Annotated in this window: 49 protein-coding genes; 32 read left to right on the plus strand and 17 right to left on the minus strand. The window is 44.8% G+C overall.

Annotated features, from left to right (window positions below; genetic code table 11):
• Nucleotides 1–111 precede the first annotated feature (111 nt).
• From ACM6JA_RS11870 to ACM6JA_RS11890, 5 genes are all read left to right on the plus strand, one after another.
• Complete coding sequence (locus ACM6JA_RS11870; RefSeq protein WP_414852449.1) at nucleotides 112–765, plus strand: lysozyme inhibitor LprI family protein; 654 nt, start codon at nucleotides 112–114, stop codon at nucleotides 763–765.
• 215 nt (nucleotides 766–980) lie between these two features.
• Nucleotides 981–1247: a hypothetical protein gene (locus ACM6JA_RS11875; RefSeq protein WP_414852450.1), complete on the plus strand. Its 267-nt coding sequence runs from the start codon at nucleotides 981–983 to the stop codon at nucleotides 1245–1247.
• A gap of 317 nt (nucleotides 1248–1564) precedes the next feature.
• Nucleotides 1565–2617, plus strand: coding sequence for a hypothetical protein (locus tag ACM6JA_RS11880; RefSeq protein ID WP_414852451.1), 1053 nt, complete (start codon nucleotides 1565–1567; stop codon nucleotides 2615–2617).
• Between the two features lie 6 nt (nucleotides 2618–2623).
• Entirely contained in the window at nucleotides 2624–4819 is a 2196-nt protein-coding gene (locus tag ACM6JA_RS11885) for a tetratricopeptide repeat protein (protein ID WP_414852452.1), read from the plus strand.
• Nucleotides 4820–5323: 504 nt separating this feature from the next.
• Nucleotides 5324–5890, plus strand: a complete 567-nt coding sequence (locus ACM6JA_RS11890) for a hypothetical protein (RefSeq protein ID WP_414852453.1) — start codon at nucleotides 5324–5326, stop codon at nucleotides 5888–5890.
• Between the two features lie 159 nt (nucleotides 5891–6049).
• Here ACM6JA_RS11890 and ACM6JA_RS11895 read toward each other — a convergent pair whose 3' ends face one another.
• The 5 genes from ACM6JA_RS11895 to ACM6JA_RS11915 form a co-directional block, all read right to left on the minus strand.
• Nucleotides 6050–7585 carry a thiol-activated cytolysin family protein gene (locus ACM6JA_RS11895; protein ID WP_414852454.1) on the minus strand — a complete coding sequence of 512 codons (1536 nt, stop codon included), beginning with the start codon at nucleotides 7583–7585 and terminating at the stop codon, nucleotides 6050–6052.
• A 601-nt stretch (nucleotides 7586–8186) separates the two neighbouring features.
• On the minus strand, nucleotides 8187–8645 hold the full coding sequence (locus ACM6JA_RS11900; RefSeq protein ID WP_414852455.1) for a hypothetical protein: 459 nt from the start codon (nucleotides 8643–8645) through the stop codon (nucleotides 8187–8189).
• A gap of 340 nt (nucleotides 8646–8985) precedes the next feature.
• Complete coding sequence (locus ACM6JA_RS11905; RefSeq protein WP_007718606.1) at nucleotides 8986–9429, minus strand: cell wall hydrolase; 444 nt, start codon at nucleotides 9427–9429, stop codon at nucleotides 8986–8988.
• Between the two features lie 151 nt (nucleotides 9430–9580).
• The gene (locus ACM6JA_RS11910; RefSeq protein ID WP_414852456.1) at nucleotides 9581–10015 is read right to left on the minus strand and encodes an acetate uptake transporter; all 435 of its coding nucleotides are present in this window, start codon (nucleotides 10013–10015) and stop codon (nucleotides 9581–9583) included.
• A gap of 202 nt (nucleotides 10016–10217) precedes the next feature.
• The gene (locus tag ACM6JA_RS11915; RefSeq protein WP_414852457.1) at nucleotides 10218–11300 is read right to left on the minus strand and encodes a hypothetical protein; all 1083 of its coding nucleotides are present in this window, start codon (nucleotides 11298–11300) and stop codon (nucleotides 10218–10220) included.
• Nucleotides 11301–11625: 325 nt separating this feature from the next.
• On the opposite strand from ACM6JA_RS11915, the gene ACM6JA_RS11920 reads away from it, so the two are divergent.
• Together ACM6JA_RS11920 and ACM6JA_RS11925 are read left to right on the plus strand one after the other, a co-directional pair.
• On the plus strand, nucleotides 11626–12420 hold the full coding sequence (locus ACM6JA_RS11920; RefSeq protein ID WP_414852458.1) for a glycosyltransferase family 8 protein: 795 nt from the start codon (nucleotides 11626–11628) through the stop codon (nucleotides 12418–12420).
• A 254-nt stretch (nucleotides 12421–12674) separates the two neighbouring features.
• Nucleotides 12675–13916: a macrolide family glycosyltransferase gene (locus tag ACM6JA_RS11925; protein ID WP_414852459.1), complete on the plus strand. Its 1242-nt coding sequence runs from the start codon at nucleotides 12675–12677 to the stop codon at nucleotides 13914–13916.
• 74 nt (nucleotides 13917–13990) lie between these two features.
• On the opposite strand, the gene ACM6JA_RS11930 is transcribed toward ACM6JA_RS11925, so the two are convergent.
• Nucleotides 13991–15235, minus strand: a complete 1245-nt coding sequence (locus ACM6JA_RS11930; RefSeq protein ID WP_414852460.1) for a hypothetical protein — start codon at nucleotides 15233–15235, stop codon at nucleotides 13991–13993.
• Between the two features lie 222 nt (nucleotides 15236–15457).
• Here ACM6JA_RS11930 and ACM6JA_RS11935 point away from each other — a divergent pair, with 222 nt between their 5' ends.
• The gene (locus ACM6JA_RS11935) at nucleotides 15458–15892 is read left to right on the plus strand and encodes a HEAT repeat domain-containing protein (RefSeq protein WP_414852461.1); all 435 of its coding nucleotides are present in this window, start codon (nucleotides 15458–15460) and stop codon (nucleotides 15890–15892) included.
• A gap of 115 nt (nucleotides 15893–16007) precedes the next feature.
• Here ACM6JA_RS11935 and ACM6JA_RS11940 read toward each other — a convergent pair whose 3' ends face one another.
• Nucleotides 16008–17330 carry an esterase-like activity of phytase family protein gene (locus tag ACM6JA_RS11940; RefSeq protein WP_414852462.1) on the minus strand — a complete coding sequence of 441 codons (1323 nt, stop codon included), beginning with the start codon at nucleotides 17328–17330 and terminating at the stop codon, nucleotides 16008–16010.
• 217 nt (nucleotides 17331–17547) lie between these two features.
• Here ACM6JA_RS11940 and trpB point away from each other — a divergent pair, with 217 nt between their 5' ends.
• The 7 genes from trpB (at nucleotide 17548) to ACM6JA_RS11975 (ending at nucleotide 23717) form a co-directional block, all read left to right on the plus strand.
• The gene (gene trpB / locus ACM6JA_RS11945; protein ID WP_414852463.1) at nucleotides 17548–18714 is read left to right on the plus strand and encodes a tryptophan synthase subunit beta; all 1167 of its coding nucleotides are present in this window, start codon (nucleotides 17548–17550) and stop codon (nucleotides 18712–18714) included.
• A gap of 194 nt (nucleotides 18715–18908) precedes the next feature.
• Nucleotides 18909–19847 carry a nucleoside hydrolase gene (locus ACM6JA_RS11950; protein ID WP_414852464.1) on the plus strand — a complete coding sequence of 313 codons (939 nt, stop codon included), beginning with the start codon at nucleotides 18909–18911 and terminating at the stop codon, nucleotides 19845–19847.
• Between the two features lie 57 nt (nucleotides 19848–19904).
• The gene (locus ACM6JA_RS11955; RefSeq protein ID WP_414852465.1) at nucleotides 19905–21119 is read left to right on the plus strand and encodes a NupC/NupG family nucleoside CNT transporter; all 1215 of its coding nucleotides are present in this window, start codon (nucleotides 19905–19907) and stop codon (nucleotides 21117–21119) included.
• A gap of 137 nt (nucleotides 21120–21256) precedes the next feature.
• Nucleotides 21257–21652, plus strand: coding sequence for a hypothetical protein (locus ACM6JA_RS11960; protein ID WP_414852466.1), 396 nt, complete (start codon nucleotides 21257–21259; stop codon nucleotides 21650–21652).
• Nucleotides 21653–21773: 121 nt separating this feature from the next.
• Nucleotides 21774–22367 (plus strand): GNAT family N-acetyltransferase, encoded by a 594-nt coding sequence (locus ACM6JA_RS11965; RefSeq protein ID WP_414852467.1) that lies wholly within the window; start codon nucleotides 21774–21776, stop codon nucleotides 22365–22367.
• Between the two features lie 120 nt (nucleotides 22368–22487).
• Complete coding sequence (locus ACM6JA_RS11970; RefSeq protein WP_007718639.1) at nucleotides 22488–23363, plus strand: radical SAM/SPASM domain-containing protein; 876 nt, start codon at nucleotides 22488–22490, stop codon at nucleotides 23361–23363.
• A gap of 72 nt (nucleotides 23364–23435) precedes the next feature.
• The gene (locus ACM6JA_RS11975; protein WP_414852468.1) at nucleotides 23436–23717 is read left to right on the plus strand and encodes a hypothetical protein; all 282 of its coding nucleotides are present in this window, start codon (nucleotides 23436–23438) and stop codon (nucleotides 23715–23717) included.
• Nucleotides 23718–23945: 228 nt separating this feature from the next.
• Here ACM6JA_RS11975 and ACM6JA_RS11980 read toward each other — a convergent pair whose 3' ends face one another.
• The 4 genes from ACM6JA_RS11980 to ACM6JA_RS11995 form a co-directional block, all read right to left on the minus strand.
• Nucleotides 23946–24806, minus strand: a complete 861-nt coding sequence (locus ACM6JA_RS11980) for a copper amine oxidase N-terminal domain-containing protein (RefSeq protein WP_414852469.1) — start codon at nucleotides 24804–24806, stop codon at nucleotides 23946–23948.
• 95 nt (nucleotides 24807–24901) lie between these two features.
• On the minus strand, nucleotides 24902–26206 hold the full coding sequence (locus ACM6JA_RS11985; RefSeq protein WP_414852470.1) for an MFS transporter: 1305 nt from the start codon (nucleotides 26204–26206) through the stop codon (nucleotides 24902–24904).
• Nucleotides 26207–26228: 22 nt separating this feature from the next.
• Nucleotides 26229–26840: a TetR/AcrR family transcriptional regulator gene (locus tag ACM6JA_RS11990; protein WP_414852471.1), complete on the minus strand. Its 612-nt coding sequence runs from the start codon at nucleotides 26838–26840 to the stop codon at nucleotides 26229–26231.
• Nucleotides 26841–26986: 146 nt separating this feature from the next.
• Nucleotides 26987–27772 (minus strand): class I SAM-dependent methyltransferase, encoded by a 786-nt coding sequence (locus ACM6JA_RS11995; RefSeq protein ID WP_414852472.1) that lies wholly within the window; start codon nucleotides 27770–27772, stop codon nucleotides 26987–26989.
• A 265-nt stretch (nucleotides 27773–28037) separates the two neighbouring features.
• Between ACM6JA_RS11995 and ACM6JA_RS12000 the strand changes: the two genes are divergently transcribed.
• From ACM6JA_RS12000 to ACM6JA_RS12040, 9 genes are all read left to right on the plus strand, one after another.
• Nucleotides 28038–28739: a response regulator gene (locus ACM6JA_RS12000; RefSeq protein WP_414852473.1), complete on the plus strand. Its 702-nt coding sequence runs from the start codon at nucleotides 28038–28040 to the stop codon at nucleotides 28737–28739.
• Between the two features lie 16 nt (nucleotides 28740–28755).
• Nucleotides 28756–29871, plus strand: a complete 1116-nt coding sequence (locus ACM6JA_RS12005) for a sensor histidine kinase (protein ID WP_414852474.1) — start codon at nucleotides 28756–28758, stop codon at nucleotides 29869–29871.
• 118 nt (nucleotides 29872–29989) lie between these two features.
• On the plus strand, nucleotides 29990–30928 hold the full coding sequence (locus ACM6JA_RS12010; RefSeq protein ID WP_414852475.1) for an ABC transporter ATP-binding protein: 939 nt from the start codon (nucleotides 29990–29992) through the stop codon (nucleotides 30926–30928).
• 15 nt (nucleotides 30929–30943) lie between these two features.
• Entirely contained in the window at nucleotides 30944–32074 is a 1131-nt protein-coding gene (locus ACM6JA_RS12015) for an ABC transporter permease (protein ID WP_414852476.1), read from the plus strand.
• Nucleotides 32071–33219: an ABC transporter permease gene (locus ACM6JA_RS12020; RefSeq protein WP_414852477.1), complete on the plus strand. Its 1149-nt coding sequence runs from the start codon at nucleotides 32071–32073 to the stop codon at nucleotides 33217–33219. Before ACM6JA_RS12015 ends, ACM6JA_RS12020 begins: the two co-directional genes overlap by 4 nt.
• 70 nt (nucleotides 33220–33289) lie before the next feature.
• Nucleotides 33290–36442, plus strand: a complete 3153-nt coding sequence (locus ACM6JA_RS12025; protein WP_414852478.1) for an ATP-binding protein — start codon at nucleotides 33290–33292, stop codon at nucleotides 36440–36442.
• 23 nt (nucleotides 36443–36465) lie between these two features.
• Nucleotides 36466–36972, plus strand: coding sequence for a DUF6933 domain-containing protein (locus tag ACM6JA_RS12030; RefSeq protein ID WP_414852493.1), 507 nt, complete (start codon nucleotides 36466–36468; stop codon nucleotides 36970–36972).
• 177 nt (nucleotides 36973–37149) lie between these two features.
• A complete protein-coding gene (locus ACM6JA_RS12035) occupies nucleotides 37150–37767 on the plus strand; it encodes a TetR family transcriptional regulator (protein ID WP_414852494.1) in 618 nt (205 codons plus the stop codon).
• Between the two features lie 12 nt (nucleotides 37768–37779).
• Nucleotides 37780–38313 (plus strand): GNAT family N-acetyltransferase, encoded by a 534-nt coding sequence (locus ACM6JA_RS12040; protein WP_414852479.1) that lies wholly within the window; start codon nucleotides 37780–37782, stop codon nucleotides 38311–38313.
• Nucleotides 38314–38370: 57 nt separating this feature from the next.
• On the opposite strand, the gene ACM6JA_RS12045 is transcribed toward ACM6JA_RS12040, so the two are convergent.
• Nucleotides 38371–40116 (minus strand): DUF4179 domain-containing protein, encoded by a 1746-nt coding sequence (locus tag ACM6JA_RS12045; protein ID WP_414852480.1) that lies wholly within the window; start codon nucleotides 40114–40116, stop codon nucleotides 38371–38373.
• The gene (locus ACM6JA_RS12050; RefSeq protein WP_414852481.1) at nucleotides 40113–40670 is read right to left on the minus strand and encodes an RNA polymerase sigma factor; all 558 of its coding nucleotides are present in this window, start codon (nucleotides 40668–40670) and stop codon (nucleotides 40113–40115) included. The genes ACM6JA_RS12045 and ACM6JA_RS12050 overlap by 4 nt, the downstream gene beginning before the upstream one ends.
• Nucleotides 40671–41009: 339 nt before the next feature.
• On the opposite strand from ACM6JA_RS12050, the gene ACM6JA_RS12055 reads away from it, so the two are divergent.
• On the plus strand, nucleotides 41010–41765 hold the full coding sequence (locus ACM6JA_RS12055; protein WP_414852482.1) for a metallophosphoesterase family protein: 756 nt from the start codon (nucleotides 41010–41012) through the stop codon (nucleotides 41763–41765).
• A 119-nt stretch (nucleotides 41766–41884) separates the two neighbouring features.
• On the opposite strand, the gene ACM6JA_RS12060 is transcribed toward ACM6JA_RS12055, so the two are convergent.
• Both ACM6JA_RS12060 and ACM6JA_RS12065 read right to left on the minus strand, forming a co-directional pair.
• Nucleotides 41885–43501: a DHA2 family efflux MFS transporter permease subunit gene (locus ACM6JA_RS12060; RefSeq protein WP_414852483.1), complete on the minus strand. Its 1617-nt coding sequence runs from the start codon at nucleotides 43499–43501 to the stop codon at nucleotides 41885–41887.
• Nucleotides 43489–43938, minus strand: a complete 450-nt coding sequence (locus ACM6JA_RS12065) for a MarR family winged helix-turn-helix transcriptional regulator (RefSeq protein WP_414852484.1) — start codon at nucleotides 43936–43938, stop codon at nucleotides 43489–43491. The genes ACM6JA_RS12060 and ACM6JA_RS12065 overlap by 13 nt, the downstream gene beginning before the upstream one ends.
• A 274-nt stretch (nucleotides 43939–44212) precedes the next feature.
• Between ACM6JA_RS12065 and ACM6JA_RS12070 the strand changes: the two genes are divergently transcribed.
• Together ACM6JA_RS12070 and ACM6JA_RS12075 are read left to right on the plus strand one after the other, a co-directional pair.
• A complete protein-coding gene (locus ACM6JA_RS12070; RefSeq protein ID WP_414852485.1) occupies nucleotides 44213–45934 on the plus strand; it encodes an amidohydrolase in 1722 nt (573 codons plus the stop codon).
• A 148-nt stretch (nucleotides 45935–46082) separates the two neighbouring features.
• On the plus strand, nucleotides 46083–46541 hold the full coding sequence (locus ACM6JA_RS12075) for a GNAT family N-acetyltransferase (protein WP_414852486.1): 459 nt from the start codon (nucleotides 46083–46085) through the stop codon (nucleotides 46539–46541).
• Nucleotides 46542–46632: 91 nt separating this feature from the next.
• Here ACM6JA_RS12075 and ACM6JA_RS12080 read toward each other — a convergent pair whose 3' ends face one another.
• Both ACM6JA_RS12080 and ACM6JA_RS12085 read right to left on the minus strand, forming a co-directional pair.
• Nucleotides 46633–47346, minus strand: coding sequence for a response regulator (locus tag ACM6JA_RS12080; RefSeq protein WP_414852487.1), 714 nt, complete (start codon nucleotides 47344–47346; stop codon nucleotides 46633–46635).
• Nucleotides 47347–47381: 35 nt separating this feature from the next.
• On the minus strand, nucleotides 47382–48545 hold the full coding sequence (locus ACM6JA_RS12085; RefSeq protein WP_414852488.1) for a sensor histidine kinase: 1164 nt from the start codon (nucleotides 48543–48545) through the stop codon (nucleotides 47382–47384).
• Nucleotides 48546–48773: 228 nt separating this feature from the next.
• Between ACM6JA_RS12085 and ACM6JA_RS12090 the strand changes: the two genes are divergently transcribed.
• The 5 genes from ACM6JA_RS12090 (at nucleotide 48774) to ACM6JA_RS12110 (ending at nucleotide 54227) form a co-directional block, all read left to right on the plus strand.
• A complete protein-coding gene (locus ACM6JA_RS12090) occupies nucleotides 48774–49157 on the plus strand; it encodes a MarR family winged helix-turn-helix transcriptional regulator (RefSeq protein WP_007718736.1) in 384 nt (127 codons plus the stop codon).
• A 38-nt stretch (nucleotides 49158–49195) separates the two neighbouring features.
• Nucleotides 49196–52327, plus strand: coding sequence for an efflux RND transporter permease subunit (locus tag ACM6JA_RS12095; protein ID WP_414852489.1), 3132 nt, complete (start codon nucleotides 49196–49198; stop codon nucleotides 52325–52327).
• Between the two features lie 20 nt (nucleotides 52328–52347).
• The gene (locus ACM6JA_RS12100) at nucleotides 52348–53577 is read left to right on the plus strand and encodes an efflux RND transporter periplasmic adaptor subunit (protein ID WP_414852490.1); all 1230 of its coding nucleotides are present in this window, start codon (nucleotides 52348–52350) and stop codon (nucleotides 53575–53577) included.
• 131 nt (nucleotides 53578–53708) lie between these two features.
• Nucleotides 53709–54053, plus strand: coding sequence for a polysaccharide deacetylase family protein (locus tag ACM6JA_RS12105; protein ID WP_414852491.1), 345 nt, complete (start codon nucleotides 53709–53711; stop codon nucleotides 54051–54053).
• Nucleotides 54054–54083: 30 nt separating this feature from the next.
• Complete coding sequence (locus ACM6JA_RS12110) at nucleotides 54084–54227, plus strand: hypothetical protein (RefSeq protein WP_414852492.1); 144 nt, start codon at nucleotides 54084–54086, stop codon at nucleotides 54225–54227.
• Nucleotides 54228–54358 lie beyond the last annotated feature (131 nt).

The raw sequence follows: 54358 nt of genomic DNA on the forward strand, positions 1-54358 counted from the left end.
TCAAAAGTTTTCGAGAATACCCTACATATGGGATTATTTAGGAAGTTCGTGAATAAGACGTTATGCGCCATTACCGGTAAATAGTAAAGATAATAGTTAAGGAGATAATTTATGAAAGGTAAGATACTCTTATTACTTTTTATTACGATAATGTTTTCATCTTGTCAAAATATTAGTCAATCGACTACTTTGAACAGCGAAACTAAATCAAAAATGAATTCTGAACTGCCTCCTGATGTAGTGAGTACAGGTAATGGAACAGAATCGAAAGAAATAACTGAAGGTCGATCAGATCCTTCTAACAATGAAGTGTTATCCATGAACATTGGGAACTATGATTTGACTGGAAAATTTTATGATGAAATGCTTCGGAATCCTATAGATCATGATTACGAAGTGGAATTTAATGAATTTCAAAATTCCAAAGAGATTATTACAACATTGGGATGGGGGGCTTTGGAAAGCAAATATACAGAGATTTGGGATAAGGAGTTGAATCAAATATATAAAAAGCTTCTTTCTAAGTTGGATAGAGAACCAAGAGAAGCACTAATTGAATCGCAGAAAGAATGGTTACAGTATCACTTAAGGGAAACAAAATTTGTAGAGAAGACATTTATTGATAATCGTTACCTTGGATCACAAGGATCGGTAAGCCTAGGCAGGGCTATACGGGAGAGAATTAGGGAAAGAACAATGCAATTATTTGAATATCGATATTTGCTAGATCGTGAAGTTGAGTTTTTATACCAAAGTAAAAAATAGAGTTGGAATCTTGATCAAAGGTTTTTAGGTGATGCTTCGAAGACAGTAACGGCGCATAACAATGTATTCACGCTGCGAGGCTAGTACCCCTACTGTCTACTCGTCACATGTGGAGTGCTGTACACTGTTAGTACGGAAAAATGAAAGCAAGAATCATTGGTGTCTAGACCCTTCCTAAATGAGGAAGGGTTATTTCGTAATAAATTTGATTCATAATGGAAGCGATAAGACTCTTAAGATATAAAGGGTGGAGTAATGTGGGAGATTGGAAAAGCATTAAAATAAATGGAATCGCAAAAATAGAAAAATTGGTGGCAGATGAAAGCTACCTTCGTTTTCTTGTATTTTTCCTGAAAATATTTTATTTTCAAAAAAGTCAAAAAATTATTGACAGTCAGAAAATAGCAAGCTATCATTACCAGTATATACCATACATTCGCGAATATGGTATAAATAACAATTTATCGGAGGCATTATTATGAAAAAAATTACTGTGCAAAAAACCGAGCCTGTAAAATTGACTTCAGTAGCTAACACAATGTACGACTGCACTTGTGAGCAGGCATAAAGATTTGTCAGTAACATTGAAAAAGTGGGGCATTTGCCCCTCTTTTTCAATTATGAAGATAGCATGACAACATCCGGGAGGAAAGTCATGAACGAAAATCGGATGATCCAATTACACCCGTTAACATTTCTGGAGGATAAGCAAGGAGTCCTGATTGGGCGGTTTGGGACGGATACGTTTGCTGTTTTTCCTGAGGATGGAGCAGCACTTGTACGAAAACTGCAAGAGGGCATGGGGGTTGCCGAAGCGCATTCCTGGTATCAAGATACCTATCACGATGAAGTGGACATGGATGATTTTTTGCAGACATTACGTGACCTGACATTTATTTGTGATGTTGAGGAAAAGGAAACGAAAGCTCAGAAAGTATCGGGGCAATGGTTGGGTAAGTTAGCTTTTTCTCCACTTGGTTGGCTGATTTTTGGTGCCATCATAACCTGTGCCCTGTGGTTGTTATACCAATATCCACAGATTCGTCCGGGTCGACAAAGCATCTTATTTTCCGAATACGCCATGGTGATTTTTCTTGGCATGACGATCGGTCAGATTCCAGGGATCTTGTTTCATGAATGGATGCACATGCTTGCCGGACGAAGACTGGGTATCCCGTCAGAACTAAGTATAGGCAGAAGAATGTACTTTTTGGTCTTCACTTCTTCCATGCCAGGTATTTGGGGATTCCCAAAACGAAAGCGTGTTCTTCCATTTTTAGTTGGAATGTTCGGTGATATTTTGTGGTATTCCTTATTGGTGATCGTTGCTGGTGCAATTTGGATAAATACAGGTGAGAAGACAATCATAGCTGCATATTGTATGGGACTAGCATTTACAACACTGTTGCGTTTCCTCTGGCAATTTTATTTTCATCTTCAAACAGATATCTATTATTTAATGATTACGATGTTGGGGTGTGTAAATCTTCAGGAGGCTACACGTTCCTATTTGAAAAATATATGGTATGGACTAATTGGAAAAAAGAACAAGATGGTCGATATGTCCAAGTATACGGAACGGGATCATCAGGTAGCGAGATGGTACAGCTTTTTTTACGCAACTGGCTGGATGATGATGACAGGAATGATGCTCTATATGATTCCGGTCGCTATTCAACTTTTAACGAATATTTTTCTCTCCATATTTACAGGAGAAGATATGAAATTCTGGGATTCCGTTGTTTTCTTGTCTATAACGGGAGTCCAGTATGGAATTGTATTTTATCTATACCTAAAAGAGCGTAGAAACAAAAGGGAAATTCGGAATTTATCAATGGAACAGAGGGGATGAGTCGAAATGAAACAATCGATTACACACCAATGGCTGATTGGATCTCGACGCAGCGACCGAGAAAAGAAGTACTTCGAAGAGCAATACTCCACATGTTATGTCAGCAATTGTCATTGCAATCTTAGAGGACCCTATACAGGTACTGGTGACCTTCTGCGCCAGATTATTCCAGAGGCTTATTCGAAATGGCCAGACTTGATTTTATCACACTGCATCGAGATCTTATCCATAGCACCAGAACTGAAAGCAGTCATTCCTGTTAGTGTAGAAACACTTACCTCTCTTGCTATTCCGAAAGAGAGAACACGTTATTATTCGAAATTGCGTACACTTCGCATGTCGAATGGTTTGATCGATCTTTTATTGGCATTAGCGAATCGGGAACGAATGGGAAAATTGACCCTGGTTTTTGAAAATGTGCAGGCCTGTGATCAACTTGATGCAGAATTTATAAGTACACTTCTGCGTCGTGCGAAGTCTGACCTGATTCAGGTGATCGTAAGTTCAAGGGAAATAGCGGAAAATGAAGCCCTGAAAAAGGCGTTACAAACGTATACGGAGCCTACTACTATTCTTTCTGACATCGAACAAGATATGGGGATAGTAAATCTATCTGACGAACAGCGACTTGAGCTAACGAAACGATACATATTTTCTGACTGCACATCAGATTGTGAGCAGGAATTGCTCGCCTATGAAGCAACTCCTATTGAAATTCGTCAGAGCCTTCACGAAGAGCGGGCAGAATCTCTTATAAAAGAAGAGCAGTGGTCACTGCACTTAGGCGCCATTCCGTTTCATCTGGAGCGCGGTACTTCTGAGAAATCAGCAAGCGAAGCGTTGTTTAAAGCAGTTAGTTATAGCATTAACATGGGTTTTTACGATGCGACTATCGATATGAGCCTACGTGGCCGGAAACTGACGAATTGGAGCAGCGAATTTGATAATAGCCGGTATTTTACAATGAAAATGGCTACGTCTCTGGCTGCATTGGGTGAAACTGATGATATACCGACGCTTTTAGGAGAAGTGTACGCAAACACTGATGATTTTAGAGTTCATATGCAAATTTCATATGGACTTTCGATGTACTATACGAGGCATCACCGAGAACGAGAACACGAGAAGGCGAAAGAATGGATACAAAAAGCCATTGATTTGGCAGAATTGATTGAAGATGAAAAAGAACGTGCATTTCAACAAGTATTTAACCAAAATGGATTGGCTTTAGTAGAGTTACATATGGATAATCCTGAAGAAGCGCTTCGATTGGTTACGGAAGGATGGCAAAGGTTAAATCAGACTCTTGCTCCTGATGAACATATGTTGCATCGCTCGGTGTTGCTTCATAATAAAGGGCTGATTTACGTAGCTTTAAAAAGGTTTGAAGAAGCAGCTGAAACATTTAGCCAAGTGATACAGATTGATTCCAATTATCCAGAATATTACTTTGATCGTGGAAACCTTTATAGCCGAATGGGGCGACTGGATGAAGCCATTGAAGATTATGACCAAGCGATAAAGCTTAGTCCTCCGTTTCCAGAGGTTTATTTCAATCGAGCTACTGCCTTCAATCGTCTTGGAGATGTGGAGAAAGCAATGGCGGACTATGACTACTTGCTTGATATAGACCCCGATAATCTTGATGGATTACTTAACAGAGCTACATTATTGTATCAAGTGGAGAAATTCGAAATGGCCCGAAAAGATGCTGAATTCGGTTTAGAAATAGAGCCTGATCATGCGCGGCTCCTGTGTACACTAGGTTTAATTGAAATGTCGGATGGCAATAATGATCAAGCACTAAAAACGTTTACAGCTGCCCTAAACAAGGATAGGGAAATGATGGCCGCTTGGACAAATAGGGCTGTCCTGTACTATGAGATGGGGGAGTATGACAGGGCCATAGCTGATCTAACTGAAGCTATTGCACTAGAGAAAAATGCAACTGTCCTTTACAACCGTGCATGGGTCTATGAAGCACAGGAGGAGTGGCAATTATCCATTTCCGATTATACAGAGGCCTTAGCGTTTTCTGATGCAGACGAACAAGATATTTACTATCGGAGAGGTTTGTGTTTTATCAAAATGGGTGATAGGGAACTTGGCACGGAAGATTGGAACAAGCATCTCATGTTTGGAGAATCACCGCATGTGAATGAAATGATGCAACTGTTGCCCTCCCTGTTCGTTTCGAAATAATGAAATATTTTGTGGGCAAGGGACTTCTTTTTAGGAGGAGTAGTGAATTGAGATGATATGTGACTTACTTATAGATTGGGTGGGGAATACATCATATTTATTCTCACTGGATACTCGATACATGTGGTGAGTGTGGCACTGTTAGAGAATAAGAACAAATAGTGGATACGTATTGGCGTAGCAGAGGGACTTCCTCTGCTTTTTTGTCTGTTAAACGTCTCCAACTTACAGAAAAAAGCTGAGAGCTTAGTCCCAGCTTTTTGGGAGTCATGCATTAGTCGTCCGATTCATCCTAAAAACGCACTATAATTAGCGGAAATGCAAAGAGGGGTGGAAAAGCCCTCTTTTTTATCTTAGGCTATATATGAAACCTTGTTGCTTCTAATAGAGGAAGTAATCTTAATGGAAACAAGATGGGGAAACATTTTGGAGTTGGTTTTCCCTTATTTTTCGGCCTAACTGCCGCAAATACTGGTAGTAGGCCTTGAAAACATAGGAGGATACATGTCCTGGAGCAAATTGAAGAAACAACTGGAGAGCTTTCTCTGTCCTGCGTTATATGGAAGGGTCGAATACCGTGCAACCGGTTACCGTTATTTACCTGATAAATCAGGAATTTGTTATATTGCCGTAGATAAAAAGAACGTACTCAATATGAGTGATATAACTAGCTCAATCAAATGGTATCAGACGGAGCAGGAAATTAAGAATGATTCAGATATCCAAATTCCTATCAGCGATGAAGAAATTGAAGCGGTCAGAAAGGATACCAAGGGCATTCCGGAGGATCGTCTAAAAGTAATTGCAAGAAATAGAAAAATATCAGAATATGCAAAGGAGCTTTTGTCAGCACAGGCTTCATTAAGCAAATCAAATTTTATCGTTGTGGCTAATACGTTTTTATCTAGTTCTATAGAGGAAAGCATAGAGAGTAATGATATCTTGTTGAATATTCTAGCTTTGGTGGACAGAAGGGTTGGAAAAAAGCGAATTTTAAACATGGCCGAGAAGATGAAGTTAAAGCATCCAATTGTGCAGTATTTTTATGAATTACGGCTTAGTACATTATAGTGTCTTGACTCTGCTCTAAGTGGATTTCTTGTAATTTGATATCCGTGCCGACGACCTTATTCGATTCAGGTCGTCGGCTATTCATTTGAATAAGGAATAAGAAAAAGAGAAACGGCTGAAGTCCTTGATAAAAAGGGTTTCAGCCGTTTATTTTCACAACTAATTAAATGTAATATCACCTGTTGGGTTTAATGTCGTTCCTCCAATTTCAACTTTAATTTCACTAGATAATGGAACGTTGTACTCATCAATAACGGTTCTCCACCACTCCCAAGCAAGGCCGGTACATTCTTTCGCAAAAATCCTTATATTTTTTGCATTAGGTGGCAGAGGAATGACTGTATTGAAAGGAGCTGTTCTGTCTTGGTTGCTTCCTTCCCACGTTTTATGTGTGAGTATTTCTTCACCATTTTTATCATAGGAAACTTCATCCCAGGATACATCAAATTGAGCGACATACCAGCCGTAATGACCAAGTGATATTTTACCTTTCGAATATTCTGTAGCTGTAGTCTCAATATAATCTGTATTGTTATGAACGGCAGCAATTGCATTATCTTTTAAGAAAACACTTGTATATGAAATCGGATATGCTGGGTTCTTTAGGCTAAATTCCGCATTATCTTTAATGATAGTACGGATTTCACTAAAGTCTTTTGTAACGACCTTGTTATGCTCTTGTGAATCTCCGCCTAATACTACAGCTGTAAAGGAACTGTCTTCAAAAATATCCTTGTACTCGGCATTCGTTTCTACACTGCCTTTATTCTGAAGCAAGGCTTTAAATGCTGCTTTTACGTCTTTGCTCTTAGAGGTTGTTTCTAATTTCACATAAATGGTTCTACCATAAGCTACATTGGATACCATAACAGGTGGGGATTGATCACTTACCCCTTTACGTTTTAAATCTTTAAAAGTAACGCTATCCTCAAAAAGATCGGATGGATCGTTAGGCAGTTCCGCACTTACCGTATAAAAAATTTGTTTATATGCCGCCACCATCACTTTTTTCTCTCCATTAGAAATCGCATTAAAGTCAATTCCTAATGTAGAATCAAGATATTTAGCGTTAACATTCAGAGCACTTCCAATTTGAGATTTGCTATAAACCATTGATTCTGCATACTGCAATCGCGCAGGTAAAGTATGTGTTGCGGAATACTCATCGCTCCATTTAGATACAAGCTCATCTACTGCTCCAGACACATTACCGTATGTTGGATTATCCACAGTAATTGAATTTTCCTTTTTCAAACCTGGTAAATCAATACTAATAGTCAAAGGTTTTCTTGGTACCAGTAATACACTAGGTTTATTTTCTGTAAAAGCTTGATTTGCAAGTTGTAATGCTCCTGGGTAAGTGCGATTAGTCATAGAATCAATAATGGAAATATCGACTGGAGAAGTTGCAAGTGACTTTTTTTTACGTTCGATGACTATAAACTTACCTTTTGGATTGATTCCTTCTTTTGGAACAAAACTATCTATCTCATCACCACTTACTGCTAAAACTTCGTCATTATCATAGTCTAAGTCTGCTATACCGGTATTAATGTCATCTGCGTTGCTTGTTTCACTGACTAAACTAGAATCATCTGTTTCGGCAAAAGAGATAACTGGATAATTTACAGTAGCGAAAATAACAGATAAACTAGCGATTAATTTAAAAATTCTAGTATGATTTCGAATCTTCATAAGGTATCCTCCTTTGAGATGTAAGCATAACTTCAATTAGATATGCTCACAGTAAATATTTTCTGGAATACTAACTATATCGGTAGTTTCGGAAATAATCTTTAGATAACCAGAAAAAGTATATGGTGGGGCATATCTTACAGCTTGTTCATACTGTAAAGATATATTTCAGCCAAAATTCCCATCTACCTACGTCCACATTAGATATACTGAAAAAGGGAAGATATGATTAATCTTTTCTGCCTCTTGTATAACCTCAAAAACTTTTGACTTTGTATCAGATAGAGAACGAAAACGGATTTGTCTTAAAGTGGATTCTTTCGGATGGTTTGAAACCGGACGTTGTGCTTGGGACATGACGGATAGATCCGATTCCGGAGAAAGGCCAGCAAGGCCTGTGGAATTGGGGAGGGGAACGGAATGCAAGCATTACGAGTGAGTGATAAAGTTTCGGATTTAGGATAAGGACCTGAAAAAAAGGTGATTTGCGGAACCACCCATCCGACAGCAGCAGATGAGAATTTTACATGTAGAAAGCAAAAGATTTAGAGAAGCTGCTTGTACCACGTTTCTAAGCAGCTCTCTAAATCTTATAACAAATCTAGTTCCACCAAGGACGCTCACTCAAGGAAATGATATATTTCACATTGGGGTCAACTCTTATTGCATCTTGAGCACCAACTTTTATTCTAAGATCACCGTTAGCAGGCAAATATACAAACCAGGTTTCGCGTCCGGTATCTTTAAATACTTGATAGGCTTGACCGTTATGGTCTATTTCAAAAATCTGATAGTCTAGGCTACGATTTTGATAGGTGTCGAAATTAATGTAAAATGATTTTCCTTGCCCAGTGTTGTTCGTCCATCTAAAGTAGTCTTGATCCATTCCATATTCTTGTTTTGCAATGGTACCCTCAAAACTATCGACGATCCCTTGGAAATAATTTGGTGTGTCCCGACTATCGGGTTCTCTGGCATCGCCCATAGCGAATGCAGAAGACGACATGGAAAGTAGGCAAGCCGTAAGTCCGAGAGCTGACATCAGTTTCTTTAACTTCATCAATTTTCCCTCCTGACAAATGGTAGAAATCATATAAATATTACAATTTATTCCATAAAATGTAAATGCTTTTCCTAGTCACAAACTAGAGAAGAATATGGGAGTGAATAGATGGAGGAAACTTTAATTCTTCAAACCTATAGACTGATTGGTGGACATTGAGGGACACCGATCAGTTTAAGCAGGTTAAAAACTTCGCTCGAAAATGGTGCCTCTGTTGGAATCATATTACACTTAGCGAATACTGCTTTATCACATTACCGCACCAGCTTTTCAAAAAAAAACTGCCCCTTTTTTCGCTTGGGGCAGTGTAATTCCTGTGCTGTTTTCTTCAATAAATTTAAAAAGTATTGTATACATTTTCACATTCTTTCGCGGTCGGCTCATAAAAACAATGAAGCTTGTATCGTCCTACGTGCGGCTGATTATACCAGGTCGGCGGACAAGGCAGGGGATTTTGCGCCGTTCCCGGACGAAAATACCAGAGGGAGAATTTGCCCGGCCAATGCCGCTCCCCATTCACAGCCCGTCGTGCCAGACGGCGTTCTCTATCTCTAGACCTTTGGTAGTACATACCATGTTGCAGAGCTTCAAACGCATGCGGCTGGTTGATCATTTGGGGAATGGTCCGGATTCCTTTAAAATCGGAGCAATTCGCTCTTATTCGGTTAATGCCAACATTTCCAACAAGGAGCATCCCCATTTCGCCTTCACCCACAGCTTCGGCTCGAAGCAACCTTGCCAACATGTCAATATCACTGTTCCTGGCTTTTACGACTGCCATCGGCTCACCCCTTTAGAGTGTTCTAGGCATATCATATTGTAGATGAAGCGGATATGTTACCCTGCCTTGTTGTTGTGACGATCCACGGATGCTTTTCTACGAATAGAAAAAGCCGCCCCCTCGCAGATCAGCGAAAAGAGCGGTTACCAAACTAAGAACGTTCCTTAAAAATCCCAAACGGACGACCGACAGGAAGGAATACTTTGCCAAAGTGATTATTTAGCACTGCTGCCCCTGCACCGTAGAAGGAGAGAAGAGCGATACCCATCTCAGCATAAGCAGCGAGTGTCTCACCGAATACGCCGAGCTTCACAAGCCAGCTACTTGCGGTCGCGAACCAGAAGAACGCATACGCTCCAAAAGCGGTCGTCCCGAATGTGTTGTTATGCTTCGCATCGAGGATAGATGCGTAAAGTTGGGCAAATGCACCGAGGAAAATTGCCCAAGGGATCACGAGTCCAAGACCTTCCGTCAGTCCAAGCTTTTGCGAAGAAGCTACGAACGTAACGATAGCCAGTCCGAACAAACCGATCGCGCTAGGATCGGCTGTGACGATTTTGACGTTGGTATGTTGTTGATTGTTCATGATAGTAGTAAAAGCCTCCAATGAGATCAGGATATACCTGTTAAAGAATTTGACATTCTGCCGATAGTAGAACAGTACTGATGTATTCTAATCGAAAATATACTCGACGCATATAAGGGGGAATGAGCAAAAGTAAGAGGACTGTCTTAAGTAGAAATTGATCTTCTACCTAAGACAGTCCTCCTTGTTTGCTTCAAAGTCATCAGTCCTTATTTCCAAATGAGCTATACGGCGTCAAGCGCAAGAGATCTTCCTGTTTTTTTGGCAATTTCGATAGCGGGATGCGGTATGCCATTTCGATAATTTTACTTGCGACCTCAGCGCCGTTGGTAGGGACGAGACGAAATCTTTTTTGAATGCCCTCTTTATTTGCTAACGCATGCTCGATCTTTGATACAATCTCTTCTGGTTCCTGGATCGATACCGTATCACTGTTAGCTAATTCTCGCAGCATATCTATTTTTTGCTCGCGTTCCGCATCATCCGGCGGAAGGAAAAGCAAGGGGGTTCCTGTAGAGATGCAATCTCCTAAAATGCCCATGCCCGGTTTGCTAATGACCAGACTGGCCGCCTGTACAAGATTTTTGCCATTCGGGATGAGAGGGGCTTTGATGATCCTTTCATCGAATGGGTAATCTTCATCTGCCAATTGCCCAGCTACAACAAATCGATAGCGGCCGGCAAGCGAGTTTATTTGATCATACCACTTCACGATCTGTTCATAACGGTTAGCGAGTCCGCCACCCATGTGAACCAGAATAAACGACTCGTTCTGCTGAAGGCCTAATATGCGTCGCACTTCTTCCGGGGACTGGCTGATTTCCCTGGTGATTAAAGGAATAGGGATATAGATGCAGTTCATTTGCGGATGGGTCTGCTTAGGCGGAATAAGATTCATGTGCAGAAAGATATCGGATTGATTGGCGATTTCTACGATGCGATTTTTATATTCCTGCATCGGAGCTGAATCATTTTTATCGATGATAAAGTCACTGTGATAAAGGGTCACGACCTTTGTGTTGCCACCGACTTTTCCCTCACTACGAAATCGAGGCACATCGGAGCGCCAATCATTTATTAATAGTGTGGTTTGCTTACCATCCTCGAATTTTTTGGATTTAAAGGCTTTCAATTGGACGTCATTGTGCAGGTTTTTCGATAAGTAGTCATGTGTTTCCCGAAAGGCAAACACGTGAATGGGAAGATGGTGTTGCTGCAATTTTTCCGTTATGCTAATGCATCTACCGAGATGGCCCATACCTCTGCCAACCACAAAGGAGATCATATTTCATCACCCTTTTAAATAGGTACTTTCTTGTTCCCTGTCTGGAGCTTGGACAAATTACCCCCATACCGCTACTTATGGGATAAGGTCATTGCCGAATTCGAGTCGTTCTCTCAGCTTATATATTTTATGGGGATGGATGGAACATGCTCTAGTCGTATAACGGTTTTCTGATCGATCACAGAAAAAAGCCGCATCAGCGGAAGTCTGCAGCTGTGAATTGTGCTCCCATCTAGAAATAATTAGGTATTTTCATCACACAAACCAACGCTGTCCATGAATAGTGTGTATATATAGCTCAATAAGGATATGGGGTGGGAGAATAGTGGGCACGATTCATATTGTAACAGCCGTTAATGATGGTTTTGCTATACATCTCGCAGTCATGTTATATTCCCTTTTTGAAAATAAGGTTTCTAAAAACCCAGTCATCGTTCACGTTATTGACAGTCAAGTCTCTAGGGAAAATAAATCCATCTTAACGAAAACTGTGAAACGATTCCATGCTCAAATCAAATATGTAACGATTGATCCGACCCTATACGATGGATTCCTCGTCCGTGATCATCTTACTCAGGAAACTTATCATCGAATTTCTATTCCAGACCTGGTGGACAAAGAAGTTGAAAAAGTGATTTATTTGGACAGTGATATCGTTATTAAAAAGGACATCACTCCATTATGGAACACAAAAGTTGATCAATATTTCCTTGCAGCGGTGATGGATTCTTGGCAAGGGTTAAACAAGTTAAGACATGTCGACCTGGCTATTCCGGATGACTGTGATTACTTTAATGCGGGCGTATTAGTCATGAATTTGAAAAAATGGAGAGAGCATAATATCACAAAAAAGATTATGGATTACATGAAAAAGAACCAAAGTATTATTCGTTATCCCAGTCAAGATCCGATGAATGCGATTCTTCATGATAATTGGCTTCAGCTTGACACAAAGTGGAATTATCAGTCCAAGCATCTTTATAAAAGCAACCTGCGAATAGATCCGGCGATTATTCACTACACAGGGGAAGATAGTAAACCGTGGTTGAGTAAAAAGCACCCGCTTCGAGAGGAATATTTTCAATATCTCAAAAAAGTACAGAAGTTGAACTCCTTGTAGGCATCGGGCCTTCGGGGCTTCCTAATTAAATAAAATGGATGCAAATCCCTTCACATGGAGAAATGATGGCTGGAGGGATTTTTGTGTTTCCGAAATCCTTGGAATACAAGGGTTTACCCGCAATACTAAACATCTTCATATAAAATATTGAACAAATTATGAAATATTTGGATTTTAACTATTTTCACCACACATCTAGCTTATAATGAAATGGAAACATTTTCTAATTGAATATTCTTTTGGAGGTGGAGTGAGTGGCACGCGTATTGTATGTTACGATTCCAGCAGATGGTCACGTGAATCCTACATTGGGATTAGTGAAGCAGCTAGTCGACAACGGAGAAGAAGTCGTCTATATGTGCTCAGAAGAATATCGGGATAGGCTTGCCCAGACTGGGGCGCAATTCCGCGCTTATCAATTGGATGAACAAGTATCTCGTGATTTAGGTTTTAACCCAACAGAATTCAAACACCCTCTTCATTTCACCGATTTTATGCTACGAGGCATTATTGAACCCCACATTCCCGAGATTCTCCGGCAGATAGAAAACGAATCATTTGATTACCTGATTTTTGACTCCTTGTTTGGGTGGGGAGGGGCTATTTTAGGGGAGAAGTTAGGAATCCCGACGATCTGCTCCGTAACCAACCTGGCATTTGCTGAACCGCTCAGCCAGATTGTTGAAGTGTTTGATGCAAGTGATGTAGATGTGGATGTGGATACACTTTATGAACGAGTGACGCAGACTGCACAGAGCATCGCTCGTGTATGCAACGTAGCCGTACCTGCCATTGAAGATATTACCCGCCAGTATGGGCACATGAAGATTGTCTTTACCAGCCGTGAATTCCAACCAGATGCTGACAAGCTGGACGATAGCTACATTTTTACAGGACCCTCGATTACTTCGCGTCCTGATGTTCCTACTTTTCCGTTTGAAATGCTTCGCTCTCCACACGATAAGGTCGTATACATTTCCATGGGCAGTATTTTGACCAAGGATGTGGAATTGTACAAACTGTGCTTTGCAGCCTTTCAAGACATCCCGGCTCAATTTGTACTTTCTTGCGGAAGAGATACGGAGCTGGAGTCGCTGGGTGATAATATTCCGCCCAACTTCATCGTTGAGCCGTACGTTCCGCAACTGGAAGTGCTCCAGCAAGCCGATGCTTTTATTACACATGCTGGCATGAACAGTACGAGTGAGGCTCTCTATTTTCATGTGCCACTCGTCATGATTCCATTAAGCTCCGATCAACCGATTGTGGCGAAGCGGGTGGAGGAGCTAGGAGCGGGTATCATGTTAGACAGAGGGCAGCTTACACCGACAGCTTTGAAGGATGCTTTGTTGCAAGTGTTGAACGAATCCACCTACAAAGAGCGTGCGATACAGGTAGGGGACTCCTTGCGTAACGCTGGCGGATACCAAGAAGCTGCGAGACGTATCATGTCTTTGTATTCGAAAATAGAAAATGCAGGAACACACCAGTCTTAAAGGAGATGTTCGTGCCTAATTAAAAATGAAAAGCTTCTTGCCTCATCATCATGAGCGGCAAGAAGCTTTTTTGACTATAATTTCTTCCAAATATTGAAATTGAGCCATTCCTCTTGCAACACATCTTGGCCTGCCAGGTTGAGCAACGGACCAAACCACAGCTGGAAATCCTTGTTCTTCTCAAAATGCTCCGCTGGAACCAAAATGACCAGCATGCTCTCCACACTTTCACCTGCTTTTAACTCGTCCTTGACTGTGGGGGTCAATCCGTTCGCGGCTTTTACAGTGGCTTTGGACTCGGGTAAATCAAGCGTCGCTTGCAAGCTGCTGACTTTAACCGTTTGCGCCGAGGTATTATCGATTCGGTATTTGGCTGTCAGGGCAACAATTCCTTTATCGCTGAACCCTTGAAAAGACTTAACGTAAGCAGGCTCAATCGTCAGCTTTGCCCATTGATACCCTTGCAGTGTAATTTTGATGTTGTCATACTGATCGCTCTTGTTTGGCTTGAAGGTAAAGAGTACTTGTTTTTTTGCTATTTTTTTGGTGGTGAGAAAATCAGTATAAGGCGGTTCAGGAGGCTGAGGTTTAGCGGCGTTACCATCCGCGAGCAAAAAGTCGCGACCGCCGATACGCAGCATTTTGGGACTTGGCTGTTCAGGTAGGAAAAATAGGAGCTTTTTCGTTTTGCCATCCTTATAGATTAGAGAGAGAGTATAGTTTACGATCTGATAGGTTCCGGATGCTTTAGACTCCGATCCGACGCTAGTAGAAGTACCCGAATTATCTCCTGTACTGGAACCATCTGTGGTGACGCCCACAAAGCTGCTGTCCACAAAGGTACCGTCTTTATTGAATACATAGGCGATCGAGCTTGCATATCCAGTACCAAGAACGTTGGAGGAATAGCTGAAAGACTCGTACTTGCCTTGAAGCTTCAGCCCAGTGGAGGGGGCGTATTTGATGAATTTTCCACCGTTTATCTCCAGTTCGTTTGCTGATTTGACCTTGAACGTATACGATTTTCCGTTACTGAGCGTGAGTTTGTTTCCTTTGATTTGATACGTCAAACATGTATCTTTACTGCAAGTAAGTGCATCTATTCCGCCATCTGGGAAAGTTGTTGCCACCTGCTTATCGTTGATGAAGTAAAAATACTCCCAGCACAACGAGGAGCATCCTCTTGATCCGCCGACATCCATTTCCCATTTTGCATAAAAGCCTTTGGGTGAGATTTTGGCTGCGGCGGTGCCCTGTGCCCCTTCTACGGATGGCACAAAGAGCAACAGTATGGCAGAGAGCATCATTACGATGATCACCCAAAGGGATACTTTCTTCTTCCTGACTGCTAACAATAGGCAACCCTCCATTTCCTCTCGATGTATAGAAGACAGGTGAACTGGCGAAATTCCGTTCATTTTATTCATGGGATGACGGGAACAGACCTAGTCTTTCGAGGAATTTATATGTGAGTAGGTGGTGTTATTTGTGTGATGTAGTGTCATAATAGAAGGATGATAGTCAGAAGGAGATAGATTTAATTGAATAATACTGAAATGAAAAACGAGTTTCCCCTAAACTTTGAGGAATTAAAGAAAGCTGCTAATCGAACATCGAATTGGAGAGAGCGCTTAGAGGCTGTTGAAGAATTAGGACAGTGGAAGCATGAGCAAACGATTCAATTACTGAAGCGTATCGTGGAAAACGATACGGTGTACAAAGTGCAAGAGACTGCTTTTCATAAACTCAAAGCCTTTGGGGAAGGTGTTCGATTACCTTCTCAGAAAAAAGGCGACTTGATCAAAGGAGCAACGAAAGCCTTGGTAAGAGTTAAGAAAAGCTTGCCAAAAGGTCATACGTTCGAGGAATTCAAAGAGAAACTGCAAAAAATGAGAAGCGATATCTATGATACGTACGAGGGAGAAAAAGGTGCTGATTTTGATCAGTGGCTCGAAAACACCTGGGCGTCGTTATAGAAAGAGAAGTAGACATGGAATCAGTGGCAAAGGAAGGGGATCATACCCCTTCTTTTTGTTTGAATCGAAGAAGCCCTGCCACTTTTTAAAAGGGCAGGACTTCTTCTTTTGCTTCTTATTTAAAATCCTTACCCACTTTAATCACATACATCTGCGTCGGATTGCTATTGATTTTAATCTTACCCTTCTCATCATAGCCATCTACGCCGAAATCATTGTCATTCACAACGGCAATCGTGTTTTTATCCACAATCGCTAATCCTTCCAGCTTTTCATGCGGATAATTTAGTTTGGCTACATCAACCAGCAATTCCTTGGAAACAGGCACAATTCCCTTCTCTTTCACTTGGGCAACCGTGAGTTTTTCGAAGTCATTCTCACTTGTTGACGTACCGAGTAAATTGGTTGCTTTCGAAAAATCTGCTTTGTAAATACGCTTAAGCTGTACGTCTGCACCTGCGTTTTTGTCTCGCTCGTCAATCAGTAAAACATCCTGGCTGAGTGCCGCCAAGTCGCTGATAACGACGTCTTTCTGTTTCACTTTCACGAAATCTTTCGCGTTCTCTGCGATGTACATGTACTCGCCTACGACTTTTTTGGTGGCGAGATCCATCTTTAAAATGCGGAGATTACGGGAAGCTTCGCCTGTCTTTTTATCAGGGAGTGCCATCGGGCTTTGAATCGAAGTATACAAGAACTTGCCGTCTGGCGAGATGGTGATACCTTCGAAGCCACGGTTTGCAATGCGTTTGGAATAGACGGCTGGCAGCGTATCAAAAATCTCCATTTTTGCACCTGCGGCAAGCAGGGCTTCTTTAGTGCCCTTTGGTACATAGCGGCCCAGGATTGTGCCGTCACGCTTTACTTGAATGATGGATGGGCGGTATTCGTCGGATAACCAAAAAGTATCGTCGACCGGGTTGTAAGCGATACCTTCCAAATCCAAACCGTCTGGATCGTAACTAATCTTTTTTGTTCCCGTTACATCGTAGGGAACTTCATCAGGGCCAGCGAGATTCGGCAATCCGCTGATATCGTTCGTTTTCGTAAAAGCGTTGATCTTGCCCTGTGGCAAACGCAGCTTGATGGTTTCCAAAACGTGAATGTTTCCATTCTCCACTTTTATTTTGTACAAGCGTGGTGTGTAGTTTTGGTCAGGGAACGTACGCAGCTCGTCCTTGCCGTATTGCCCATTTGGTCCACGGTCAGCCAATGTATAAAAGATAGAAGGAGGATCGTTAGGAAGATGCACCAGACCGGAGAAGCCGCCTTCTTTAATACCTTCTGCGAGCACAGGAGGATTTTTCCACTCATGAATTTCGGCTACAACGGGTGCTCCCGTTACATTTTGAGTTGCACCTGCTCCTTGTGTTCCGATCAAGGATAGAGCCGTGATTGTTGCGATCAGCAAGCTTTTCTTTTGAAAGTGAATCTTCATGATATCCCTCCGAATAAAAAAACGACGTAATGAACCGCTTTTGTTAGACTACCCGATTTATATTGGGAAAATATGAAGCTAAAATGATGGTTTTGTAAAAATTAACAAGAAACTAATGGATTCTGAATAATCATAAAACGAAATTGACACACGCTCTTTTGATCTTATAAAATGCAAGGAAGGATTGAGGACTAGCTATAGCTGAGGAGAGATGAGGATGTCGTTGACAGAACAGACAAAAAAGGGATATTTCGGGGAGTTTGGAGGAAGCTTTGTACCTCCACAATTGCAAGAAGTATTGGACTATTTGGCAGAACAATTTGAAAGGTATAAAGATGACGAGGAATTTATCGAAGAGTACAAGTATTATCTGAAAGAATATATAGGTCGGGAAAATCCGTTGACGTTTGCTCGTCATTTAACTGCAAAACTCGGCGGTGCCAAAATTTATCTAAAGCGAGAAGATTTAAACCATACCGGCGCCCACAAGATCAATAATGTCATCGGCCAAATCCTTCTGGCAAAGCGAATGGGTGCACAGCGTATTATTGCCGAGACGGGTGCAGGACAGCATGGAGTTGCTACTGCGACGGTTTGCGCGATGTTTGACATGGAATGCGTGATCTATATGGGGGCAGAGGATACGAAAAGGCAAGCCTTAAATGTGTTTCGAATGGAGCTTTTAGGAGCAAAAGTGGTAGCGGTGTCCAAAGGGCAAGGAAGATTGAAGGATGCGGTTGATGAAGCGCTGAATGATTTGGTTCAAAACTACCAGAACACGTTCTATCTATTAGGATCTGCGGTTGGTCCGCATCCGTTCCCTACGATGGTTAAGTATTTTCAATCGATTATCAGTGAAGAATCCAAACGACAAATCTTAGAAAAAGAAGGTCGCTTGCCGGATGCGGTTATCGCTGCTGTTGGCGGTGGCAGTAACGCGATTGGTGCTTTTGCCCACTATATAGAGGAGCCATCCGTACGTCTGATTGGTGTTGAGCCTGATCAGGCACCTACCTTGACCAAAGGGGTTCCAGCCGTCATTCATGGTTTTAAATGCCTCGTATTGCTGGACGAAAATGGAGAACCTCAAAAAACGTATTCAATTGCTGCCGGGTTGGACTATCCTGGAATTGGCCCAGAGCATAGCCAGCTAAAAGTCAGTGGACGAGCGGAATATTACACGGTGACGAATGAAGAAGTGTTGGCGGCTTTTCAAGAACTATCGAGAACAGAAGGGATCATTCCCGCCTTGGAAAGTGCACATGCCATTGCGTATGCCTTGCAGTTGGCTCCTACTCTTTCACCGGAGCAAATCCTGATTGTTAACCTTTCAGGACGAGGTGACAAAGACGTAGAGCAAGTTTTCCATCTGTTAAACAAATAAAGTGATAGAGAGGCTATCGCCAAAGTAGATTTTCTACTGGAGGATAGTCTCTCTTTTTTGTCCTTCAGTTGTGTTGTTCATAATGGTTATATATTTTTTAGTGAAACTTTAGTATTATTTTTTGAAGGGTTCCAAATAATAGTGGTTTACTCGTACTTCTTACAAGTTCATGTATGAGATTGGAGATAATAATGATGAAGAAAAACATTTACTTTAACCATGATGGCGGCGTTGATGATTTAATTTCTTTATTCTTGCTGCTCCAAATGGACAATGTGAATCTGACAGGGGTATCTGTCATTCCAGCCGATTGCTACTTGGAACCAGCGATGTTTGCCAGCCGGAAAATCATTGATCGTTTCGGTAACGGCGGTTTGGATGTAGCAGAGTCCAATTCCCGTGGGAAAAACCCTTTTCCAAAGGACTGGCGCATGCATGCCTTTTATGTAGACGCACTGCCCTTGCTCAATGAATCAGGAGAAGTGATTACGCCAGTAGCGGACAAGCCTGCGCATCTTCATATTATTGAAACGCTGCGTGCAACAGAAGGAAAAACGACCTTGCTGTTTACTGGTCCTTTGACTGACCTTGCGCGTGCCTTGGATATCGATCCAACTATCGAAGAAAAAGTAGAGCGCCTGGTGTGGATGGGCGGAACATTCCGTGAAGAAGGAAACGTGCATGAGCCTGAGCACGATGGAACAGCAGAGTGGAACGTATTCTGGGACCCGGAAGCAGCTGCTCGCGTATGGGAAAGCGGAATGGAGATTGATTTGGTCGCACTGGAGAGCACGAACCAAGTCCCACTGACACTGGATGTTCGTGAGCGCTGGGCAAAAGAGCGCAAGCATATCGGTGTAGATTTCTTGGGTCAATGCTATGCAATGGTGCCGCCACTCGTACACTTCTCGACCAACTCGACTTACTACCTGTGGGATGTATTAACCACAGCATTTGTTGGCAATAGTGATCTTGTAAAGGTGCAAACGGTTAACAGCATCGTCATTACAGAAGGGGCAAGCCAAGGCCGAACTGTTGAGACGGCTGACGGACGCCCGGTGCATGTGGTTTATGACGTAGATCGTGATGCACTCTTTGATTACATGACAGACTTAGCGAAAAAAGCGATCTAGAACAAAGCAAGTCATCTGAGATATCGACACAGCTGGCGATACAGAAAGGATACGTTCATGCAATACATTTGGGGAGTTCTCGGCATCCTGGGAATTTTTATAATAGCCATTGCGTTTTCGAAAAATCGCAGAGCGATTAATCCGAGGACGGTCATTGGTGCGTTTGCGATTCAGTTTATTTTTGCTTTGGTCGTACTGAAATGGGATTTTGGGAAAAAGCTTCTGGAGTACTTGGCGTCGATCGTACAAAGCATCATTGATTCGACGAATGCCGGAATTCAGTTCTTGTTTGGCGGGATACTGGGTGCACAGAATGCAGGCTTTACATTTGCCCTGCAAGTATTGCCGATCATTATCTTCTTCTCTTCCTTGATTTCGGTCCTGTATTATCTCGGAATCATGCAGTGGGCTACGAAAATTATTGGTGGGTTTTTGTCTCGGGTACTCAAAACGAGCGAAACCGAATCCATGTCAGCCTCTGCAAATATTTTCTTGGGTCCGATTGAGGCGCCACTTGTCGTAAAGCCTTATATTGAGAAAATGACCAAGTCCGAGCTGTTTGCTATAATGACAGGCGGACTGGCGTGCGTTTCGGGTTCGGTTATCGGTGGGTATGCGATGCTGGGTGTTCCGATTGAATATTTGCTGGCGGCAGCATTCATGGGAGCGCCGGGTGGTTTGTTGCTTGCGAAAATTATAATGCCGGAGACAGAACAGCCACACAGAGTGGAACGTGTGGAAGTCATGAAAGATACAGAGTCCAGAAACGTCATTGACGCGGCTGCTCGCGGAGCTTCGGACGGGCTAAAAGTGGCTGCTGGTGTCGGTGCGCTGTTACTCGCGTTTATCTCGTTGATTTTCTTGCTGAACTCGATTATTGGCTGGCTTGGCGGGTTAGTGGGAATAGAAGCGTTGACGCTTGAGCACATTTTAGGCTACCTGTTCGCGCCGATTGCCTTTATGATCGGAGTTCCTTGGGAAGAAGCGCTAAAAGCCGGTTCTTTCATCGGACAAAAGATTGTCCTCAACGAGTTTGTAGCGTACACGGCTTTTGCACCTGAGATTGTGAATTTGTCGCAAAAAAGCGTTGTGATCATCAGCTTCGCCCTTTGCGGCTTTGCCAATCTGGCTGCGCTGGCTATGGTCATTGGCGGCTTGGGCGGCTTTGCTCCGTCAAGAAGATCAGACCTTGCGGAGATGGGCTTGCGTGCAGTAGTTGCAGCAACCTTGGCGAATCTGTTGAGCGCAGCGATTGCGGGGATGCTCATTTAGATGAATAAGTAGAAATAAGTACGAGGGCTGGAGTGATCCATGCCCTCGTTTTTTTAGGTACTACTCGAAGTTAGTACTTTGTATTCCTCGCTACAATCTTGTTAGTAAAAAACAAGCCATGATTTGGTGGGGATACGATGAAGCAAGTTCTGTTATTTCTAGGGCCAACGATCATGATCTTTTTTGGTTTACAAGTCATGAGTAGCGTGCCAATAACGTTTCTGCTTTTTTACGGGTGGCTATTTGCGGTTCCGTTTGTGGACATGATCGTTTTGAAAAGAAATACATGGCGGGACACATTCAGGCAAATGGGATTGGGAACCAACCGCCACAATATGTATCACGGCATTTTGACTGGACTTCTTTTCTTTCTCACCATTATTCTTGCGGGATATTTCTTTCACAGCCTTTTGTTTGATAAGGATGATCTGCAAAATTTATTGGTACAATGGGATTTCTCAGGTAATCTTGTCGTTTGGCTCATCCTTGCCGATTCAGGGATTATAGCTGTCTACCTACTATTTTTGAAATGAATGATGCAGGTATGGAGGCAAGCTTCCATACCTTTTTTCTATTGGGTGGATAAGAGGAGGAAAAAGAGTCGCGTTGGTAAAATTATGAGGTTAGGTAATTTCAAAAGATGGAGCTGAAATCATGAACGTTGACGTACTTTTTAACCAGTTTCCCATTTTAAAATCAGGTCGTGTCACCTTGAAGAAAATCGAAGAGCAGCATTTGGACGAAGTATTTGAAATCTACAGCAATGACCATGTATTTGCATACTGCGGCATTATCCCCAAGCATAATAAAGCGACAGTGAAAAACATGATCGGGCATTTTGAGAGAGACTATTTGAAAAAATCCAGGATCAAATGGGGGATATTCGTCAATGATAACCCCGATCACTTGCTTGGCATTATCGAAGCTTTCGACTTTCATCCAAAGGTAAACATGGTGACGATTGGCTACTTCTTGTCCGAAGCGCATTGGGGAAAAGGGATTGCGACGGAAGCGGTAAACATATTGCTTCACTTTTTGTTCATGGATGTCAACGTCAACAGAATACAGGCGGAAGTGATGCCTCCAAATGAGACCTCCAAGAAAGTATTGTTGAAGAATGGCTTCATGAAGGAAGGAACACTCAGACAAGCAACGCTATGGTCGGGTAAAGGAATCGTGGATCTAGAGATTTACGGAATGCTGAAAGAGGACTATCAGACCTTGATGTCTATGCAAGGCGTAAGATAAGGATCGAGTAGACGCGAGATTTCGTCCAAACCACCAGAATACACCGTTACCTGTAAAAGCCCTCCTATGTTACTATGATGGGTATGATCAATCATAGGCATCTGGAATGGGGAAAACATCTTGAAAACATTTAAGAAAGTCTATATAGAAATCACCAGCGTTTGCAATCTCGCCTGTACCTTTTGTCCGCCAACGGAGCGCAGTAAAAGTTTTATTAAAGTAGAAGACTTTGCGAAAAGGCTGGATGAGATCAAACCGCACACCGATTACATTTATTTGCACGTCAAAGGGGAACCGCTTCTCCATCCCAAAATTGATGAGCTGCTCGATATCAGTCATGAGAAAGGCTTCAAGGTCAATATCACCACAAATGGTACGCTGATCGCGAAAAATCGGCATAAATTGCTGGGCAAGCCTGCGCTCCGCCAAATGAACTTCTCGCTTCATAGCTTTGACGGACATATCGGCTCAACCAACCGCGAAGGTTATTTGCGGGAGATTCTTTCATTTGTTCGGGAAGCTCAGGAGCATCAAGTGATTTTTTCTTTCCGGCTGTGGAATTTGACACAGGATAACGCCACGAACATTCAAAAGAGTAGAAACCGCCAGACACTCGAAGTGATTGAGAAAGAATTTGGGCTGGACTATCGAATTGAAGAAAAAGTAGTGCCGGGCAGTGGGGTAAAAATCAATGATCGCGTCTATTTGAACCAAGATTACGAATTCCAGTGGCCGAGTCTGACAGCACCTGAGGATGATGGAAAAGGCTTTTGCCATGGCCTGCGCACACAGGCGGCGATTCTCGAAAATGGAACAGTTGTGCCGTGCTGTCTCGACGGGGAAGGGGTTATTAATCTAGGGAATATCAATCAGACCTCTTTCACTGATATTGTGGATGGAGAGCGGGCGAATAACCTGATAGATGGATTTTCTCGCAGAGAAGCTGTCGAGGAATTATGCAGAAGATGCGGGTATCGCCAGAGGTTTGGAGCGTAGCAAAAGCAAAACGTCCGAGTCAAATGATTCGGACGTTTCTTCATTATTAGAAGGACACTACTATCAACGGCGGTGACGTCGACAGCGGAGGAAACAGAAACGACAGCGGCGACGACGGCGACGGAAGAAGGAACAAAAACGGCAGCGACGACGATGGCGGCGGCGACGGCGACAACCACAACGATCATGGTCACTGTCAAAATCTTCGTCCACGTCTCTAGCGAAATCCCTTTCTATGTCTGTGTCACAATCTTTTTCAATCGCGTGTTTTTTTTCTCGATCCTTACAACCACAAGACATACATCCACCTCCTTAGTGTTCATACAATATTTTATGAATGCCACTTGGACATGACTGGACGAACTATAGGGGAAATAAGCTTGTTTTCAGACGCGGAAAAATGGCGAAAGCCGCTATCCTCCCACAAAGTCATGGGCAAAAGTGATGGTAAAAACAAAAAAATAGCGGATCTCATAGCTAAAAGGAGCTAATGAGAACCACTATCTTTTTTTTCTATGCTATATGAGCCAAGGTAGACTGAAGGGAAAAAGCCCTCAGCTATATGAGGGCTTGTAGCCTGTATTACTTTGCAGATGTATCGTCGGAGTCTGTATCTTGGGCGGATTCGTTAGAGGCTTGAATGTCGTCAATGATAACGATTTTGCCTTCTTCTTGCCATTTTACTTCCGCGTTCAGTTGTTCACTGATGAAGCGCAGAGGCAGGAATACACGTCCATTTTTCAGTACAGGCGCAGTGTCCAAAGAAATGGTTTTCCCGTCTACAGTTGCTTCTTTTTTATCGAGGTACAGCGTGATAGATTTTTCGCCACGCGTAATTTCGACGGTACGAGTCTCTGGCTTCCAGTTTACTTCCGCTTTCAATGCGGAGCTGATAGCACGTACAGGCACCAAAGCTCTTCCACCTTGTACAAACGGTGCCACATCCGCTTTTACCTGATTTCCATCTACGAATGCTTTCACTTCTGTAGAGCCAGTATCCTCAAGGAGTTCTCCAAGCTTTTTAAATGGTGTGTAATCTCCTTTTTGGTACGTGCGCTGAAGAAGCTCAAGCTGTACGTCCAAAGCTCCCTGTTTGTCAGTGGTTTTTTCCAGTTCAGCTACCAGTTGCTCGTATTTCGCTTTTTGATCTTCCGTGATTTCAGCCGTATGCTTGAGCTCTTGGCGAAGCTCGATCAGCTGTTTTTTCAATTTTACGTCTTTGATGTTGGTTTCTGTGCTAGCTTCGGTTGAGTCCTCATCGTCACTATCAGTATCGGTATCAGATTCTTTGACAGAAGTTTCTTTCGATTTATCTTTTGCTTCTGCCTTTACTTCGGGCTTGCCGTTCCCATTTCCTTTGCTCTCCTGGTCAGCCGCCAGAGCAGCAGGTACACTTGTTGCGAGTAGAATAGCAACCAACGAAGTAGATATAGCTTTTTTCATTTGAATCTTCCTCCTTCTAGGTGTAAGTCTCATGAACTCGACATTCAAGACGGAGGAAAATATGAATATGTTGCATAGGTTTTGAGAAAATATTTTTATTTGTACGAATGGATATCTTTCACTGTCATTCCTTCCAAATCCCGTATCTTCCTCACACGTCCGATTACGATTCCCAGTAGGGTCACAAGTACGCCAGAGAGAACAAACAGAAAACCAATCCCTCTGCCAGGCCCCGTTCCGATGATCTGCCCGACAGTTTGCCCAAGCAATCGATCTGGATCAAACAGCGGATTGAATACATGATCCGCCAAGAATCCTGCCGATCCAAATGCCAGTACGAACCCGATTTGCGAAATAGCCGTGATCATCGACCATACTCTGCCTTGCCGTTCATTCTCGACGTTCGTTCGAATGAGAACCTCCAGGCTCGTGTTCACAAAGGGAAGCGTGATGAAAAAGAGGAAGCCAAAAACCATAATCAGCCAAACGGAGGTGAACGCGCCCATCAGGGCATAAAATAAGCCAGCAACTACGAGAGAGAAGGACAGCATGAACACCTTGTTCTTTCCTATCCCGAAGAGTCCGATCAAAAGGCTGCTGACGAGCATGCCCGATGCAGATACAGAGAGGGCAATACCGAGCGTCTTGGAATCAGCTAATGTCAGCATCATAGGCCCAAAAAGCGATTGCAGCAGCCCGATGTAAAAGCACACGACAGACATTAACAGAACTAACGAGAAAACCCCTTTCTTTGAAAGGAGATAGCGGAAGGCTTCAGACATTTCGCGAAAAAAGCTTTGTCTTTCATGTTTCTGGGGAGTGGAATCGTGTTTCATAATCATCAGCACGGCGCCGACAGCTAGAAGGAAGGTCATCATATCAATGAGTAAGACGAGCTGGATATCAAAAGCACTGAGAAGAAATCCTGCAACGAGTGGAGAAATAAGATATTGAGCTGAACTTGCCAGTTGGATGAGCCCGCTTGCCTGTGAGTACATCTCTTCCGAAACCAGATCGGAAACGGCTGCTTTAGAGGCTGGGTTTAGAATAGCGGCAGAGATCGAGCTGATGCCGACCCCCAAATAGATGTACCATATTTCTATACGCCCGGACAGCATGACAAGCAAGATGAACAAGATACCAGCTATGGAACCGAGATCGCCAATGATCATCATTTTCTTGCGGTCAAATCTGTCTGCCAGCACCCCGCTAAAGGGAAGTAAAAGGAAGGAGGGGAGAAAAGAAAAGAGAATGATTAACGAATAGCTCATGGTAGATTGGGTCTGTTGAAAAACAAAGACACCCAAGGCAAAAGCGGTAAGTCCACTTCCGATAGCTGAAAACAGCTGTCCTAACCAAATGATCAGGAATCTGCGAAAGGCTTTATCATGAGCGTTCATTGTCTTTCCTCCTTTTCATCCATTAGAGAAACGAGAAGGACCCCGGCGCAGCTCCCAGTGATCTTTCAATAATCACCTGCATGGCTTGTAATCGTTTTGTCTGTTCCTCTTGCTCCCAATGAAAAATGCCTGATTCCAACAAAAATTGCGAGCCAGCGAGGAGAAACTGAACGGTCTCCAAGGCATTCTCAACATGAAAGACAGCTTCTTTATTTCCTTGTTCAATGACTTGCGCAAGGACAGGGGCAATTTTTAAGATAATGGCGATGTTCAGGCGCTCGTGAAGCTCTCTGTTTTCAGGGCGATGCAAGCTTTCCATCCAATCTGCTTGCTTGTCGATGGGGTGGCTTTGGCTGCGCAGCATCTGGCGAACCTTCTCCATGACACTTAAGGTAGCGTCATCTGCGATTTTTTTGTATTCTTCGCAAAGTGTATCGACCATGGACTGGACAAATGCTTCGAGGATTTCTTCCTTCGATTTGAAGTAGTAATAAAAGGTTCCTTTCGCTACGCCCACCTTTTGAATGATCGCATCCACGGTTGTATGGACATAACCCTGATTTCGAAATAGCTCTCCGGCGGCTTCCAATATTTCTGCTCGCCGTGTTGTGGGGTCTTTCACGATTCTTTTCATCGGCGCCTCCTCCGATTGTCAGTATGTGGTTGGATACAGATTACCATATGACTGACCGTCAGTCTATGAATGCGTGAAAGAAAAGAGGAGGGAAAGCCTCCTCTTTTCGGTATTAGGAATTTAGTAAGATGATGGCGAATTGCTCGTTATAATTTCTCGGCGATAATCGTGAAGGTTTTCGGGATTCCTTTATCAAAAACTTCCGATGAGAGATTCGGGAGCTCTTCCAGCATTTTTAGGCACAGCCCTTTGCTTGCAATGGACGTAACAATTTCGCCTAATGTCCAATTGCGTAACAATACTTTTGATTCAGTGTCCTTCATCCCGTTCGAAAGGAACTTGGAGAAAGCAATATCCTTTTCCTCAAGCGAGGTATCGAAGTAATCGCCTGTTACTTTATGTTTGCGGATAGTAGCAGTCGTTCCGCGTGAGGAGATGAGTTTTGTGGATACCGGATGGAAATCTTGGAGGACGAGCACGCCGCCTTTTCGCAGGAGCGAGTTGACCACCTGGAATAACTCGGTTAAGTCCAAAAAGTAATGAAGAATACCGAATTCCATAAAAACGAGATCATACTCACCAGACAATACATCTGGAGGTAGCTGCAATACATCCGATACGATGTAAGTCAGGTCAACAACGGCAGCAGCAGCCAGTTCCTTGGCGTACTGCTCATTCTCATAAGAGAAATCGGCGATGGTCACGTCGGCACCTAGCAAGGCGAGCGCAACGGCTTTGTTTCCATTTGAACCGAGTAAATTGATAATCTTTTTGCCGCGAATATCCCCCATGTGCTCATATACTTTGCCGATTCGCTTTTGGGGGTCTTCTTTAATTTTGACCGCTGCCTCAGCAGGTGTGCCAAAGCGTTTCAGCCATGCTTGGTAAGCCCCGGTGTTCCAAGCCGTTTTATTTAGTTGTGCTGTTTCCACAAATTCCCCTCCATAGAGTATTCCATTCAAAAAATTGGCCCCGATAGGTTGGTAAGAGGGCTTAGGTAATATATCATACTGACACATATGATTGGTGTCTATATATTTTCGGAGTGTTAATTTTTCCATGTGTGAGCGGAAAGTAAGAACCATTGGGGAGAGATTCTACAATTGTGAAGCAAAGCGGGACAGTGGTAATATTGGGAAAAATATATACGTCCGCTCTTTATGCGGTCGAGGGTTTGTTCGACGGGGAGGCAAGCTTTTGAAAATCAAAGTGTTGATCGCAGACGACAATTCGTTTATACGGGAAGGCATGAAAATCATCCTGACGAGCTTTGCGGAGTTTGAAGTAGTCGGGATTGTGGAGGATGGGGTCGAGGCGGTGACGTTTTGTAAACAGAACGAGGTAGACGTCGCGCTTTTGGACGTTCGGATGCCGAACATGAATGGAGTGGAAGCGACTCGTGTGCTGACTACAGAAACTACAGTCAGACCACTCATTTTGACCACGTTCGACGATGACGAATTTGTCCTCGAAGCCATTCAAGCGGGGGCACGCGGCTATTTATTGAAAAATAATGATCCCAACCGCATCCGAGATGCCATCAAGAGTGTCTATAACAACCATCACGTGCTACAGGATGTCGTCCTGGATAAGATCAAAATGAACCTGAATACAGGGAAGAACGCGACGGATACCGTGTCCACTACAGCTCCTCCCAAAGAGACAGCAGCCATCCCTACCGAAAGCAAAATCGACCAAAGCTTATTTACGGAACGGGAGCTCGATGTCATGAAGCAGATCGCTAAAGGGCTATCGAACAAAGAAATCGCCAAGAAGCTGTTTATTTCCGAGGGAACCGTTGCGAATTACATTACTTCCATCTTGAATAAAACAGCGCTTGAACACCGTACGCAGATCGCCATCTATTATTTGACGGGCGAAACGAACATGTCTGATTGAAAGGAGGTCACTACCGATGGAGTTATGGACAATGGCTAATAAGGCAGCGGTGCTTGGGTTTATTATCGTGACTTCTTTTCTGGCTCATCCCACTTCTGAAATTGACCCGTGGCAAATTCTTGTGTACTTGTTGTATTTGGCTAGTAATCTCACTATTCTCATTGTGAAAAAGAGGAATCATAAGCAATTATTTCTGGGGCTATCCATCGTGTTCGTGGTAGCAAGTACACTTGTGTTGGACCCGTTATTTGTGTTGCTCTTGCCCGTCCACATTTTAGAGCTCGTATTCTTGGCCAGTAAGCAGAGGGTCGTCGTATTTGGATGTATGCTGTTGCCTTTGTTCATCGTTTTACCTGAATGGATGCCCATGTATTTACTAACGGCCTTTCTTAGCTTTTTGCTGTATAGGTGTGGCAGCATGCTAACTGACAAGCTTCGCAGATTAGAGGCAGAACGAGAGAAGATGAGAGAGGATTTACAAAGCTTGACTCGCTCCTTGAACGAGAGCAGCGAATACTTTCGCCAGTCGACCTATACGATTCAACTGGAGGAGCGCAATCGCCTCTCCCAACAAATTCACGACGATGTGGGGCATGCGGTTGCAGGTGCGCTGATACAAATGGAAGCGTCGCGACTGCTGATGGCGACTGATCAGGACAAGGCATCCGAGCTGCTCCGTAATGCGATCGCAATATCGAAGGAAGGGCTGGAGCGAATCAGAGTGACACTCAAGGATGTGAAGCCTCGGCCGGAGGAGCTGGGAATCAATCGACTCCGGTTGTTTGTCGATGAGCTGTCTGCGAGAGAGACAGTGATAGCCACGCTTACTTTTGACGGAGACATTGACGTCATCTCACCGATTCAGTGGAAAATCATCCAGCAAAATGCGACGGAAGCGGTCACGAATGCACTCAAATATGCGAAGGCGACAGTGATTTCCCTAGAGGTACGGGTGCTTAATACATTCATAAAAGCAGTGGTCACAGACAATGGGGCCGGCGCAGAAAAGGTTGTAAAAGGGCTTGGCATTCTCGGGATGGAGGAGAGAGCTGCATCTGCTGGTGGAACAGTGATTGTAGACGGTACGCGAGGCTTTAGCGTGACTACACTGCTGCCTTATCGCAACGAATGAAAAAGATCATGAGAAACAACATGAGAATTCTCATGTGCCGAGGGATGAACTTATGCACTGACATAGGGGCATCCTTTTTTATTACAATGCAGACATAACCACGAAGGGAGTGAGTTACGTGAGTCATGTATTGGAGATTCGTCAGTTAACGAAAAAATTCGGTGATTTCGTCGCCGTCGACAATATGTCTCTGAACGTGCGTGAAGGAGAAATCTTTGGTTTCCTGGGGGCCAACGGAGCGGGAAAGAGCACGACCATCAACATGATCGCCTCCCTGTTGCGCGTAACAAAGGGTGAGATTACCCTGCTGGGAAAAAACATTGAGAAGCACAGCAAATTCGCCAAAATGAACATCGGTATCGTACCACAAGATATCGCCATCTACGAGGATATGACTGCCTATGAAAACGTGAGGTTTTTTGCTGGCTTGTACGGACTGCGTGGATCACTGCTTCGCGAACGAACGGAAGAGGCGCTTGAATTCGTAGGTCTCGGCGACAAAGCTAATAGCTTTCCCAAAAACTTCTCTGGCGGGATGAAGCGTCGGTTAAACATCGCTTGCGCCATTGCCCATCGGCCGAAGCTGATCATCATGGACGAACCTACTGTCGGGATTGATCCTCATTCGCGCAATTATATCTTGAATTCGGTACGCAAGCTAAACGACATGGGCTGCACGATCATTTATACGAGCCATTACATGGAGGAAGTCGAAGAAATCTGCACTCGTATTGCTATCGTCGACCATGGAAAAGTCATCGCGGAAGGATCGAAGGAGGAGCTAAAAGCGATTATTACCGACGCGAAGGAAATTTGGATTGGCGTTCGGGCAGATGAACCGTTAAACCTCGAAGGTATTAAGGCGATTCCTGGTGTGAATGCGGTGCTTCAAGAAGAGAATACGATCAAAATCGTATCGAAAACGGAGATCAACAACCTGAACCGGATCATTCAACACTTCATCAAGGATCAGGTAGAAATCCGCTCCGTTGAAGAGCAAGCGCCGAATCTGGAGACTGTGTTCTTGACCTTAACCGGTCGAAACTTGCGAGACTAGAGGAGGGGCTTTGCCATGAATATATGGAGTATCGCTGTAAAAGAAATCAAGTCCAGCCTTCGCGAAAAGAGAACGTTTATGTTTATGCTAGCACTTCCCATCATTCTGATGTTGATATTAGGTTCCGCCCTTTCGAATGCATTCGACGAAACTAGGACCGTAGGAGACATGCGCTTGCTGTATAAAAGCAACGGGACGAATGAGCAAATGTCTACGGCGTGGAACTCGTTTATAAAAGCATTGGGTGATAAAGGAGTGGAGGTCGCTCAAGTAAGTTCAGGCATGGACGGGCAGGAGGAAGTTCGCTCGGATCGCTATACGGGGTACGCAGTCGTCAGTGATGCGGGGATTGAGTTTTATGGAAGCAGCAAGAATGCGATAGGAAGCAATATCCTTGCGGGGATGCTAACCGTTTTTGCAGATCGGTACTCGCTCGCATCCGCAGCTTATCAGATAGATCCCGAATCTGCTTTGGCAATAGTCAAGGGTACCGGACAGCGTGATGATTTTATTCATGAAACGACCTTGAATCCAAATAAAAAACCGGGGGCAATCGACTATTACGCGATTGCGATGACGACCATGATTGCGCTCTACTCGATGTTCTCTGCGAGTTATTTGTTCACCGGGGAGCGAACGAACAAAACGTCCACACGATTAATGGCTGCACCTGTCAGCAAAGGTACCATCTTTACCGGCAAAATTATCGGCAGTACGTTCGTTCATTTGTTTTTCGTACTCGTCGTGTTCGTAGTCAGCAAGTTCGTGTTCCAAGCAGATTGGGGCAACCACTACGGAATGGTTATCCTCGTACTTTTGACAGAGGTGCTGCTTGCGGTCAGCTTGGGTCTGGGAATCAGCTTTCTTTTCAAAGGTGAAGGGGTAAGGGCAATCAACAACATTTTTACACAAGTCGCCTCCTTTGTAGGCGGTGCCTATTTTCCCGTTGATCAATCAGCTGGTTTCTTCAGTCTCTTGGCCAAATTCTCTCCCCTTCACTGGGCGAATACAGGTCTGATGCAAATCATCTACACAGACAATCCGAGAGGCGCATGGTTTGCGATTGCGATGAATGTGAGCATTGCCACGGCGTTCATCATCATTTCTGTTATCACGATGCGCAGACGGGAGGGTGCTTTTGTATGAGTGAAATGCTTTGGCTAATTCGGAAAACGCTGATGGAGACGTTTCGCAGTAAAAAAAGCTGGTTCACTTACTTGGGTTTGCCGATCGCAGGGGTTCTGCTGTCTCTTACCCTCTACAGCAATGCAGGCAGCGGCACGATCTATGTCGGAATCATCAATCAAGATGGGGACCAGATGATCACGCAGGACACGATCCGGTTTATCGAGAGATTGAATCATATTAAGGTCACAGTCATCGACGAACAAACGATGCGTGAACAAATCGTTTCTGGTGAGCTGGATAGCGGAATTGTTTTCGAGTCAGGGTATGCTGCTAGTGTTCGGAAAGGGGCGCCAGCACACTTGAATATTGTATCCGTAAAAGGTGAACAGGTTACTGCCTACGTGAAGGCCATGCTGCACAGTTATATCGGCAATCTTGCCGCGATTGGAAAAGCGGCACAAGCGGATGAGGCTACGTTCACGAAGCTGTATACGGCATACCACGAGCAAAGCTACAAGCTCAATACGGTAACGCTGCAAGACACCTCGAACGTGACGCGTATGACGAATCAATCGATTGGTTTCCTCATTATGTTCATGATGTTTTCAGCGGTGAACATGTCGGAGATCATTTTAAAAGAAAAAGAAAATCGCACCTTTTTGCGACTCCTTTCTTCGCCGATGTCGGCTAGATCCTATGTATTTTCGAATATAATCGTCAGCATGTTTATTTTGCTACTGCAAATCATCGTGACCTTGCTCGTCATGAAAAACGTCTTTGGCATAGATGCAGGCGTCTCGTATGGTCAAATGATTCTGCCGTTGTTCGTGTTCGCGCTGGGGGCAATCGCACTTTCTCTGATGACCGTTGCCTTTGCGAAGAGTAGAGCAGGTGCTGGAGCGATTTCCAACCTGATCATTGTACCGACGTGCCTCCTGGCTGGCTGCTTCTTTCCAATGGAAATCATGCCGGACACCGTGCGCAAAATTTCAACATTCTTGCCCCAGCATTGGTTGCTCGATACGGTGAATAAGCTTCAACAAGGATACAGTCTGGGGAGCTTGTATTTGAACATAGCTATTTTGCTCGCATTCGCTACGGTTTTTGCCTTGATCGCCATCTATCGGTTTGGGCGGAATAACGATAGCAGACAGTTTGTGTGAGAAAAATTGGACGAGGTGAACTGTAATTTGACAAGGGATAATTCGAATCGTGTCGAAAGATGATCTTACTATGATAAAGCAAAGCATCTATAATCGGAGTCATTCAAAAGCACTCATTAGTAAGCATCTTGTGATTCTTCTCTTGTTTTTAGCATTTCTTCTAGGTCTTCGAACGTTCTGGTTTTCGTTTCATGTGTTTCCAGAGCATCCGCCTGTGGTTCAAGGAATTCTTGATATGCGGGGGTGGGACTTTGAAAATTCCCCGTCTATTTCACTGGATGGGGAATGGGAGTTTTCCCCTGATTCTTTCATCACGCATGAAGATTTCAAGCAATCATCGAATGACGAACGACAATACGTTCAAGTACCTGGCAATTGGAGCAGCGCTTTTTCCAGGGACTCTCCGTCATCGTATGGCTATGGAACATACCGTTTACGGATCTTGGTCGATCAACCGCTAAATCAGCCATACACCTTATGGGTTCCGCAAGTGGAGGCATCTTCCACCGTAGAGGTTAACGGAGAGATTTTAGCCAGAGTCGGAGTGCCTGCGGCAACAGTGGAAGAGTACACACCGCGGAAGCAATCCTTCACGGTTACGTACATTGCAGGTGATGCAAAGGTCATTGAAGTGCTTGTCCGAACGGCCAACTTTCATAATCCAATCGAAGGAGGCATCGTCAGATCGATTTACTTCGGGTCGCAGGCCGCTATTGATACCGAACGTTGGTATTCTATCGGCTTCCAGATGACAACCTTCCTCATCTTGTTGCTTCATGGCTTGTATGCCGGCATCCTGTATGTATTGAATGCCCGCCACAAAGAGTTTCTGGTGTTTTTTTTGTTACTTTCCTGCGTAGGGATAAAGACTGTTTCTGATTATGACAACCTGCTGTTACTTTGGCTCCCGATCGATTATACATGGTCGATCAAGGTAGAAGTGCTCGCCTACATATGGCAGCCTCTGTTGATGATATTATTGGTCAGGAGTCTATCTGATCAGGAAGAGAAAGAATACTCCAAGCCGTTTCGGGCATATCTTTCCGTGCTCAGTCTTTATTCGGCAGTCATCGTACTGGGAACGGCACAATGGGTGTATATATTAGCTGGAACGCCATTTTTAGTCATTATTTATTTTGGCCCGTTGTTGCTGTTTATTTTCAAAATCAGCCGCATGCTTATGCATAACAAGAATGACGCTGTGTTTTTGCTCATTGCTGCAACGAGTATTTTTTCCAATGTGATATGGTCCGCCATCATCGAATATAAAATGATCGATATCAAGTACGTGTATTATCCGCTCGACCTGATTGCTGCACTTGTCAGTTTTTCTGCTTACTGGTTCAAGAGATTCTTTCGCAATTCAGAGGAAAAAGCAAAGCTAACGGAGCAATTAAAAGAAGCGGACAAGCTCAAGGACCAGTTTCTCGCCCATACCTCGCACGAACTGAGGACACCGTTGCACGGCATCTTGAATATCGCCCAGACTGTCGTCAACAATGAAAAGCATGTCATGGGTGGTCGCAGCACGCAGGATATGGAGCTCTTAATCACGATCAGCCGCAGAATGTCGCATTTACTGGACGATTTGCTAGATGTCGTACGGTTGCAGGACAAGCATATCGTGTTGCAGAAGAAGCCGTTGCATATTCAATCGGTTGTTTCCGGCATCATCAGCATGCTCTCCTACATGGTAGAAGGCAAGCCTGTCCAACTGAAAATGGACATACCAGAATCCATCCCGCCAATCTTGGCAGATGAGAAGCGGTTAGTCCAGATTCTGTTCAATCTTATTCACAATGCACTGAAATTCACGGAAGAAGGATCTGTCGTCGTTTCTGCTGAGATCGTGGACGGACAGGTGGTGATCTATGTATCCGATACAGGAATTGGGATGGATGAGTATACCAAGGCACGTATATTTTTGCCGTATGAGCAGGGAGCTCAAGCAACGAACGATGGAGGAGGAATCGGCCTCGGTCTTGCTATTTGTACACAGCTGGTCGAGCTGCATGATAGTGAGCTGAGAGTCGACTCTGAACCGGGCAAAGGTTCGGTATTTAGCTTCTGGCTGCTCGCGGTTAGTACAGATGAGATCAAAGCAGCAGAGAGCCAATATGTGGAGCAGATAGATAAGAGCAATCAAGTAACGGCTATTAACCAGATGGGGCATAGTGAAGCTCCAGATATCTTGGTTTTTCAGCAAACGGCTGCGCATGCGTTTGTAGAAAGAAAGGCGAACATATTGGCGATCGATGACGACCCGGTTAACCTCATGGTGCTGGATCGAATGCTCTCATCCTCGCAATACCAAATCACTACTTGCACATCGCCAAGAGACGCGCTCGATCTGCTTTTTACAGAGCAGTGGGACTTGCTTATCATCGATGTCATGATGCCGCATATGTCGGGCTATGAGTTGACGCAAAAGGTCAGGGAGCATTTCTCTGTTTCCGAGCTTCCGATTTTGCTCTTAACGGCGCGCAGCCAGTCTGAGGATGTATACACCGGGTATTTGTCTGGTGCGAATGACTATGTTTGCAAACCAGTCGATGGCATGGAGCTGAAATATCGCGTCTGGTCTTTGACGACGCTCAAGCAAACAGTCGATGAACGATTGCGCATGGAGGCTGCCTACTTGCAGGCGCAGATTCACCCGCACTTCTTGTTCAACACACTTAGCTCGATTATGGCATTGAGTGACATTGATACGGAGAAGATGCGTAAACTCGGGGATGCGTTTACCGCCTTCTTGCATATCAGCTTTGATTTTTTGAATACAGGAAAACAAGTTGCACTCTCCCATGAGTTGGAGCTCGTCCAAGCCTATCTTTACATTGAAAAGGAACGATTTGGCGAGCAGATACAGATCGTGTGGGAGGTTGAGCCTGACATTGATCTTCTCATCCCGCCACTCACCATTCAGCCGTTGGTTGAGAATGCAATCAACCATGGTCTTTTTACCAGAATAGAGGGGGGAACTCTCCATATCCGCATCGTCCGGCAAAAGAACGCCACTCTTTTTGAGGTGAAGGATGACGGTATCGGGATGGAGGAAGCGACTGTGCGGCAAATTCTTGATTTGTCGAAGAAAGAAAGAGGCGGAATCGGAGTGTCCAACACGAATCGGAGACTGACGCAAATGTACGGGAAGGGCCTGCGCATCACGAGTAAGCCGGGTGAAGGAACAACGGTGTCGTTTGTCATACCGGATCGGATGTAAATAAAAGGGGAGGAAACTTCATTATTACGTATCAATGTACTAAAAAGCTCACAGCAGAACTGAAAGTTATTCTATCGGATAAGCAAAAAATCGTTTCGGAACCTATATACAGATGGCACGCTCACATGTTTGTATTCAATCGGCGAAAGTGTGTACTGCTGATGAATAATGTAACCAGATACAATTTCATCATATATGGGTTGAAGAAAGCCGATTTTAACCGCTTTGATCAATTAGTGAAAGAAAAAATCGCAGAAAACCTTATAGCAGAAGGAATCAGTCAAACACTGGTTGAGAAGTATTTACAAAATGTAGGTGAGGCTACTTACACGGAAACGAGCGATAGAAGTATAATTGGTCAAATGAATGAAATGATATGGATTGCCATGGACGTTATGGATCAAAACGTAAGGGAAACCGATGACTTGGGAATTGATGGTGTGAACCGCTTTTTGAATGATTTCATTATGTCGAAATTACCACAACTATTTCCTAGAGTGGCTATGATTGAAGCCTTGGAAAATGTATAGAATCAAAAGCAAAAGCATCCTCGTTCGCGTGAGTGAATCAGGATGCTTTTCTTATATTCACATTTACAAAGGCAATGAATGAAAAGTTGAAAAACGACATCGATGTCGCTTATAATGAATTCACCTACTAAAAACGACATAAATGTATATTTTAGAAAGGAGAGGTTGTTGAATCTTATGGCCCCAAAAGTAAGCAACGAATACAAAACCAAAAAGAAAATCGAACTGCTGCAAGCGGCAAAACGTGTGTTCATCACAAAAGGCTATACACGGGCCACTATGCAAGACGTCATGGACGAGGCTAGTGTATCGCGGGGAGCCTTGTACGCCTACTTTGATAACCTGGAGCACTTATATTTGGAGCTGCTGCAATTCGAGGATCAACAGGATGTACAGTTTTTTACACCAATTGCTGGCGAAACGTCTTGGCAGCAAATCACCAAATGGGTTAACAAACAACAGGGCGAGATCGAGAAAATCGAACAAACACTGTCCAAAGCCAACTCAGAGTTTTTCCTGTCACTGAAGGATCAGCAAAAGCAACAGAGCTATCCATACATCACGACTCGCTATGAAAAAATGGTCGACGTGTTGACAGCTTTCTTTGCGCATGGGACAGCGACAGGTGAGTTCAAGCCACAGCTACCACCTGAGGCGATCGCTCGCTATTTCATCTCGGTTATCGATGGACTGATGCTGGATACCGCGCATTTAGGCGCAGAGAAAACGAAGGTGTCCGAGCAGATGGAAGCACTGTTGTTTTCATTGAGAGCGATGCTGGGACCGGTTCAATAAGGAGGGGGAAGAGTGTTGTTTCAATCAGAGAGAATCTATCTGAGAAAAATGACAGGGGAGGACGTGGACGTCTACCACACGTGGAGAAATGACGTAGAAGTCATGCGGACAACGAGTCCGTCCATGGACGTCTTTACCTGGGACGATACGAACGGGTTTGTGAATCAGGTCATCCTGCATGCAAGCTCCTCGAAGAGCTACATGATCGTAGACAGCCAAACCAATCGACCGATCGGGATTACCTCCCTCATTCAAATCGACCTGAAAAACCGCAATGCTGAGTGCATCATCGATATTGGAGAGAAGGAGTACTGGGGAAAAGGGTATGCACGAGAAGCACTGAAGCTGTTGCTGGATTATGCTTTTTTGGAAATGAATCTGCATCGGGTATCGCTGCGCGTCTTTTCTTTTAACGAAAAAGCCATAAAGCTGTATGATAGGCTCGGATTCAAGCAAGAGGGGATTTCGCGGCAGTTTTTGTTTCGAGAGGGAAAATGGCATGATCTGGTGCACATGGGGATTTTGCAGCAGGAATATATCACTTGAAAAAGAGGCTGGCGGTACGAAGGGTACCACCAGCCTTTTGCGTATGAAGGGTGTCTCTTATTTTCCGGCGTAAATCGGTACTTCCCACTCTACATTTTTGTGTTCAACCATTCGTTTCTCGGAAGTAATGATCAATTGCTTTGGCAGGGCTGTGAGGTTTTCTAAGAAGATTGTACCTCCAAAAATCGCCCGATCATTTTCATACTCAGTCTTATCGATTAAGTAGTCGACGTCTTCATATTTTTTCCCGGTTTCGTCTGTAATGGTCCAGTATTGATAGGGACCCATAGCGGCAGTATCTGGAGAGAGAGTTGCCTCGAATGCCAGATCGTAGCCTTCCAACTTCGTGGTAGTCCCATCGTCGTTTACGTGGTGATGGCCGTCATAGCCTTCAAAATCAACGACTGCGTTTGGATCCTTTTGATATTTTTTGAAAGTAAACTGATCTCCCTGGTCTTCCGCTGTGATGACTTCTTTCTTTTCGAGGCGATTGGTGTCCAACTTGGCGTTAAGCTTAGCGGATTCCTCTGTATAAACAGACCCGAGCTTGAAGGTAAGGCTTTGGCTTTCATCGATTGGATAGAAGTAATGAAAGTCTCTTGCTCCACTTTCGGTGGATTGGGTATGATCCCATTTCACATCACTGATCCCATTGTTTCGTTTGCTGGCTTCACGAATAACCGAAGTCGAATCCCAAGCAGCGACCGCTGTGCCCTTCTCGTCTACCAGCTCATAGCTGTATGCGTTTTTCTCGTTAGCAGCAAGGGCTCGATCAATGACCATCTCCACTCCACTTGGCGCAAATGTAATCTGTTTGACGTTCAGCTTGAGTCCTTGTGGGGTCGTGTAGGCTTTGTTAATTTCATGCGTTTTCATTGCAGCTTTTGCTTTTTTCATATCTACAGGTACGGACAGCTTCCAGTTCCCCTTGATGTCGTCCAGTTGCTTGATGTTAAACTCAACGATCAGCTCGTCAGGCACCTTACTTACATCATCAAAATAGCTTCGCAGCTCGCGATCCAAGGTCATAACACCATGTTCGACATTCATGGAAACATCCCATGGTTTATTGGGGTATTGAGTATTTTTTTCCTTAGAGGGAGCAAGGACGTTTCCTTGTTTGTCTTTAATGGTGATTAGTGGCTCTCTGATAGATCTGCTCACCATTTCCGACATGAAGCTGTCTAATGCCTTGCCGTTCTTGTCTTTTAAAGAAGCTGCTATGCTAATACGCAGCGGGTCAGCTACCACTTCATGCACAGCAAAAGTGAGGCCTTGATCGGTCGCACTTACCTCAACGGACTGCGCGAATCCATTCTTGGCTGCTTGAGCAATTCCTTTGTCCGCTAATTTTTGCAAAAAGCTATTGCTCATAGGCGCTACAGGATCAGATTTGCCAATCGGGCTGTTCGTAAAAGCAGCATTGACATAACTAGCAAAGGTCGGGGAGACGAGCATTCCTCCCGATACGACGACGGTTAATGCAGCGGCGGCAAGCGTCATTCTTTTCATGATCGTTATACTCCTTTGTTTCCACGCAGGTGGTTGGTGTGAAGGGGTAGCAGGATTCAATACTCTCACGGGATGAGGGGAGAGCATCTGAATAATTTTTTGATCCATATTTGCTGAGAGGGAGTCTTCCCACATCGTTTCTTCCGTTTGGTGCAGCGCATCGATCCATTGCTCCAGCTGGTGCTGGCAGTGCGTGCAATGATCGAGATGACTTTCGACATTTCGTTTGGTTACTGGCGATAAACGATCTTCCATGTAGGCGATCAGCTGTCTTTGCGTAAGGCAATTCAAAGCGGGGTACCCCCTTTTTTCTCCGGCTTGCTTAGCTGGTCTCGCAGCTTTTTCCTGGCATAGGAAAGGCGCATTCTCACAGTATCTACGGACAAAGATAGTTTCTTGCCGATCTCCCTGTAGCTTAAATGCTGGAGATAATGCAAATCGAGAATCGTCCTGTGGTTCTTGTCCAGTGTCATCATCTGCTGTCGCAAAGCGTGACGCTGTTCTTTTTCCAGATAATCTTCCTCCGGGATCGGACATTCGTCTCTGACCTCGACATCCATCTCCGTTACGGAAGGCATCCGCTTTCGCTTTCGCAGCTCGTCAATCCCGCGATTGATCGCGATTCGATACAGCCAGGCAGAGAAGGAGTAGTTGGGTTTATAATCTGGCAGACTGTAGTACGCCTTGATAAAAACCTCCTGCACCATGTCTTCGGCATCATGAGAATGGTGGAGCGTGCGCCCAAGAATCGAAGCGATTTTTCCCTTGTATTTATTGACGATCAGAGCATAAGCCTCTTTATTTCCTTGAAGAACCTCCGCAATGACCTCTCGATCGTCCTGCATGTTTGTTACCTCCTTGCAAAAAGGTGCTGCGCAGCTTTCCTTTTTGTGAAAAACGTCTCGACGTTTTTCATGAAATGTAATCTGACCGCTTGCGGTCAAACAAAACGGACTAAACCGTTTCGGTGTTCACTACTATAGACGATGAGGAGAGGGGACCCCTCTCAAACTTTTTTCATGAAATTTGAAAATGGCATAGGAAGAGGATGCCTCTCTTCGTTTGATAGAAGGGCATCCTCTTGATCTGTCACGTATGCCGCCATCACTTAAATGGAGCAGGAAATCTACATAATTTTGCAGTAATCTATAAGCATAGATGCTTCGAATTTCGTAAAGGAGTATATGACCTTGAGCCAAACCAACCATTCCATCGCGGTGATCTCCGACATACACAGCAACGCCTATGCATTGGAAGCTGTGCTGCACGACATTGATTCCCGCGGTATTCAAACCATTGTGAACCTGGGCGATACGTTGTTTGGCCCGCTTGATCCGATCAAAACGGCAGAGCTCTTAATGGAGCGATCTACTATCACCCACATCATGGGTAATTGTGACAGATACTTGCTGGAAGAGCAAATGGAGTCAATCACGTTCGAATTCGTGAAGCCACTACTGACACAAGAAATGCTCAGCTGGATCGGGTCATTCCAAAAGCAGTGGACGTATGGCGATCTCTTGTTTTGCCACGGCACACCTTTTGCTGATGATGTGTATTTATTGGAGAATGTCGCTCCATATGGGATAGAAGACAAAAGCGCAAATGCCTTAATGATCGAGCTGACCGGTATTCAGCAGAAAGTCATTTTTTGCGGACACTCTCATGTGCCCAAATCCGTATGGCTGCCAGATGGCAAGCTCGTGGTAAACCCGGGGAGCGTTGGGCTTCCAGCGTATTTTGAGGAAGCGCCGTACCCGCATTCGATGGAATCGAAGACGCCCCATGCCAAGTACGTCACAGTAAAACAACAAGGCGGCTCGTGGCTGTTCGAGCACGTATTGGTTCCTTATGATTTCGAGCAGGCAGCTAGAAAAGCTGAGGAAAACGGGCGCAGAGACTATGCCCATGCAATCCGGACGGGAAGAGCGGAGCTGTAGCATGTCGATCGTCGAGCAGCCAGACGTACTTGCAGAGGAGGAAGCGAGAAAGTGGCTCATACAGCAAATCCATACACCATGAAAAAAGGAAGAGGACAAGAGCCCTCTTCCTTTTCCTATTAAGCCTTTCCTGCTTCGCCCTCCGGCTTCTGTCCCATCTTCCCACTACGCAGTGGAACTTCCTTCAGGAACAGCGCGATAATGACAGCGATACCCGCTACAATCGCTCCAGTCAAAAACGTAGTCGTAATCCCATAGCTCATCGCTTCCCGGATCATATCCAGCATGTGAGTAAACAGTGGCTGCAAATCCGGTGGCAGACTAGCCAGCGTGGCTTCAATTTTCGGCTGATCCAACAAATTTTGCGGATTCGTAAAGAGCGACAGCTTCTCTGCCAGAGCAGGATCGGCTGCGGCGGGATTGTTCCCTTGACCCATGGCTCCCGACAGTTGCGTCATTTTCGCTGACATGCTGGCACTCATGACGGTTCCCATAACAGCAATTCCAATGGTCCCACCGAGGTTGCGGAAGAGCTGCGACGTTGCTGTAGCGACACCCAGTTGCTGTGGTGCGACTGCATTTTGCACGGTTAAGGAGAAGACCGGCATCGCAACTCCAATCCCTAATCCCAGAATGATCATGTAGATCACGAGCAAGTAAATTGGTGTGGTTGGCGACATGAAATACATCAGCACCATGCCCAAGGTCATGACGAGAAGTCCACCCAGCGCCATCTTTTTATATTTTCCCGTCTTGGTCATGATTTGTCCGGCGAGTGCGGAGGTTGCGAGCATGGCAATCGACATCGGCATCGCCACATAACCGGCCATCGTCGGAGAGATGCCTTTGACCCCTTGGACAAAGAACGGCACATAAATGATTGCGCCCATCATCCCCGCGTTGAGGAAGAATCCGACCAGATTGGAGACAGTAAAAATACTGTTTTTGAACAAGCCCAGCGGAAGTACAGGCGTTTTTACTTTCATTTCAATCAAAATAAACACGATCAACGCAACGATTGTGGCGGCAAACAAACCAATAATTTGCCACGAGCCCCAAGCGTATTTGCCCGGACCATTTCCTGCCCATGAGAAGGCGAGCAGCATCGGTACGATGGTAAGCGTCAGGAACAGCGAGCCGAAGTAGTCGACAGACTCTCCTTCTTGCTTCGGTACCTTCGGGAAATGAATCATGATCAACAGAAAGGCAATTACACCAATCGGCAAGAAGATCCAGAACACCCAGTGCCAGTCGAGATGATCGACGATATAGCCGCCCATCAGAGGACCAAGTACACTGGACACGCCGAAGACGGCACTCATAACTCCGCCCCATTTTGCGCGCTCGCGAGGTTCGTACAGATCACCCATGGCGGTAAAAGCAGTGGACATGATGATCCCGGCACCCGCCCCTTGAATGCCACGATACGTAATCAGTTGAAAAATATCGGTGGAAAACCCGGACAACAAGGCTCCGATACTAAACAACCCGATACCCGTTAAAATAAATGGTTTTCTTCCGTATATATCGGAGAGCTTCCCAACCAGCACAGAAGCGACAGTTGAGGTCAGCAAATAAATTGTAATCGCCCACGAATAGTAATCCATGCCACCCAGCTTCGAAATAATACGCGGCATGGCAACCCCGATAATGGTCTGGTTGATCGCGGCGAAAAACATGGCCGTAATAATCGCAATCATAATCGTCACTTTCTTTTTCTCTGTCAGCTGTTGCAATCTTGATGCTCCTCTCTTTGTTGCTCTATATTCTTCAAAACCTGGTGATAGATGCGGACTAAGTGTTGCTTGTCTTCATCTGATACGCCTGCAAAAAACTGTTCAATCGTGCTCCTCACCACGGCTTTGTATTGCCGTAGGATATCTTTTCCTTCATCGGTTATGTCCAGTTGCACGACCCGGCGATCCGTACTGTCGCGATTTCTCGTGGCATAGCCGCAAGCAATCAATTTATCAGCGAGACTCGTAACTGCTCCCGGGGTAATATTCATACGTTCTGCAATAGAAGATGCCTTCTGCGGACCGTTCATATCTAGAATTCGCAAAAGCATGGCTTGTGATCCTGACACGAGTGGGTCCAGACGCTTGTGTGACTCAGCTGAAACTTTTCGTTGGAGCTGTATATAAAGTTCTTCAAAATTGATCTGGCTTTGCATCGTACCCTCTCCTGTTTTCATTACTTAATTATATATGGAGTTAAATGTTTACCCACTAAAACATTTACGAGTATACAACGCCTCATCTATCGTAGTCAAATTAACCTTTTTCCAATTTGACCAATTTAGTTGATCATTATGTGAGCGAATTCGCCATAAATCGGGAGAAAATACTAATTTTCGACCGGATTTCATGGAATTTTCAGAGTTGCGATGCTACAATCGGTTTTGGCATTCTTTTCATCTTAGATAAATAGATAGGTGGGATTTTAACGTGTTTGGGAAAAAATTAACCTGCGCATTGCTCGCCACAGCGCTGATGAGCCCGATGTCGGCTTTTGCAGCGCAAGGGACGAAACAGCCAGCAGATGTCGTGCTAACCAACGGCGCGGTCTACACAGTGGACATGAAGAACAACTGGGCAGAGGCCGTGGCCATTCGCGGTGACGAAATCGTTTTTGTCGGCGCAGATGAATATGCAAAAGCACACATCGGCAAGGATACGAAAGTAATCGATCTGAAAGGCCAAATGGTGCTACCTGGCTTTATCGACAGCCACACGCATGCGAGCAAAACGACGGGACTCATTTTCTCCATTGATTTGTTTGACGGAGGCTCTGTCGAGGAATACGTTGCAACCATCGAGAAATTCGTAAAAGAGCATCCAAACGAACCAACATTGCAAGGACGCGGCTGGAGCAATCCGGTAGTGCCTGGTATCGGTCCGCGCAAGGAAGTATTGGATAAGATCGTTCCAACGACTCCAATTGCGCTGACCTCGGATGATGGACATTCTTTGTGGGTGAACTCGGCAGCGTTGAAGCTGGCCGGAATCAAGAAGGACACGTCAAATCCTGAGGGCGGCATTATCGAGCGCGATCCGAAAACAGGAGAACCATCTGGAACGCTGCGTGAAAGCGCAATGGATCTGGTGCTGTCAAAAATCGGCGGATACACCGTACAACAATACAAGTCCGGAATTGAAGCTTACCAAGAAAAAGCAGTTGAACGCGGCGTAACGACAGTGCGCGACCCGGATATGCTGCGCTATCCGAACGTACTGGAAGCATACGAGGAGCTCGCGAAAGAGGACAAGCTGACCATCCGCTTCCGCAATGCTTTGACAGCGAATCCGGAAAAAGGACCTGAGCAGGTCGCAGAATTCGTAAAAATCCGTGAGCGCAATCAAAACCCGCTATTCCAAGTCAACGCCGTTAAAATCTTCTTGGATGGTGTCGTAGAAGGCGCTACAGCTTACTTGGAAAAACCATATGTTCATAAAGAAACAAACGGAGAATTAATCTGGAAGCAAGAGGTTTACAATCAAACAGCTGCCGCAGTAGACAAGGCAGGCTTCCAATTGCACGTCCATTCCATCGGGGACGCTTCTACCCGCATCGCACTGGACGGTATGGAGCTCGCTGAAAAACAAAATGGCAAGCACGATGCTCGCCACTCGCTCGTTCACTTGCAACTGGTCAATGATAAAGACATCGAGCGCTTCAAAAAGCTGGGTGCAGTCGGAATCGTGCAGCCGTTCTGGTTTATGCAGGAAGAGGGCTACTACGATGAGATCGAAGTACCGTACTTGGGTCGCGAACGCGCAGAAAAAGAATACCCGATGAAGAGCTTCTTGAATAAAGGGGTGCATGTGGCTTCTTCGTCTGACTACATCGTAACGCCAGAATTCAATCCACTGCACGGCATTCAACAAGGCATTACGCGGATCGAGGACGGTGTAACCGATCCGAGCAAAATTGCCAACCCGGACGAGCGTGCGACGCTTGCGGAAATGATCGCCAGTTTCACGATTGATGGTGCTTACGCCAACCACGTGAATAATATCACAGGCTCGATCGAAGTCGGCAAAAAGGCAGATCTCATCGTGCTCGATAAAAACTTGTTTAAAATTCCGGCCACTCAAATCAAGGATGCGAAAGTCGTGCTGACCTTGGTTGAAGGGAAGGAAGTCTATCGTCAAAAGGAAGCAAAGTAAGAGGGGAAAATGGTCGTCCGTTGCGATGGCCATTTTTTTGTGCAAACGTATCTGCTGACAAACTAGGTCGGGAAAGGATTCTTGTCTGTTTTTGAGGAATAATTCATACGATTCAGATTCAAACAAGCAAAGGAAGGGAACGACTAAGATGAACATCCGCAGAGCAAAGGGACAAGAAGCAAGCGAACTGAGCGAGCTAGCCTATCGCTCCAAAGCTTATTGGGGATACAGTGATGAATTCATGGAGGCCTGTCGCGACGACCTGACGTTATCACCTGCCTATATCCAAAAACATGAAGTATATGTGCTAGAGGATGTGGGCAGCATCAAGGGCTTCATGAGTCTGGAAAAGGATGCAGAGAAAGAGCAGTGGCTATTAGGCTTTTTGTTCATGGAACCGGAGGCAGTAGGAAAAGGTTACGGAAAGGCTCTGTGGCAGCATATGGTAGAGGTGGCACAAAAGCTGGATATCCCAGTCATCACCATCCACAGTGACCCGTACGCAGAACCGTTTTACTTGTCGAGGGGTGCAAAGCGAGTAGGTGAAATCGTGTCTACCGTGTTCCCAGGAAGAGTATTGCCGTTGTTGGAAGTGGAGATCGGATAGGTACGGAGTATGGAATAGGAGCAGTCTATTCCAATCAGCATCAACGCTCAAGCATGGTTTAGGTGCTTGGGTTTTTTTGCGTTTCCTTCGCTTATTTCACGATTTTATACCGGATCGCCTTCGCAACTGCCTGTGTACGATCTACTACGCCCATTTTCTGCAAAATCCGATGGATATGTGTTTTGACGGTTCCCTCGGAGATGAGCAAGTGCTGCGCAATTTGATCGTTCCGTTTGCCGTAGGATAGCTGCTCAAGTACGTCCTGCTCTCGATCAGTCAACTGATCTAACATGACAAGAGGGGGAAGCGTAGATTCAGTATCATAGTCAGTATGAGAGGCAGACTTGTGATTCTTTTGTTGAAACTGTAGAACCTCCGCTAGAGCCTTGGCAGCTGTAGCCGTGTAGAACAGTGCCTCTCCCTGATGGGCCCTGCGAATGAGGTCCAACATATCCTGTGAATCGGAATCCTTTAGCATATAGCCGACAGCACCAGCGCGAATTCCGTCTACGATGTAATCGTACGTGTCAAAGGTTGTGAGGATTAATACTTTTATCGAAGGATGGAGTCGAGTGATTTCTCGTGTTGCATCGATTCCTGACATATTCGGCATTTGTACATCCATTAAGACTACATCAGGAATGATTTCTCCTACGAGCTTCACGGCTTCTTCTCCATTGGAAGCCTCCCCGCTTACTTCCATATCCTTCTGCATTTTTATGACATACCCCAATCCTTGACGGATCATTGTTTGGTCATCGACCAGGACCACACGAATGGTCTCTTTCTTGTTTTGATTTACCATGCTGGCATTCCTCCGTATATATCGCTATTTGCTTGTCAAAGCGGAAAGCTGATGTCAATTTGAAAGCCGTGGGGCGCTCGAATGGAATAGGAAAGGTCTCCATTTAATTGCTTGGTTTGTTCTGCGATACCTGTTAAACCAGAGCCCAGTTTGATTTGATGATGATTCGTAATATTCCCATTGTCCCAAATGGAGAGGAAAATAAAGTTTTGCTTTTTTTCAATCGTGATGAAAATCTCTGTTGCATCCGAATGTCGAATGGAATTGGTAATCGCTTCTTGGAGAATCCGGTAAAGCGTAATGGTCATCTGCTGTGAGAGGGGAATATCTGGATTGGGACTGATCAACTGCATTTTAATGTCGGTATGCTGTTGGGCTCGTGATAATAGTATACGCAGCGGTGTGATTCCCAGAGAGGATTTGTCTGCGGCTAATGTATGTACAGACGCGCGTATATCATCGAGGCTTTGCTTGGATACCGTAAGCATGTCTCGGACAACCTCCTGTGCGTCACTCGGTCCGCCTTGCAGCATGTATTTCAAAGCATTTAATTGAACGATTAGTGATGTGAGACTGTGTCCCAAGGCGTCGTGAACATCGCGAGCGATTCTGGTCCTCTCCTCGAGGACAGCGGCACGAAGTGTATTCACAGAGGCCTCTTGAAGTTCAGAATGAGCTTCCTGGAGTTCAACATGCGCCTCTTGCAATTGTTTAAGATGCTGCTGACTCGATTCCTTTGCTTGATTTTGAAGAGAGAATCCTCGTGCGCCGATATACCATCCGATATAGGCAACGACATAGCCTATTACCTCTTCAAACATATAGTCTTTATAAAAGAACATGTAAGAAAAGGAGCATGCGCCAAAAAAAATCGCATAGTACAATGCTCGGCGTTCAAGAATGTGAAAGCCAATAAAAGCTACCAATGGCAAGGATAGACCGATCTCTTCCCCTACATATAGAACCTTTATAAATGAGACGGTGCCAATAACGATAATGGCGATGTCTTTTTGAAAAGGTCTCCAATTTTTTTTGGGCCTGAGAAACATCAACAGGAAGCAGAAGATGATGATCAGAGAGATGATAAATGGAATGGTGGGTTCATGCAAGTAAGCAGTTGGAATGAGAAAAAATGAGATCAATACAAAAAAACAAATGAGCAGGAAACGGGAGCGTAAAGATGCAGTTGAAGCGTTCAAGAAGACAACCTCCATTCTTGGAATACGTACCCATTATAATTTCATTTTAGCATGCGCTGTCGTCTATCTCCGGGTGTACGGTCTTCTATCTCTGGATAGATAAAATCAAATTCCACAATTTAACTATCCGATAGACTTCGGGGGCGAATCGTATAAGTAAAATGTGATCTGTGGAGGGGAACACCCCGAACGAGAGAGGGACCCCAAAAAATGGATAGGGAGGCTTTTATGAATGAACTGTTTCAGTTAGCGAAGATTCTACGGGAAACGAGTAGCGTGTTTTCCACGCTTTCCATGCAAGCATTGGATTCAAGTGATATTACCTGGCAACAAGTTCTCATTCTAGAACAAATCGCGATCAGCCCGAAAACAATGGGGGAAATCAGCAAGGCAATCGATCTTTCCTACAGTACGACTTCGGGCTTAATTAGTCGGCTGGAACAAATGAACTTGGTGCGCAGATTTCGTGATAAATCGGATCGGCGAATTGTGTGGGCAGCATTGACGGAGCGTGTACCAGCGAATTGGACGGGACAAGAAGGAAGTGCTAGCACACCTGAATCGCTGCATTCCTTGCGCGCGCTTATTTTGGAGAAAGAAATACTGAGCTGATACGCCAAGCTTCCTATAAATAGAGAGGTGAAAAAATTTTGAATATATCAGAGCTGTCCATTAAACGTCCGGTCACGATGATTATGATATCGGTAGCCATCTTCATTTTTGGGTTGGTTACCTTTCCTCGATTAGCTATTGAATTGATGCCGTCGTTAAATGCTCCGGTCGCCGTAGTTGTTACCTCTGTTGAGGGGGCGGCTCCAGCTGAGGTAGAAAAGCTGGTTACCAAACCGATCGAAAATGCATTAGGCACGGTTCCGAATTTAGACAAGGTCACATCAACCTCTGTGAACGGCTCCTCCTCGGTCATCCTCCATTTCAAGTGGGGAACAGACATGGATCAAGCGACGCTGAATATGCGAGATAAAGTAGATTTGGTCCGAGGGAGCTTGCCTGAATCAGCTGGTTCACCAAGGGTGTTGAAATTTGATCCGACAAGCCAGCCGATCATTGATCTGGCTGTAACTGGCGATCAAGATGTCAACAAACTGAAAAAAATCGCGGATGATGTAATTAAGGCCCGCTTGGAACGAATCAACGGTGTTGCTTCTGTCACAGTCACTGGTGGGCAAGAACGAATTGTCGATATCATCGTGGACCCAGCCAAACTAGCCGCCTATGGATTGACATTGGATCAAATAAAGGCAGCACTAGAAAACAGCAATGTATCTGGATCAGCTGGTGCGATACGGGAAGGTGACGCAAAGACCAGTATTCGCGTGCAAGGAGAATTCACCAATGTGGACACCATTGCACTCACGCCGATCTCTGTCGGTGGGAGCTTTATCCGATTGAGTGATATTGCCAACGTAACAGACACCATCAAAGAAGTGACCAATCTGAGCTACATTGATGGAAAGCCAAGCTTGGGAATTTCCGTGATGAAAGGCACAGGCGGCAATACGATCAAAATCGCAAAAGACGTAAAGGCTGAGCTGGAGAAGATTAATAGCACACTTCCAGCAAATGTAGAAACAAGTATCGTTCTCGATACCTCTACATATATCCAGAGTTCTGTTGACAACACGGTAGTGCATGCCCTTGCAGGTGGTGCCATTGGCGTACTCATGCTGTTCTTCTTCTTGGGCAGTCTGTCGTCTATGCTCATTGCGGTCATTGTCCTGCCTGTATCGATCATATCGACCTTCCTTTTGATGTATATGACAGGTCAAACAATCAACCTGATTTCCCTGGCAGGTCTCACGCTCGGATTGGGATCATTAGTGGACTTCGCGGTTGTTATGCTGGAAAACATTTTCCGTCAGCGGGAACAAGGCAAGAGTATGATGGAAGCGGCATTGGTTGGTTCCAAAGAAGTAGGAACCGCGGTCATGGCATCCGCATTGGCACAAATTTGCGTATTCTTACCGATTGCGCTGACACAGGGTATTGTTGCTGAGCTTTTCGCACCGTTGGCATTGACGGTCGTTTTCTCACACATCGCAGCACTCGTTTTCACCTTCTTGCTGGTTCCAATGATGAGTGCTCGCCTGTTAAAAACTGTCCCGGAGCATACAAATCATGAAAACTATCGAGGCTTCAATCCACTAATCTGGTTTAATATTGGATTTCATAAAGTGGAAAATGGCTATCAAAGGGTACTCAAATGGGCATTGGGTCATCGAAAAACGGTGATTGGATCTGCTTTTGCCATGTTGATTGGCTCATTGTTGCTAGTTCCATCTCTCGGAGCAGGATTTTTCCCAGATATGGACCAAGGATTAATCCAAGTAGAGATCAAGCTGCCAAAGGGTACCGTTTTGACGGAAACAGAAAAAGTAATGAAGCAGGTAGAAGAAGTGGTCAATCAGGTGCCAGAAAAGAAATTGGTCAAGTCCTCGGTCGGGGGGGGCGACGGTATTTCAGAGAGCGGTGCATCTACTTCTCATAACGCAACGATCGAATTGCATGTAGGAGAGATTTCTACGAGACAGCGATCGACAGAGGAAATTGCTGTGGGCCTGCAAGAGCAAGTCAAGCATATTGCAGGAGCAGATATCAAGGTGAAATCCCTTTCCGGTGGTATGGGGGGCGGAGCAGCCATCTCGATTGAAATTCGCGGAGATGATCTGGACGTCTTAACGGAACTGAGCGAGATTGTGAAAGGGGAAATAGCCAAGGTACCGGGAACGATGAACGTATCTACCAGTGTTCAGGAAATGAGTCAGGAGTTCGATGTGAAGGTCCATACAGAGAAGGCGAGCTTGTACGGATTGACAACAAATGAAATCCTCTCTGCTGTGCGAACTTCTTTCCAAGGTCAAACGGTTACCCAGTATCGTACGGGCGAAGATGAAATTGATATCAATCTCAAGCTACCAGAAGACTATAAGGAAGATATCAATTACTTGAAGAACCTGCGTATTTCCACGCCGACAGGCGCTCAAATCAGCCTCACTTCCGTAGCGACCATCAGCAAAGTCGATGTACCGCCATCGATTGAGCGTAAAAACATGACGCGTGAAGTGACGGTCACAAGCGATTTGATCGGGGATAACCTGCAAGCGGCCTCGACGGAAATTACGAGTATCATCAATAAGCTGAATGTTCCAGACGGATACACCATCGAAATGGGTGGGCAAAGCGAGGATATGGGAAATTCTTTTGTGAATCTGGGTATTGCGATTCTCTTGTCCGTCGTGCTTGTGTACATGGTCATGGCTGCTCAGTTTGAATCCCTTTTCAGTCCATTTATCATCATGTTCTCGGTTCCTCCGAGCCTTACTGGGGTCATATTAGGTCTTCTGTTTACAGGCACGCCTATTACCGTATCTGTTTTGATCGGGTACATTTTGCTGATCGGTCTGGTCGTGAACAATGCGATTGTGTTAATCGATTTGATCAATCAGTTGCGTGCAAAAGGTTGGGAGCTACATGAAGCGATTTTACATGCAGGACCTGCTCGTCTGCGTCCGATTTTGATGACAACCCTCACGACGATTATGGCCATTGCTCCGCTCTCCGTTGCTGCTGGGTCTGGTTTAGAGCTGCAAGCGCCAATGGCTACTACCGTCATGTATGGCTTGATTTTCTCCACCATGATCACGCTCATACTCGTACCTGTGGTTACCGTATGGTTTGATGAGATGGGACAAAAGAGACGCAACAAACGCAAGCAAAAGCAGGAAAAGAAAATCCTTACCACTTTGGAATCGACAAACGCATGAGAAAAGAGGAGGAACCATTCATGATCATAAATAAAAGAATCGCGATTGTGGCGTTACTCACCTTCACCTTGATCACAGGCTGCGCAAGCCAGGAGGATGCAGCGAAGACGGCTGCCCAGCCAGAAGAAACGGTTACCCCTGTACAGGTTGCAACGGTGGCACAAGGTGTGGTCACATCTGAGTCTGGACTGACTGCAAAATTGGCACCGAGTGAGGAAGTCCAAATGTCACCAAAAACCAGCGGGAAAATTAAGTCTCTACCCGTAAAGCTGGGTCAGGCCGTAACAAAAGGACAATTATTGTTTACACTCGATACGAATGAGCTGTCTAACAGCGTAAGAGAACAAGAAGCAGCCCTCCGTGTGGCAAAAGCGAATTTAAACCAAGCTGGCAGCACCTCTGACCAAGGATTGGTGGAAGCACAAAATGATTTGACGGAAGCAGAACGAGCGCTTGCTGACGCAAAACTGAATCAACAACGTAATCAGCAGCTGTTTGCACAGGGAGCGATTGCTGCTGAGAAAATGGATGAGGCAAATACAACGCTCACAAAAGCACAGATTTCCTATGACAATGCAAAGCAGAAGCTGCAAAGCGCGAAACAAAAAACAGGTGTGCAAGTATCGGCAGCGAGCGTAACGGAGTCCGAGGTCAGACTGCAAAATGCTCGTGAGCAATTGGCGAATGCAACGGTGGTGTCCCCAATCGACGGATTTGTCGCAAGCGTGACCGGAGCAGTAGGACAGATGGCAGGCCAGCAACCCATTGTGACCGTCGTCAAAACGAATCCACTTGTGGTCAAAGCGAATTTGTCCGAAGCAGATGTGACGAAAGTAAAGGTAGGAACAGTCGTCAAAGTAAACGTGCAATCTACAGGCAAAACGATTGATGCAAAAGTAACAGCGATTAGTCCGGTCATGGATTCGCAGCTCAAGGCCTATCCAGTAGAAATCACGATCCCGAATGCTTCTAATGAATTGAAGTCCGATATGGTCGTGAACGTTACCTTCCCGCAAGGCTCAGAAGGAGCGAAGTCACTGGTCATTCCTCGCAAGGCGGTATTTGATCGTGAAGGCAGACAATATGTGTTCAAGCTGGAAGGGGAAGCAGCCAAGCAAGTAGAAGTGTCGACGGGTAACTCGACAAGCGAGTTGATTGAAGTAGTATCCGGCCTAGCGAACGGAGATAAAGTCGTGGTAAAAGGACAGACGCTGCTTACGGATGGGGGCAAAGTGAGTATTCAGGAGTAAGCAGAAATGGAAGAAAAAGAGGCGGAGCAGATCCGTCTCTTTTTTTGTTATAAAATGGAAATATTATCTGCTCTACCAAAAATACTAAACAAAGTATAATTTTAGCTATGGCAGTTGATAAGGAGTCATAAATGATTATTTCTACCAAACTGTGCAAAGGGATTGCACTGCTTTTGACAGTCGTGCTCGTCTCCGGATGCTCGATGTTTGCGAGCAAAGATGAATCTACGGAGCGCCAGAAGACAGAGAAGAAACAGAAAATCACCCGATACACGGGTGAAAAAAGCAAGGCGCTGTCTTATGTATACACGGGGCGCAAGGAACTAGCTCTGACGTTTAACGGCATGGGCGACGATAAAATGATGAGAAGTCTTTTGGAACAGCTAGATACTCATAAGATCAAAGCAACCTTTTTTCTCCCGGGCATGCGTGTCGCCGAGGAGCCAAACATTGCGAAGGACATTTTGGAACCGTAACGAAACTATTAGACATTTTGGTAGAGCATGATGTCAAAGCGACGTTCTTCTTGCGGGCTCGATGACATCCACACGATTGAGGCACTCCCGATTGTACTGGAAAGTCTGAAAAGCAAAGGCCACACCTTTGTAAAGATGAACGATATGATCAAACAAAGCCGCTCCGGCAACTAATCCCTTTCTCAGAAAGGGATCAGAGTGTTGAGAAAGTCCCCTTTCGCAAAAAAGGGGACTTTCTGTGCCATTTTAGGGGGTACAAATATGTCTCCCCACCTTCGTAAAACGCCTTAGAAGCGAATCTAGAA

The organism is Brevibacillus sp. IT-7CA2, assembly GCF_949767855.1.
GTDB lineage: Bacteria > Bacillota > Bacilli > Brevibacillales > Brevibacillaceae > Brevibacillus.

Bases quoted from the DNA above. Each gene is read 5' to 3' on its own strand.
- ACM6JA_RS11870 (WP_414852449.1), top strand. From the start codon at position 112: ATGAAAGGTAAGATACTCTTATTACTTTTTATTACGATAATGTTTTCA.
- ACM6JA_RS11875 (WP_414852450.1), top strand. From the start codon at position 981: ATGGAAGCGATAAGACTCTTAAGATATAAAGGGTGGAGTAATGTGGGA.
- ACM6JA_RS11880 (WP_414852451.1), top strand. From the start codon at position 1,565: ATGGGGGTTGCCGAAGCGCATTCCTGGTATCAAGATACCTATCACGAT.
- ACM6JA_RS11885 (WP_414852452.1), top strand. From the start codon at position 2,624: ATGAAACAATCGATTACACACCAATGGCTGATTGGATCTCGACGCAGC.
- ACM6JA_RS11890 (WP_414852453.1), top strand. From the start codon at position 5,324: ATGTCCTGGAGCAAATTGAAGAAACAACTGGAGAGCTTTCTCTGTCCT.
- ACM6JA_RS11895 (WP_414852454.1), bottom strand. From the start codon at position 7,585: ATGAAGATTCGAAATCATACTAGAATTTTTAAATTAATCGCTAGTTTA.
- ACM6JA_RS11900 (WP_414852455.1), bottom strand. From the start codon at position 8,645: ATGAAGTTAAAGAAACTGATGTCAGCTCTCGGACTTACGGCTTGCCTA.
- ACM6JA_RS11905 (WP_007718606.1), bottom strand. From the start codon at position 9,429: ATGGCAGTCGTAAAAGCCAGGAACAGTGATATTGACATGTTGGCAAGG.
- ACM6JA_RS11910 (WP_414852456.1), bottom strand. From the start codon at position 10,015: ATGAACAATCAACAACATACCAACGTCAAAATCGTCACAGCCGATCCT.
- ACM6JA_RS11915 (WP_414852457.1), bottom strand. From the start codon at position 11,300: ATGATCTCCTTTGTGGTTGGCAGAGGTATGGGCCATCTCGGTAGATGC.
- ACM6JA_RS11940 (WP_414852462.1), bottom strand. From the start codon at position 17,330: ATGAAGATTCACTTTCAAAAGAAAAGCTTGCTGATCGCAACAATCACG.
- trpB (WP_414852463.1), top strand. From the start codon at position 17,548: ATGTCGTTGACAGAACAGACAAAAAAGGGATATTTCGGGGAGTTTGGA.
- ACM6JA_RS11950 (WP_414852464.1), top strand. From the start codon at position 18,909: ATGAAGAAAAACATTTACTTTAACCATGATGGCGGCGTTGATGATTTA.
- ACM6JA_RS11955 (WP_414852465.1), top strand. From the start codon at position 19,905: ATGCAATACATTTGGGGAGTTCTCGGCATCCTGGGAATTTTTATAATA.
- ACM6JA_RS11960 (WP_414852466.1), top strand. From the start codon at position 21,257: ATGAAGCAAGTTCTGTTATTTCTAGGGCCAACGATCATGATCTTTTTT.
- ACM6JA_RS11965 (WP_414852467.1), top strand. From the start codon at position 21,774: ATGAACGTTGACGTACTTTTTAACCAGTTTCCCATTTTAAAATCAGGT.
- ACM6JA_RS11980 (WP_414852469.1), bottom strand. From the start codon at position 24,806: ATGAAAAAAGCTATATCTACTTCGTTGGTTGCTATTCTACTCGCAACA.
- ACM6JA_RS11985 (WP_414852470.1), bottom strand. From the start codon at position 26,206: ATGAACGCTCATGATAAAGCCTTTCGCAGATTCCTGATCATTTGGTTA.
- ACM6JA_RS11990 (WP_414852471.1), bottom strand. From the start codon at position 26,840: ATGAAAAGAATCGTGAAAGACCCCACAACACGGCGAGCAGAAATATTG.
- ACM6JA_RS12005 (WP_414852474.1), top strand. From the start codon at position 28,756: ATGGAGTTATGGACAATGGCTAATAAGGCAGCGGTGCTTGGGTTTATT.
- ACM6JA_RS12015 (WP_414852476.1), top strand. From the start codon at position 30,944: ATGAATATATGGAGTATCGCTGTAAAAGAAATCAAGTCCAGCCTTCGC.
- ACM6JA_RS12020 (WP_414852477.1), top strand. From the start codon at position 32,071: ATGAGTGAAATGCTTTGGCTAATTCGGAAAACGCTGATGGAGACGTTT.
- ACM6JA_RS12025 (WP_414852478.1), top strand. From the start codon at position 33,290: ATGATAAAGCAAAGCATCTATAATCGGAGTCATTCAAAAGCACTCATT.
- ACM6JA_RS12035 (WP_414852494.1), top strand. From the start codon at position 37,150: ATGGCCCCAAAAGTAAGCAACGAATACAAAACCAAAAAGAAAATCGAA.
- ACM6JA_RS12050 (WP_414852481.1), bottom strand. From the start codon at position 40,670: ATGCAGGACGATCGAGAGGTCATTGCGGAGGTTCTTCAAGGAAATAAA.
- ACM6JA_RS12055 (WP_414852482.1), top strand. From the start codon at position 41,010: ATGACCTTGAGCCAAACCAACCATTCCATCGCGGTGATCTCCGACATA.
- ACM6JA_RS12065 (WP_414852484.1), bottom strand. From the start codon at position 43,938: ATGCAAAGCCAGATCAATTTTGAAGAACTTTATATACAGCTCCAACGA.
- ACM6JA_RS12075 (WP_414852486.1), top strand. From the start codon at position 46,083: ATGAACATCCGCAGAGCAAAGGGACAAGAAGCAAGCGAACTGAGCGAG.
- ACM6JA_RS12080 (WP_414852487.1), bottom strand. From the start codon at position 47,346: ATGGTAAATCAAAACAAGAAAGAGACCATTCGTGTGGTCCTGGTCGAT.
- ACM6JA_RS12090 (WP_007718736.1), top strand. From the start codon at position 48,774: ATGAATGAACTGTTTCAGTTAGCGAAGATTCTACGGGAAACGAGTAGC.
- ACM6JA_RS12100 (WP_414852490.1), top strand. From the start codon at position 52,348: ATGATCATAAATAAAAGAATCGCGATTGTGGCGTTACTCACCTTCACC.
- ACM6JA_RS12105 (WP_414852491.1), top strand. From the start codon at position 53,709: ATGATTATTTCTACCAAACTGTGCAAAGGGATTGCACTGCTTTTGACA.
- ACM6JA_RS12110 (WP_414852492.1), top strand. From the start codon at position 54,084: ATGTCAAAGCGACGTTCTTCTTGCGGGCTCGATGACATCCACACGATT.